Consider the following 57,371-nt stretch of genomic DNA (forward strand, 5'->3'; position numbering starts at 1 on the left):
GTAGAGCGCAACCTTGCCAAGGTTGAGGTCGAGAGTTCGAGACTCTTCTCCCGCTCCAGTTTTCAAGGTGGGCCGCGAGGCGCATCCAAGCAGTTCCTCTGGCGAGGTAGCAAAGAGGTTATGCAGCGGCCTGCAAAGCCGTTTAGACGGGTTCGATTCCCGTCCTCGCCTCCAGATAAGTGCATGTGATACATGCGCAAATAAAAAAGCCCACTTCGGTGGGCTTTTTTTCGTCTGTGGCGACGTCGCGGCGTATCTCTGCGCCGGCTGCAGTCGGCGATAATCAAATAAATGGTTTATATTTATTTGGTTTCCTGGAAATGACTAACCGACAGTAATCTGTGGATCCCAATAAAAATAACCATACAGGCTTTGCGTCTGACCATCGTCATTCAGGCTATATACGGCAATATAGACGTAGAAATTTTCCGTGCCCGATTTGGATACCTGCGCCGTGAAATTGGAGAAATTGCGCGATTGCTGTACGGCCGGCAAACCATTTGAGGAATCCGTATTCGGTACGGCCGCATTTCTCCGTGTAATGGTATTGGAAACAAAGGTATTGAAGACCTTGTCGCCATTCCAGTAATTGATGCCGTAGACAATGACGGCCGAATCGGCATTGTCATAGATGGAAGCGCCGGTGAACGAGACGAAGTCGCCCACATTGGCCTTGAAGCTCAGGTCGGCGGTACCTTGCCCGCTATTGATGCCGCGCAGGTCGGTGGCAATCATGTACTGGCTGGTATGCACCAGACCCACAGGCTTGGTCTGGTCGGGACTCGTCTGACGTGGATGCTGGGCCATGATCAGATCGGTGTCTATTACAACGAGAATGTTGATTGTAATATTACTGGCATATAATTGCGCGTCGGTCATGATTCCTCCTGAGTTTTCCTACTCGTCTGGCTTTTCGGATACGCCCCGTTTTTTAATGTGGTCAACAGTCTCCACCACTGCTGAGTAGAATAGTGGAGAAAATTGAATAGATACTCTCCAATTGAAACGGCGGAGATTATTTAAAATATTCCCATTAAATTGTTTTTATTTTGAAAATAAAACTATTGGAAACATTATTTGCTTGCCAGTGTCCGCTCCCGCTGCGCGCTGCCGCCCGTCCATCGGCCCGGCTGCATCTTGTATAATGTGTGCAGGCTCGGCCGCGCCGCATGGCGCTGCTGAATCTTCCTCTGTCCGCCAATCCCATGTAGTCACCGACGATTTTCCTCTGCGTGCGACCTCGGCATGGCTTCGTTTTGACGACCGCTGGCATGGCTGCGCCCGATGACTGTGCATCGCGCGCGCATTTCTCTGTTCCGACCCTGGATGTGTATCAATGATCAACGCAAATTTTCGGGATGAGTGGTTCTCGAACATACAAAAAAACGTCCTGGCGGGGTTGACCACCTCATTCGCGCTGGTGCCCGAGTGCATCGCCTTTGCCCTCGTGGCGCAACTGAATCCCCTGATGGGCTTGTATGGCGCTTTCATCATTTGCGCATTCACGGCCATCTTTGGCGGGCGCCCCGGCATGATTTCCGGCGCCGCCGGTTCCATGGCCGTCGTCATCGTGGCACTCGTGGCCCAGCATGGCGTGCAATATCTGCTGGCGACCGTGGTGCTGAGCGGCATCATCATGGCGCTGTTCGGCATCTTGCGCCTTGGGAAATTGATCCGCATGGTGCCCTACCCGGTGATGCTGGGCTTCGTGAATGGCCTGGCCATCGTTATCGCCATGGCCCAGCTAGAACACTTTCGTCAGGCCACGCCGCAAGGCGAAACCTGGCTGCAAGGCACCTCCTTGTACGTGATGGGCGCGCTGGTGCTGCTCACCATGGCCATCGTCTACGTGCTGCCGCGCATCACGAAGGCGGTGCCACCGGCGCTGGTGGCCATCCTGGGCGTGGGCGTGCTCAGCCATTTCTTGCAACTGCCCACGCGCACCCTGGGCGATCTTGCGCATATCGCCGGCGGCTTGCCGGCATTCCACTGGCCCACGGTGCCGCTGGACATGGCTACCTTGCACATCATCTTTCCGTACGCGGCGCTGATGGCCATGGTGGGCTTGCTGGAAACCTTGCTCACTTTTAATCTTACCGATGAGATGACTGAAACGCGGGGCCAGCCGAACCGCGAATGCATCGCTCTCGGTGCGTCGAACGTCGTTTCGGGCCTGTTTGGCGGCATGGGCGGCTGCGCCATGATCGGGCAGACGATGATCAACCTGAGTTCTAGCGGCCGCTCGCGCCTGTCGGGCGTGACCGCCGGCGTGATGATTTTATTGTTCATCCTGTTCCTGTCGCCGCTGATCGAGCGCATCCCGCTGGCCGCTTTGGTCGGCGTGATGTTCGTCGTGGCGCAGCAGACGTTTGCCTGGGGTTCTTTGCGCGTGCTGGGCAAGGTGCCGTTGCAGGATGCGCTGGTGATCGTCGCCGTGACGGTGATCACGGTGTTGACGGACCTGGCGCTGGCCGTGTTGTGCGGCATCGTGATTGCCGCCTTGAATTTTGCCTGGCAACATGCGCGCGACATGCGTGCCGATATCGATGACACTGGCGCGGGCGTGCGCGTGTACCTGCCGCACGGCACCCTGTTTTTTGCCTCGACCACGCATTTCCTTGAACTGTTCCAGGCGGCGACCGACCCGGCCCGCGTCATCCTCGACTGCCGGTACCTGCACATGGCCGATCACTCGGCCATCGCCGCCATCGAAGCCTTGTATGAGCGTTATGAAAAGGCGGGCAAGCATTTGCAGGTGACGCATTTGTCTCCCCGCAACCAGGCCTTGCTGCAGCGGGCTGGTGTCGATGTGAGCGTGGCGTAAAATAGGCGATTGTTGAATGTCTGTGGAGTGTGAATGCTGTCGTACGAACAAGAGCAATTATTGCAGCAAAGCCAAACGGCTTTTGATGCCTACTATGACGCGCTGGGCGCGTCGCTGGTGAACTTTGTCGAGCGCCTGGGCATCCAGCCCGCGCACGAAGTGCTGACCAATGCGGCCGAATACCTGCCGTACATCGACGCGGCCATGCGCACCATCGTCATCCGCGACGAAAGCTGGCAGTGGGTGAAAACCATGCTCGGCTACTTTATCGGCGAATACTTCGTGCAAGGCCATGCGGGTTGCTGGTATGTGGAAACGCGGGCGGAATCGCCGCATTTTTGCCGCACCATGGTGGGCGGCTTCGAGCATGGCTTGCCAGCGGACGCCGCCATTGATCCGGAGGCGCTGGCGCTGGAATTCCTGGGACAATCCGTGCCGCGCGAGCTGGCTGCACTGATCGCCCAGGCGCAAGCCCGAGCGGCTTGATGCCGCAGGGCTTGCTGAAGAAAATTTAGAACTCTTCCCACTCGCCTTCGGCCGGTGCCGTTGCCTTGCTGCTGGTGCGTGTCACGGGCAGGCGCAGGGCAGGGGCCGAGGCCTTGCGGGCTGGTGCGGCCGGGGCTGCTGGCGCGTTGCGTTGTGCCGCTTTCACGCTGAAACGGTCGGTCGCCGCCGCATTGGCGTCCAGGCGGAACACGCTGACCACCTGCGCCAGTTCGCTCGCCTGTTCCTGCATCGCTTCGGCCGCTGCCGACGCTTCTTCCACCAGCGCCGCATTTTGCTGTGTCACTTGATCCATTTCGGAAATGGCCTGGTTGACTTGCTCGATGCCCGCGCTCTGCTCTTCGCTGGCGTTGCTGATCTCGCTCATGATGGACGTGACGAAGCCGATGCTTTGCACGATTTCTTCCATCGTCTTGCCGGCCTTGTCGACCAGGTCCGTGCCCACGTCGACTTTTTGCACGGAGTCGTCGATCAAGCCCTTGATTTCTTTTGCCGCCGCTGCCGAGCGTTGCGCCAGGTTGCGCACCTCGGTTGCCACGACGGCGAAGCCGCGGCCCTGTTCGCCGGCGCGCGCCGCTTCCACGGCTGCGTTCAGTGCCAGGATGTTGGTCTGGAAGGCGATGCCGTCGATGACGGAAATGATGTCGACGATTTTCTTCGACGAGGTATTGATCTCGCTCATGGTGGCGACCACTTCGGCCACCACGGCGCCGCCGCGGCTGGCGATGCCGGCCGCGTCGCCGGCCAGTTTATTTGCCTGGCGCGCATTGTCGGCGTTTTGCTTGACGGTCGAGGTCAGTTCTTCCATCGACGAGGCCGTTTCTTCCAGCGAACTGGCTTGCTGCTCCGTGCGCGACGACAGGTCCTGGTTGCCGGCGGCGATTTCGGCCGATGCCGTGGCGATGGTGTCGGTACCGCTGCGCACTTGTCCCACGATGCCGACGAGGCTGTCGTTCATGGTTTTCAAGGCGTGCATCAGCTGGCCCGTTTCATCGCGGCCTTGCGCCGTGATGGTGCTGGTCAGGTCGCCCGCTGCCACGGTTTCCGCCACTTTCACGGCAGCGCGGATGGGGCCGGTGATCGAGCGCGTGATCCACCACGCGAAACCGATGCCCATCAGCACGGCCAGCACGCCCATGGTGATCAGGAAGACGCGGGTGCCGCTGTAGGCTTCGATGATGCTGTTGCCGACGCCGTCGGCAGCCTTGATCTGCATGGTGGCAAAGCGTTTGACTTCGGCCAGATAGGCCACGGTGATCGGCGCGACTTCCTTGTCGAACACGACCTTGGCGCCCGCCATGTCGCCATCGGCCTTCATCTTGAAGGCGCGTGCGCGCGTCGTCACATAGTCGGTGCGCACCTTGCGCACGACCTTGAATTGCTCGATCACGGCCGGGTTGAGCAGGGAGGCGACGATGTCGTCCTGCAGCTTGCTGGAACGCTCCGCATCGACTTTCAAGTCTTCCTCGATCTTGGCGCGCACGACGGGATCGGTGATCTCGAACGAGGCGACGCCGCGCACGCTGTTGAGTTCAATGATCTTCGACCATTCGGCCACCATACGCTGGTTCTTGATGCTGGTATTGATGAGACGGTAAGTCAGGTCGCTGGCCGTTTGCATGCGCACGAGGGCGGTGATGGTCAAGGCGGCAAGCAACAGCAATACGACAGCAAAGCCGACGCCAAGGCGGCTGCCGATGTTCAGGTTTTTCATGTAATTCCTAACAGTTTAATAGTCATGATCGCCGCCGCCAGCAGGGGCGGACAGGCGCCGCAAGGCGCAGGGGATCGGGGTCTTCGGGTGCCGCGTGATGGCTGTGCGGCGCGCCGCGCTGAGCGTGGCGTTGGAGGTGAAGCAAGGGGCATGTCGGTCAGGCTGACCGCTGTCCAGCAAGCCGCAAGTATAGCATTGACGCAGAGAAATAGTTTTTCAAGGCAATTTTAATTATTTTTTGATATTGATTTCCTGTTGTGTTTTTACATCAAGTACCTAGTCCATAAGTACTATCACTTACAGAAGTGCTTACTTTACGCAGGCTTGCCTGATAAAATACTAATGATAATCATTCGTATTAAAACATCGACCAGGGAATTGTATGCAGCAACGTCGCAAGCCAGGATTCAAACCGATCACCATCGCCGTACTGGGCGCCTTGACCTTGGGCGCCACGCCATTGGCGGCTTGGGCGCAGGAAAGTTTGCCAGCCGTCACCGTGACAGCATCGAAGGACAAGGATGGCTATGTCGCCGCCACCTCCGCCAGCGGCACCAAGACGGAAATGGCCTTGCGCGACGTGCCGCAGACGATCAACGTGGTGCCGGCCGCTGTCATCCGCGACCAGAACGCCATGTCGATCCAGGACATCATGAAGAACATCCCCGGCGTGGGCTTGTCCACGGGTGACGGCCAGCGCGACCAGATATTCATCCGCGGCTTCACGGCCATCGGCGACCAGTTCGTTGATGGCTTCCGCGATGACGCGCTGTATTTCCGCGACCTGTCGAATGTGGAACGCCTGGAAGTGATCAAGGGACCGGCCGCCGTGCTGTACGGCCGCGGTTCCTCGGGTGGCCTGGTGAACCGCATCACCAAGAAGCCGGGCGTGGACGTCACGGACGTGGCCCTGAGCCTGACCAACACGGCAGGGCGCCGCGGCGAAGTCGACGTGGGCCGTGTCGGCGAGACGGTGGACTGGCGCTTCACGGGGGCGCGCGAATTGTCGGACAGCTATCGCGACCAGCAATTCATCAACCGCACGGCGCTGTCGCCTTCCGTGGCCATCCGCCTGTCCGGCGCCACCAAATTGCTGCTGCAGGGCGATTACCTGGAAGACCGTCGCCTGACGGACTTCGGCATCCCGTCCTACCAAGGCCGTCCCGTCGCCGTCGATGCGGGCACCTATTTTGGCGCCGCGAATGCCCGCGATGCGGACTTCAGCCAGTCGCGCGTGGTCTCCACGGCCGCCACCCTGACGCACAAGTTCAGCGATAGCTTGTCGTTGCGCAATGCCTTCCGTTATTACGATTACCACCTGGACCGCAACAACACGAATATTTCCGGCAACGTCAACGAAGTCAAGGGCACGATGAGCCTCGGTCACGCCAAGCTGAACCGCGACGAAAGCGGCTGGTTCAACCAGACGGAACTGACGCAAAAGCTGGTCACGGGCACCTTGCGCCATGAAGTGTTGTACGGCGCCGAATTCGGCAAGCAAAACAAGGATGCATCGAGCTGGGCGTCGACCGTCGTGGCGACGAATGTGTCGATCTTCCATCCCGTCCTGCCGCAGGTCAACCGCAGCAAGCTGGGCGTGCGCAGCGATACCTTCGGTACCTACGACACGGCCGCCGCCTACGTGCAGGACGCCATCAGCATCAGCGACGAGTGGAAGGCGCTGGCCGGCCTGCGCTACGACCGCTACAAGCAGCAGTCGCGCCTGGCCAATGCGCTTGGTGTGACGACGGCCAATCTGTCGCGCACGGATTCGGCTTACAGCCCCCGCGCCGGCCTCGTCTGGCAACCGGGCGCGACGCAGTCGTACTATGCGTCGTGGAGCCGCTCGTTTCAGCCGAGCGGCGAGAACTTCGCCCTGGCCGCCAATAATGCCGACCTGGCGCCGGAAACCACGCGCAACACGGAAGTGGGCGCCAAGTACGACCTGTGGGGCGGCCGCGCCAACGCCACCGTGTCCCTGTTCCGCCTGGAACGCGACAATATCAAGACCAGCGACCCGATCACGAACCGCATCGTGCCGGTCGGCACGCAGCGCACGGATGGCCTGGAGCTGACCTTCAACGCGGACTTGCACGATGGCTGGAAAATGATGGCCGGCTACGCCTACCTGGACGCCACCATCACCGATTCCATCGCCGTCGACCGCAGCGTGAATGCGCCGGGCACGACGACGCCGAGCGCCGTCGCCATCAAGGGCAAGCGCGCTACTTTGACGGCGCGCAACATGGCCAACTTGTGGGTGACGAAAGACCTAGGCCACGGCTTCACGGTGGGCGGTGGCGCGAATGCCGTCGGCAGCCGCTTCGCCAATCAGGGCAACACGGTGGTGCTGCCAGGCTACGTGACGGCCGACGTCATGGCCGCGTACCGCACGGGCCGCTATGAAGTGCAGCTGAACGTCAACAATATCGGCGACACGCGCTACATCGTGTCGGGTCACGGTTCCAGCCCGAACCTGAGCTTGCCAGGCGCGCCACGCAATGTGGCGCTGACCTTGCGCTACAGCCTGTAACTTTTTCTGCCCCCGAAAACCCGCTTGCGAGCGGGTTTTTTTGCATGGGTGGGTAGCGATGTGCAAGCGCGCGGGGCAGGCTGGCATTGTTTAGAGGGAACGTTCGGTATCGCCAAATTAACGTTGACTAAAGGAAACCTTCTCCGGCGAACTGAGCCTTGATCGGGATTGAGGGGTAAAATGATGTCATACGGCACAGGCATGGTGCTTATATCTTAGTGATATGACACGACCACGACGCCGTATGACTTTTATTTACTCACATCATAGAGGCCTGAATATGGTTCAGATGTCCAGGCGCCAGTTCCTTCGGGTAACTGGCGCGACCATTGCTGGTTCCAGCCTCGCCCTGCTCGGTTTCGCACCGGGCCAGGCGATGGCGGAAGTGCGGCAATACAAGCTGTCTCGCACGACCGAGACACGCAATACCTGTCCCTACTGTTCGGTAGGATGCGGCGTCCTGCTGTATGGGCTGGGCGACGGCGCGAAAAATGCCGTCTCCAGCATCATCCACGTGGAAGGCGATGCCGATCACCCGGTGAACCGCGGCACCCTGTGCCCGAAAGGCGCCAGCCTGGTCGACTTCATCCACAGCCCGAACCGCCTGAAAGTGCCCGAATACCGCGCACCGGGCGGCACGGAATGGCAACCGATCTCCTGGGATGTGGCGCTCGACAAGATCGCGCGCCTGATGAAGGATGACCGCGACGCCAATCTGATCGAAAAGAATGCCGACGGCAAGACCGTCAACCGCTGGCTCTCCACCGGCATGCTTGCCGCGTCCGCCGGCAGCAATGAGGTCGGGTATTTGACCCACAAGACAGTGCGCAGCATGGGGATGCTGACCTTTGATAATCAGGCGCGTGTATGACACGGACCGACGGTGGCAGGTCTTGCCCCGACGTTTGGCCGTGGCGCGATGACGAATCATTGGGTCGATATCAAGAATGCCGACGTGATCCTGGTCATGGGCGGCAATGCAGCAGAAGCACATCCTTGCGGATTCAAATGGGTAACGGAAGCGAAGGCGCATAACAAGGCCAAGCTGATCGTTGTCGATCCGCGTTTTACCCGTACCGCATCCGTGGCAGATTACTACTGCGCCACGCGTACCGGCACGGACATCGTCTTCCTCGGCGCGATCATCAATTATCTGCTGACGAACGACAAGATCCAGCATGAGTACGTGCGCAACTACACGGACATGCCCTTCATCGTGCGCGAAGACTATGCGTTCGAGGACGGCCTGTTCTCGGGTTTCGACAAGGAAAAAGGCAAGTACACCGACAAGGCCACCTGGGATTACGAGATCGGCGAAGACGGCTATGCCAAGGTCGACCCGACCCTGGAACACCCGCGCTGCGTCTACCAGATGATGAAGAAGCACTACGCACGCTACACGACCGAGATGGTCGAACGTACGTGCGGCGTGTCGGCCGACAAGTTCCACAAGGTGGCGGAAGCCCTGGCTTCGACCGCCGTGCCGGGACGCGCCGGTACCATCCTGTACGCGCTGGGCTGGACGCACCACTCGACCGGTGCGCAAACCATCCGCACGGGCGCCATGGTGCAGCTGTTGCTGGGCAATATGGGCATCGCCGGCGGCGGCATGAACGCCTTGCGCGGCCACTCGAACATCCAGGGTCTGACCGATCTGGGCCTGATGTCGAACCTGTTGCCGGGTTACATGACCTTGCCGAACGAGTCCGAGCAGGATTTCGATGGCTATATCGCCGCGCGCGCCACCAAGCCGCTGCGGCCTAACCAGCTCAGCTACTGGAGCAATTACCGCAAATTCCACGTCAGCTTCATGAAGACGTGGTGGGGCGACTTTGCCACGGCGGACAATAACTACGCCTTCGACTACCTGCCAAAGCTCGACAAGCCGTATGACTTGATGCAAGCGATCGAGAACATGCATCAAGGCAAGATGACGGGCTATATCTGCCAGGGCTTCAATGTGCTGGCGTCCGCGCCGAACAAGCAGAAGGTCACGGAAGCGCTGTCGAAGCTGAAGTTCCTCGTCATCATGGATCCGCTGGCCGTGGAAACGGGCGAATTCTGGAAGGCGCACGGGCAGTACCACGAAGTCGATCCGACCAAGATCATGACGGAAGTGTTCCGCCTGCCGACCAGCTGCTTCGCCGAGGAACGCGGTTCGCTCGTGAGTTCCTCGCGCGTCTTGCAGTGGCACTGGCAGGCGGCCGAACCGCCGGGCCAGGCGCGCAGCGACCTCGAGATCATGTCGGGCCTGTTCCTGCGCATGCGCAGCATGTATCAGAAAGAGGGCGGCAAGTTCCCCGATCCTATCGTCAACCTGACGTGGAATTATGCGCAGCCGCATAACCCGCAGCCCGAAGAAATCGCCCGCGAATTTAACGGCAAGGCGCTGGCCGACTTGTACGATCCCAAGGATCCGACCAAGCTGCTGGTGAAGAAGGGTGAGCAGCTGGCCTCGTTTGCGCAATTGCGCGACGATGGCAGCACCACCAGCGGTTGCTGGATCTTCGCCGGCAGCTGGACGCAGGCGGGCAACCAGATGGGACGGCGCGACAATAGCGACCCGACCGGCATCGGCCAGACCTTGGGCTGGGCCTGGGCGTGGCCGGCGAACCGCCGCGTGCTGTACAACCGCGCTTCGTGCGACTTGAAGGGCAAGCCTTTCGACCCGACCCGTAAACTCATCGAGTGGAATGGCACGAACTGGAGCGGGGCCGATATTCCCGACTTCAAGGTCGATGAACCGCCGGAAAATGGCATGGGTCCGTTCATCATGCTGGGCGAGGGTGTGGCGCGTTTCTTTGCGCGTGGCGCCATGGCCGAAGGTCCGTTCCCCGAGCATTACGAGCCGTTTGAAAATCCGCTGGGCTACAACCCCATGCATCCGAAAAACCCGCAAGCGACCAGTAATCCGGCCGCGCGCGTGTTCGCCGATGACCGGAAAATGTTCGGCACGCATGAGGAATATCCGCATGTGGCCACCAGCTACCGCCTGACCGAGCATTTCCATTACTGGACCAAGCATGCGCGCCTGAATGCCATCATCCAGCCGCAGCAATTCGTTGAAATCGGCGAAGAGCTGGCGAAAAGCATCGGTGTCGTTGCCGGCGGAGAAGTGCGCGTCAGTTCCAAGCGGGGCCACATCATCGCCAAGGCCGTCGTCACCAAGCGCATCAAGGCTTTGATGATCGAAGGCAAGCCGGTGCATACCGTGGGCCTGCCGCTGCACTGGGGCTTTACGGGCGTGGCCAAGCCGGGGTATCTGATCAATACCCTGACGCCTGGCGTGGGGGATGCGAATTCGCAAACGCCGGAATTCAAGTCCTTCCTCGTGAAGGTGGAAAAAGCATGATGGGAGCTCAATAATGGCACTGCAATCCTTAGATATCCGGCGCCTGTCGGCTACCACGGTGACCCCGCCGCAAGCACGCAGCCCGGTGACGGGCACCGTGGCCAAGCTGATCGATGTGTCGAAATGCATCGGCTGCAAGGCTTGCCAGACGGCGTGCATGGAATGGAACGACTTGCGTGACGAAGTCGGCGAAAACCATGGCACCTATGACAATCCGACGGATCTGACGCCGCAATCGTGGACGGTGATGCGTTTTGCCGAACACGAAAACAATGACGGCAACCTTGAGTGGCTGATCCGCAAGGATGGCTGCATGCACTGCGAGGACCCGGGCTGCCTGAAGGCCTGTCCGGCGCCGGGCGCCATCGTGCAGTACACGAACGGCATCGTGGACTTCCACCAGGAAAACTGCATCGGCTGCGGCTACTGCGTGGCCGGCTGTCCTTTCGACGTGCCCCGCATTTCGAAGAAGGACGACCGCGCCTACAAGTGCACCTTGTGCTCGGACCGCGTGGCCGTGGGCCAGGAACCGGCCTGCGTGAAAACATGTCCGACGGGCGCCATCGTGTTCGGCACCAAAGAAGACATGAAGGTGCATGCGGAAGAACGCATCGTCGACCTGAAGTCGCGCGGTTTCGAGAACGCGGGCCTGTACGATCCGCTGGGCGTGGGCGGCACGCACGTGATGTACGTGCTGCACCATGCCGACAAGCCGAAGCTGTATTCGAACTTGCCGGAACGCCCGCGCATCAGCCCGATGGTGGGCTTCTGGAAGGGCTGGTCCAAACCGCTGGCGGTGGCCGGCATGGCCGCCACGGCCCTGGCAGGGCTGTTCCATTACACGCGTGTCGGTCCGAACGAAGTGAGCAAGGACGAAGAGCACGAAGCGCTGGAAGAGGCCAAGCGCATACGGGAGGAAGACCATGAGCCACAGTGATCTGCATGATGGAAAGCTGCGCGACAAGGATGGCAATCCCTTGATCGAACGCTACAACCCGAACGAGCGCACGAATCACTGGGTCACGGCCATTACCTTCGTCATGCTGGCCCTGTCCGGGCTGGCCATGTTCCATCCGTCGATGGCGTGGCTGGCGAATCTGTTCGGCGGCGGGCAATGGACGCGCATTCTGCATCCATTCGCCGGCCTGGTGATGTTCGTCTCGTTCGCGATCCTCGTGGTGCGCTTCTGGCACCACAACAAGTTCGAGGACGGCGACAAGCAGTGGCTGAAGCAGATGGACGACGTGCTCAACAACCGCGAAGACAAGCTTCCGAAGATCGGCAAATACAATGCCGGCCAGAAGATCCTGTTCTTCGTGCTGCTGGCCAGCATGATCGGCTTGCTGCTGTCGGGCATCGTGATCTGGCGCGCGTATTTCGCGTTCTATTTCCCGATCGACGTGGTGCGCTTTGCCGCCTTGCTGCATGCCGGTTGCGCCTTCGCCATCATCTGCGCCATCATCGTGCACATCTACGCGGCCCTGTGGGTCAAGGGCTCGATCGGCGCCATGGTGCGCGGCACCGTCACCTACGGCTGGGCGCGCAAGCACCATCCGAAGTGGTTTGAATCGGTGATCCGCAATACGAGAAAGTAGGCAGCAGGGTAGGTCGGCTTAGCTTCGCGTAAGTCGACATGCTCCGCCGCCGGCGTTTTCGTATGCCAGGGCCAGTCCCCCAGGACTGGCCCCTTTCTTTTTATCGATTAAAATACTTTTACAGCACAGCCAAATCCGCTGGCTCTGCCTTGCCTTTTTTGATGGGAAAACTCCATTGGTACAACGCATACTCCAGCCAGGCGAAATCGAAGGCCTGGACCACAACGCGATTCCGCGCCTGCTGCTGCCTCAGCCTGGCAGCCTGTTTACGGCGCGCGCCTTGCGCCTGCGCGAACTGGCGCAAGGTAACATCAAGGGCATTCCCGTCGACGCGGGCATGCAGGGCTACCTGGTGCTGATGGCAGCGCTGGCCGATGCGCAGGCGGCCGTGGTGGGAAAACTGGCGCCCGGCGCCGTGCCTGCCGCCGACCCCGACGCGCTGCGCCGCGCCATCCAGCACCGCATGCCGGTGCTGCCCGTCAGCGGCGCCCGTCCGCCCGTCTGGCGCGACATTTTCGCCAGCCTGCTCGATGAACTGGCCGCCACGGCCGCAAGCCAGCCGGCATTGTCCGGCGGCCTGACGCAGGTGCTGGCCCAGCTGCGCGCGCTCGATGCGCCAGCGCTAGACGCCTGCGCCGATGCCGTGCTTGATGAAAACGGCGACAACCTCAATCCCATGCATGCGCCGTTCGTCGCGGCCGCCCTGCAAATTCTGTGGTCGGTGTCGGCCAGCGAATTGCGCGCCGCGCGCGTGCCGGATCTGGAAACGGGCACTTTGTGCCCCGTCTGCGGTTCGCACCCGGTCGCCAGCGTGATCCGCATCGGCGGCCAGTCGCAGGGCTACCGCTATCTGCACTGCGGCATTTGCGAAAGCGAATGGCATATGGTGCGCGTAAAGTGCTCGACGTGCGAACAGAATGGCAAGATCGCCTACCAGGGCCTGGACGCGGCCGATGCAAAGCCGTTCGACCCCGTGACGGCCAAGGACGACAAGCTGCCCAACAAGGCGAACGACCCGAAGAAGGTGGCGCGCGCGGAAACCTGCGACGACTGCCACACCTACCGCAAGGTCTTCAACCAGGAACACGATTACAACGTCGAGCCGCTGGCCGACGACCTGGCCAGCCTGATGCTCGACCTGCTGGTGGGCGAAGCGGGCTACCAGCGCGCCAGCGGCAATCCGCTGCTGTGGCTGGGTAAAAGCTCGGATCAGCCGTCATGACGACGGGGCAAACCGTGCGCCTGCCGTCGGTCGACCGCATCCTGGGCGACGCGGCTTGCCTGGACCTGATCGCGCGCTATGGCCGCGTGCAGACCCTGGCCTGCGCGCGCGCCGTGCTGGCCGAACTGCGCACGGCCATGCTGGCGGGCGCAGTGTGCGAAGAGGGCGCATCGATTGCCGCCATCGCCGCGCAAATGGATGAGCGGCTGCTAGCGCAAGCGCGCCCGCAGCTGCGCGCCGTCTTCAACCTGACGGGCACCGTGCTGCACACGAATCTGGGCCGCGCGCTGCTGCCCGATACGGCCGTGCAAGCCGTGGTGGAAGCGCTGCAATGGCCGATGAATCTGGAATTCGACCTGGAGACGGGCAAGCGCGGCGACCGCGACGACCTGGTCGAGGAATTGCTGCGCGAACTGACGGGCGCCGAAGCGGCCACCATCGTTAACAACAACGCGGCCGCCGTGCTGCTGATGCTCAATACCCTGGCGCAGAATAAAGAGGTCGTCGTCTCGCGCGGCGAGCTGGTGGAAATCGGCGGCGCCTTCCGCATCCCCGACGTCATGACGCGCGCGGGCGCCGTGCTGCGCGAAGTGGGCAGCACCAACCGCACGCACCTGGCCGATTACGCAAATGGCGTGAACGAGAACACGGCCCTCTTGATGAAGGTCCATTGCAGCAATTACGCGATTACCGGTTTCACGAAAAGCGTGGAGCTCGACGAACTCGTGCCGCTGGCCGTAAAACACGGCGTGCCGACGGCCGTGGACTTGGGCAGCGGCACCCTGGTCGACCTGGCGCAGTACGGTCTGCCGCATGAAACGACGGTGCGCGAAACGATAGCAGCGGGCGCCGACCTGGTGACCTTCAGCGGCGACAAACTGCTGGGCGGCCCGCAATGCGGCGTCATCGTCGGGCGGGCAGACTTGATCGCGAAGATCAAGCGCAACCCATTGAAACGTGCACTGCGGGTCGGCAAGCTGACCCTGGCCGCGCTGGCCCCCGTGCTGCAGCTGTACCGCGCGCCGGACTTGCTGGCCGAACGGCTGACCACCTTGCGTTTGCTGACGCGTCCCGCCGCCGCCATGCGCGCGCAGGCGGACACCATGCTGCCGCTGCTGCAAGGCGTACTCGGTGCCGCCTACGTGGTCACCGCCGAAGCCATGAAAAGCCAGATCGGCAGCGGCGCCTTGCCCGTCGATCAGCTGCCCAGCTTTGGTTTGGCCATTCGCAGCGCGCCCGGCTCGCGCTTGAGCAATGCCCTGGGCGTGCTGGAACAGCGTTTGCGCGCCTTGCCATGCCCCGTGATCGGGCGCATCGGCCAGGACACTCTGTGGCTGGACCTGCGCTGCCTGGAAGCGGCGCACGAGACGGCCTTCACCGCGCAACTCGCCGAGTTGTCCGCATGATCGTCGGCACCGCAGGCCATATCGACCATGGCAAGACCACCCTCACGCGCGCGCTGACCGGCGTGCACACGGACCGCCTGAAGGAAGAGCAGGCGCGGGGCATTTCGATTGAACTCGGCTACGCCTACCTGCCGCTGGCGGACGGCACGGTGCTGGGCGTGATCGACGTGCCGGGCCACGAAAAATTCATCCGCACCATGGCTTCCGGCGTGACGGGCATCGACTTCGCCCTGCTCGTGGTGGCGGCCGACGATGGCATCATGCCGCAGACACACGAGCACCTGGCCATCTTGCAGCTGCTCGGTGTGACGCGTGGCGCCGTGGCGCTGACCAAGATCGACCGCGCCGACAGCGCCCGCGCCGCGCAGGTGGAGCTTGACATCGAAGCGCTGCTGGCCGGCACGCCGCTGGCGGGCAGCCCGATTTTTCCCACTGCCGCCAACCGCGACGACGATGCCGGCGTGGCCGTCTTGCTGGCGCATCTGACGCAAGTGGCGCGCAGCTTGCCGCAGCGCGACGAGCGGCGCTTGTTCCGCCTGGGCGTGGACCGCGTGTTCACCTTGTCGGGGCAGGGCACCATCGTTACGGGCACGGCGCTGGCGGGCCGCGCGCAGGTGGGCGACATGCTGCAGCTGGCGCCCGGCGGCGCGCCGGCGCGCGTGCGCAGCATTCATGCGCAGAACCGCGCGGCCGAAACGGGCATGGCGGGCCAGCGCCTGGCGCTGAACCTGGCCGGCATTGACCGCGAGCGCATCGAGCGGGGCAACTGGATCGTCGCGCCCGAGCTGGCGCAGTGCTCCGAGCGCCTCGACGTGGAACTGACGCTCTTGCCCGACGCGGGCGTGCAGCTGAAAGCCTGGTCGCCGCTGCACGTGCACTTGGGCGCGGCACACCAGCTGGCGCGCGCCGTCATGCTCGATGGCGAGACCCTGTCGCCGGGACAGACGGGAAGAGTACAGCTGGTGTTCGAGTCGCCCATGCACGGCGTGCCGGGCGACCGCTTCGTCGTGCGCAACGCGCAAGCCACGCAGACGGTGGGCGGCGGCATGGTGCTCGACCCGTTCGGCCCCGCGCGCAAGCGGCGCAGCCCGGCCAGGCTGGCGTGGCTCGATGCGCTGGCCGCCTTCATCGCGCACGGCGACTATGCGGCCCTGCTGGCGCAAAGCCCGCTGGGGTTGCGCGAATCGCTGCTGGTGCGCCTGTCCCTGCTGCCGGCGGCAGCCATCGCGCTGCCGCCCGACACGCGGCGCATCGCCCTGCGCGGCGGTGACGCCTTGCTGGTGGCGCCGCCGGCGTTGCTGGCGCTGCAGGAGCGCGTGCTGGAAGCTCTTGCAATCTTCCACGCGCGCGCGCCCGACGAGGCGGGGCCGGAACTTTGGCGGCTGAAACGCATCGTCGACGCGGAGATGGAAGACGCCTTGTGGAGCCATCTGGTCGAAGGCTTGCTGGCGCGCGGCGAGCTCCTGGCGCGCGGTGCCAGCCTGCACTTGCCGACGCACAGCGTGGAACTGACGCCGCAGGAGCAATCGGTGGCCGAACCCTTGCTGGCCGCGCTGGAGCAGGGGCGAGCCGATCCGCCGTGGACGCGCGACCTGGCGCGCAGCTTCGGCCTGGCCGAGGACGAGACGCGCAGGCTGTTGCGCAAACTTGCCAAGGCAGGCCAGATCAGCCAGGTCGTGCACGACCTGTTCTATCACCAGGCGGCGTTGGCCGAGCTGGCGCAACTGGTACGCACCCTGACCGAAAAAGCGGAGCTGGACGAGAGCCTGTCGCCCGGTGCCGGCGCCGTCGGTGCGGCCACCTTCCGCGACGCCAGCGGCCTGGGCCGCAAGCGGGCGATCCAGGTCTTGGAATTCTTTGACCGCGTCGGTTATACTCGCCGTGTTGGCAATGGGCATCTATTGCGCCCGCAAGCGCTGTGGTCCTATACGGCAGCCTCGCCCAACAGCTAGCTCAGGCACCGCGGAAAGCACACTCATCCGGTGATGTGGCCGGGCTTCAAACCCGGTGGAGGGCGTCAGACGTTCTCCCGTAGGTTCGACTCCTACTGTTTTCCGCCAGTTACTTTCCTCCCATCCCCTCCCGCATGGCGTTCTGCTGGCGTTGGCTTGTTGCCACGTTGCCGCAAATAGTTGATTGAATTGCCCATATGCGGCGATGCCGCTGCGGGCCGATGGTAACATCGGCTTGAATCCCCTGTAGCAGAAGAAAGCAAGCATGAAACAAGCAAGCATGGCACGGCTGCTGGCAGCGGCGCTGCTGATGCCGGCGCTGGCCGCAGCGGCCGGCCTGCGCATCGTCGGCGAGCATTTGCCGCCATCGAGCATGATGGAAGGCAATGTCGTCGTGGGACGTGAAACGCTCAAGGTGCGCGGCATCATGGCGCGCGCCGGTATCGCCTACAGCATCGAATTGCTGCCGTGGAAGCGCGCGTATGCGCAGGCGCTGCGCGAAGCCGACACCTGCATCTTTTCCACCAGCCGCACGCAGGAACGCGAAGCGCAATTTCGCTGGATCGGCCCCCTCAACGAAGCGGAATGGATACTGTATGGCCTTGCCGAGCGGCACCTCACCTTGCGCACGCTGGCCGATGCGCGCGGCCTGGTGATCGGCACGGTGCTCGGCGATGCGCGCGACGATTACCTGCGCCAGCGCGGCATGAACGTGGCGCCCGTGACGCAGGAGTGGCTTAATCCGCAAAAGCTGCTGCTGGGGCGTATCGACCTGTGGGCCGTCGGCATGGCGGTGGGCAGCAAGCCTTTCGTCGGCAAGGAGTGGGAGGGCAAGGTGGTGCCGCTGCTGACCTTCAACCGCGTGCAGACTTACCTCGCCTGCAACAAGCAATTGCCCGAGGCGCAGGTGGCGGCCATGCAGCGCGCGGCGGCCGCCATGCGCCGCGACGGCAGCATGGCGCGCGAACAGCTGCGCTGATTCAGTGCACTGATTTAGCTCTCCAGCCACTGGCGCACGCAGTTGCGTCCTTCGCGCTTGGCCTGGTACAGCGCCTGGTCCGCATGGCTGTAGGCCGTCTCGAACGGCGTGCCGGCACGGTTCCAGCTCAGGCCCACGCTGACGGTGATGGCGCGCGTGATGGGCGCCGCATGGCGCTGGCGGCCGACCGTCTCGCAGATGCGCTGCGCCACTTGCGCCGCGTCGTCGCGCGATGAGGTGGGCCAGACGACGGAAAACTCTTCGCCGCCGACCCGGCCGATGGCCGTTTCCTGTCCCAATAGCCCCTTCAGGCAGTCGACCACGGCCTGGATCACGCCGTCGCCGGCCGGGTGGCCGAAGTCGTCGTTGACCTGCTTGAACAGGTCGATATCGAGCACGATCAGCGCCATGTCGCCCTGCGCCAGGCAGCGCGACGCGTGGTCGATGACGGCGCCGCGGTTCAGGGCGCCCGTCAGCGGGTCGTGCGTGGCACGGTATTCTAGCTGGCCGGCCAGGGTTTGCAATTGACGGTTCAGCAGATGCATGTCGCGCTCGGCGCGGTCGCTGCGGCCGATCAGGCGCCGCGTCTCGCGCATCAGCCGCTCGTAGTGGACGATCAGTTCACCGAGCACGCGCCGCTGTTCCGCGCCCGAGGCATTGGCGTCGGCGTGCATGCGGCGCGCGGCAGCCAGCGCCGCCGCTTCCACGGTGAACAGGTCGGGCTCCAGGCCGGACTCGGAGAGGGCGGCGCGCATGCCCTAGCTGCCCTGCACGGGATGGTCGTGGAAGTCCAGCGCCGTGAAGTCCTGCTGCAGCTCCTGGCCGAATTCCAGGATGGTGTCGTCGTCCTCGTCGTGGTACCAGTTCAGGCGTACCTGGTTGCCATCGACGGCCGCCTGGTTCAGGGTGTCGAACAGGGTAAACAGCATCTTCGTGCTCGAGCTGTTGAAGTAGGCCAGCGAGACGTTGACGGTGATGGCAGCTTCGCGGCAGCTTTCCAGGTAGGCGCGCACGGCGGCGATCAGCGGGCCATAGAAGGCGGCCGCGTTTTCCGGATACGACTCGCCCTTGATCGACAGGGTGTGCTGCTCGAAACGGAAGTCGATTTCGGGCGAACTCGGGGTCGCGGCGATGAACAGTGGTGACGGTAATTGCATATGCTTTCCTGAGTCGGCTCTTTCAAATGATGGCTTTGATGCAGAAGATGGTGTGGCCAGGTTCCTGGGGATCCTGGACGAATTCGAATTCCAGCGGCTCGCTGGCGTCGCGCGCCATGGTGAGAAAACCCAGGCCCGCGCCCTTGCTGTCGGCCGGCGCTTCCTCGCGCAGGGCCTTTTTATAGGCCAGGCGGATTTCCTCCATCGTCATGGTGTGCAGCGGCTCCAGGCGGGCGCGGATCTGCGCCACGTTGTCCGTCGAGACGGGGTTGGCGCACAGCAGAAAAAAGCTGTCGCCGCGCGTGCCGATGCAAAACGAGCCGCGTCGCATCTGCTGGTCTAGCTGCGCATCGGGCGTCAGGCTGTCCGCGGAATAGTGCATGATGTTTTGCGACATCTCGATGAACGAGGAAAAGATGCGCCGCCGCGTGGGCCCGGCCGCGCCGGCCGTGTCGAGGCGCGCCTTGATGGTTTCGGAAATGGCGTTCACCACGTGCTGCGAGAAATAGCCCACGTAAAAAAAGATGATGTTGCGCTTGCGTGCCACATCCCAAAACTCGTTGAATTCTTCGTACAGCACGTCCGTGCTCCTGGCTAGCCGGTGACCCGGTTTCTTGTTGATAAGGTGGCTCGATGGCGCCAAAACTACAGGCGGAAACAGAAAAAGGTCAGGTCGTCGCGGCGCGGCTGCGCTCCCTGCCAGGCGGCGCTGTCCTGCAGCAGGGCCGCCGCCACGTCGCCGGCGGGAGCGTCGCGCCGCGCCAGCAGCTGCTCGCGCATGCGCCGCTTGCCGTAGGCGATGTCGCGCGCGCCGCCGATCTGGTCGAGCAAGCCGTCGGTGGTGAGGAACAGCAGGCTGCCGGCGGGAATCGCCAGCGTCTCGTTGTGCCAGCAGTAGCCGGCCGGCGTGTCGACATAGCCCACGCCCATGCGCGCGCCGTCGATGGCGCGCACGCTGTCCTCGCCGGGCGCCACCACGTGCAGCGCCAGTTTCGCCCCCGCGAAACGCAGGCTGGCGCTGGCCGTGTCGTAGCACAAAAAGGCGCAATCCATGCCGTCATTCGAGCCGGCGTGGCCGCTGGCATCGCCGCTGCCGGCGCCATCCTGGCCCAGCAAGGTCTTGATGGCGCGGCTGACGGCGCCGATCAGGGCGGCCGGATCGTGCGGTCCCAGTTCGCGCAGGGCCTGGCTCAGGGCCGACGAGGCGATCAAGGTCATGAAGGCGCCCGGCACGCCGTGGCCCGTGCAGTCGGCAATGGCGGCGAACCAGCCGCCCGCATGGCGTTCGAAAAAGTAGAAATCGCCGCCGACAACGTCGCGCGGCTGCCATTCCAGGTGCGCGTCGGGCAGGGTGGCGCGCAGTTCCGCATCGGAGGTGCGCAGCAGGGCGCGCTGGATCACGCTGGCGTAATCGATGCTGTGCATGATCTGCCGGTTCTTTTCCGCCTGCATGGTGGCGACCACGTTCATCAGCTGCAAGCCGAAGCCGACGCCGGCCAGCGCGCCATCCTCGGTGATGATGAAGCCGTCGGCCAGCGCCTTCTCGCCCGCTTCCACGGCGCGGAAGGTGAGGTCTTCGATGCTCATGGCGCCGTCGACGATCAGCGGTTCCTTGTCCATGAAGGCGATGCAGCTCTTCTTGCCGTACACCTCGTGATAGAAGGGCTTGGACATCTGCGACATGAAGATGTTACGGCTGATCAAGCCGATGGGCTTGTGCTGTTCCGTAACGGGCAGGCTCATCATGTCGCGCCGCTCCGTGAACAGTTCCAGCACGGCGAAATTGCTGGCGTCGGCCTGCACGGATTCCGTGGCGATGCACAGGTCGGACGCCACGGACGTGCGATAACGGGGAAGATGCAATCGAGAAGCGTTGAACTCCACAGCGGCTACCTTTAGATGACGGTCGGACCCTTGTTGTCGCGAAAGCAAGGCGACTGACAAACAGGCAATATCATCATGGTAGCCTTTGAATATGACGGCTTGATTACCAGCTTGTCAAAACCGTATGCAAGATGGCTGCATGGCAAGCAACTTACAGGCGCCGGGCCAGCGCCTGCGCCTGTTCCAGCCAGCGCGCGCGCTGCGGCTCGGTGGCGTTCAAAATGGGACCGAAGCTGGCCACCTTGACGGGCTTGATGCCGCAAAATTCCAGCGTCGTCTTGCGCAGCTGGTGGATGCCTGGCATGTGGTAGACCCAGCGGAAATACCAGGGCGGCGTATCCATCGTCACCAGCAGCTGGGCCGTGCGGCCCAACAGCAGCTGCGCCGGAAAAGCCTTGCCTGGGCGATATTTGAAGGCGTAGCCGGGCAGGAAGACGCGGTCGATGAAGCCCTTCAGCAGGGCCGGCGCGCCGCCCCACCAGATCGGGTAGGCGAACACCAGATGCTCGGCCCAGCTGATGGCTTCCTGCGCCGCCAGCAAGTCCGCTTCCAGCGGCTGCACCTGGCGGTAGCCTTCGTGCAGGATGGGATCGAAGTCGAGCTGCCCTAGGCGCAGCTCGCGCACGGTGTGGCCTTCGCTGCGGGCCGTGGCTGCATAGGCATCGGCCAGGGCGGCGCAAAAGCTGTCGCTGGATGGGTGGCCGAGGAGTATCAAAATGCGCTTGGGTGTCGTCTTGGTCATGATGCAGGCTGTCCGTTAAAGAAGAGCTTGCATGCTAAAGCCTGCCCCTAGTGGCAGAGTCAAGCGGCCTCTTGCAGACGCTGGCGCGCCAGGCAGTCGCCGATTTCCATGTCGATGTCAGCCAATTGCGCGTCGAGCTGGCGCAGGCGGGCGATATCCTGCCGCACCTGCGCGCGCTTGGCGGCGATGTGCTGCGACAGGGCGGCCCAGTCCGTGTCGTCGCCGGCCAGGACGGGCAGCAGTTCGGCCAGGCGGAAGCCCAGGACCTGCGCCTGGCGTATCAGCTTGACCTGCGCCAAGTCTTGCTGCGTGTAGACGCGATAGGCGCCCGAGCGGCGCACGTCCCCCAGCAAGCCCAGCGCTTCATAGTGGCGCAAGGCCTTGGGCGAGGTGCCCGCCAGGCGGGCGATTTCTCCGATGTACATGCTTGTCCTTGTCCTTTTATCGAGCTGCGGCGTACGCAGTGTAGCGCAGCTGGCTTGCCAGACGCTAGCTTGCGCGCAGCCTCAGGAGGGCTTGCGGGGCGGGACTTTCTTCGCCGTGCACTCGGCGCAGGTGCCGTACAGCGACAGCGCGTGCTCATGCAGCACGAAGCCCCGCTCGGCGGCGATTTCGTTCTGGCGCAGTTCGATGCCTTCATCAACGAATTCATCGACCTTGCCGCAACCGGTGCAGACCAGGTGGTCGTGGTGCTGGCCTTCGTTCAGTTCGAAGACGGCGTGGCCCGATTCGAAGTGGCGGCGGAACAAAATGCCCGCTTCGGCAAATTGCATCAGCACGCGGTAGATGGTGGCCAGGCCCACGTCGATTTTTTCGGCCAGCAAGAGTTTGTAGACATCGTCCGCACTCAGGTGCTTGATCGTGCCTTCTTGAAACAGCTGCAGAATCCGCAACCGGGGGATGGTCACTTTCAAGCCCGATTCACGCAGTTCCCTCAATATATCCATGTCTCCCATTCCTTTTTGTAGTCGCCTAGCGAGGTCATTCATTATATCGCAAATGATAATCATTACTATTCTCATTTGTATCGTGTGAGCTGGAAATAGTATGCTGCGCGGGCAGGCGGCAATCCAGTGACATCGGCGCAAGTGGCGATTGCGTGGCGGGCAACTTGTGCCGCCAGTTATCATGAAGAATCGGAAAATACGCGTTGAACCGCTACACTGTGCAACAGGGAATAACAATGGAGCACGGCATGGACCGATTTGATGCGATGCGGATCTTTACGCGCATCGTCGAGTTACGCAGTTTCACGCAGGCGGCGCATGACCTCGGCTACCCGAAAGCGACGGTCACGCATGCGATCAAGCAGCTCGAAGCGCGGCTGCGCGTGCGCCTGCTGCAGCGGACTACGCGGCAAGTCATGCCCACGCCCGATGGCGAAGCGTATTACCAGCGCTGCGTGCGCTTGCTGGCGGACCTGGAAGAGACGGAATCCGTGTTCAGTTCGGCGGCGCAGCAGCCGGCCGGCAAACTGCGCATCGACTTGCACGCGACCCTGGCCATGCATTTCGTCATGCCCGTGCTGGACCAGTTCTGCGCCCGCTATCCCTTGATCGAACTGGAAATCGGCATGGGCGACCGCCTCGTCGACCTGGTGCGCGAAGGCGTCGATTGCGTGCTGCGCGTGGGCGAACTGGGCGACTCGTCGATGGTGGCGCGCAGGGTGGCGTTGCTCGAACAGCTTACCTGCGCCAGTCCCGCCTACCTGGCCGCACACGGCACGCCGGAAAATCTGGCGCAACTGGCGGGCCACCGCGCCGTCAATTTCTTTTCCGCCCAAACGGGCAAGGTCTGGCTCTTCGATTTCAAGGTGGATGGGCAGCGGCACAGCGTGGCCTTGCCGGGCACGGTGTCCGTCAACAATGCGGACGCGTATCACGCCTGCTGCCGCGCGGGCATGGGCTTGATCCAGGCTCCCCGCTATCACCTTGAGCAGGCGCTGGTGGCCGGCCAACTGGTGGAAGTGCTGCGGGACTTGCGTCCCGACCCGCTGCCCGTGTCCGTGCTGTATCCCCATCACCGGCAATTGTCGCCACGCGTGCGCGTGTTCGCCGACTGGGTCGCCAGCGTGTTTGCCGAGGCGAATTGACGCGCTGCGGCATTTTCTTGACCTGGGTAAAGGAAAAAATCCCTCTAGTGATGCCATCTAGCACTATTTGATGTGGATCAAAGTTTTTGTTGCACTGCAATCTTAGACTTCGCAGCGTTACTTAACGACAAAAAGAGGGAACTAGAATGAAAAAGTCCGCAACTGCAGCAGCAATCGTCCTGGCCGCCATCGGCGCATTCGCCAGCAACGCAATGGCACAGGAAGGCCCATGGCTGGTCCGTGCCCGCGCCGTGCACCTCGACCCGGCCGATAAATCTGCTCCTGTTGGTGGCGTCGGTGCATCCGACCGTTTGACGGTCAGCAGCAAGACGATTCCTGAAATCGATATTTCGTACTTCTTCACCCCGAATATCGCTGCCGAGCTGATCCTGACTTACCCGCAAAAGCATGACGTCAAGCTCGATGGCAACAATATCGGTACCTTCAAGCATTTGCCGCCGACCCTGTCGCTGCAATACCACTTCATGCCTGAAAAACAGTTCAGCCCTTACGTGGGTGCCGGCATCAACTACACGAATATCTCCGACGTGAAATTGCTGAACGGCGCCGGCCGCCTGGAGCACGACAGCTGGGGCTACTCGCTGCAAGCCGGTGTCGACTACAAACTGGATAAAAACTGGTCGCTGAACTTCGACATCAAGAAAGTGCAGATCCGTAGCGACGTCTTCATCGGTGGCGCCAAGGCCAGCGAAGTCAAGGTCGATCCTCTCCTGATCGGTGTCGGTGTCGGCTACCGCTTCTAAGCAGTGACCGGCTGCGCCCATGCGGCGCGGACAATAAAAAAGACGGCCAGGTGTGAACCTGGCCGTCTTTTTGCATGGCATGCGCCGGTTTATTTTTTCAGCGTCTTTTCCAGCGCCAGCTGGTAGTCCGTTTTTTCGTAGCCGGCCAAATACTTGTTCGTCGCGTCGAGGAAGGCGCGCGAGCGGTAGGCCGCTTCCAGGTCCTTGACCCATGGCTTGGCCTTGTCGGCCGTGCGGATGGCCACCAGGTTGATGTAGCTGTCCGAGATCTTTTCCACGGCGAGGGCCGACGTCAGTTTCATGCCGGCGGCCAGGGCGAAGTTGCCGTTGACGAAAGCGTAGTCGGCGTCCGCCAGCGAACGTGGCAGCTGCGCCGCTTCCAGCGGCACCAGTTTCAGCTTCTTCGGGTTCTCCAGCACGTCGCGCTCGGACGCGCGCAGCGGGTCGACGTTCGGTTTGAGCTTGATCCAGCCCATCTTGGCCAGCATGACCAGCGCGCGCGCCTGGTTGGTCGGGTCGTTCGGCATGGTGATGGTGGCGCCGTTCTTCACGTCGGCCATGGACTTCTGCTTGCCGCCGTACAGGCCGATCGGCATGGTCGGCACGGTGATCAAGGGGCTCAATGGCAGCTTGTTATCGGTGGCGAACTTGGTCAGATACACGATGTGCTGGAACACGTTGGCGTCGAGCGAACCTTCGGCCAGCGCGTAGTTCGGCTGCACGTAGTCGTTGAATTCCACGATCTTGACCTTGTAGCCCTGTTTTTCCAGGATAGGCTTGATGCCCAGTTTCAGCTGGTCCGAGTAGGGGCCGGAACTGGTGCCGATGACGAGTTCTTTCGGGTCCTTGGCGTGGGCGGCGGTGGCGAAGGCCAGGCTGGTGGCGGCGACGAGCAGGGTGCGGCGAATGTGGTTCATGCTTTTCCTTGTACTGAAATACTGAATATGAATTAACGTTTGTCGAGGCGCTTGGCGATGCGCGTGCCGGCGAACTGGATGGTTTGCACCAGCACGATCAGGATGGCCACGGTGGCGACCATGATGTCCGTCTCGAAACGGTAGTAGCCGTAGCGGATGGCCAGGTCGCCGATACCGCCGCCGCCCACCACGCCGGCCACGGCCGAATACGACAGGAAGCTGATCGACAGCACGGTCAGGGCCAGCACGAGGCCGGAGCGCGCTTCCACCAGCAGCACGCGGAAGATGATCTGCATTTCCGACGCGCCCATGGCGTGCGCCGCCTCGATCACGCCGCGCGGCACTTCGCGCAGGTTCTGTTCCACCAGGCGCGCCAGGTAGGGAATGGCGGCGAACGACAGCGGCACGGCAGCTGCCAGCGGGCCGATCGACGTGCCCGCGATGATGCGCGTAAACGGCGTCAGGGCGACCAGCAGAATGATGAAGGGGAAGCTGCGCACGGTATTCACCAGCCAGCCGAGGATCATCGACAGCGGGCGGTTTTCCAGCGACTGGCCTTCCGACACGAGGAACAGCAAGATGCCCAGCGGGCCGCCGATCAGGATGGCGGCCGTGAGACCAATGCCCAGCATGGTCATGGTCTGGCCCAGCGCCACCCAGATTTCCGGCAGCAGGTTGATGACGTTATTGATCGATTCTTCAAACATGTGTTGCATCCTTCCATGCGGTGGCTTCAAACGCCTCGGTGCCGTAATAAGCGAGCTCGCGTCCCAGCGCCGTCTTGCGCGGGGTGGCCGTGTCGCTCAGATCGAATTGTTCGGCGATGGCGCCTTTTTCCACGACGGCGACGCGGTTGCAGATGGCGCCCAGCACCGACAGCTCATGGCTGACGATGACGATGGTCACGCCCAGGCGCGCATTGATGTCGCGCAGGGTGTCGAGCAGGGCGCGCGTCGTTTCCGCATCCAGCGCGGACGTCGGCTCGTCGCACAGCAGCACGTCGGGATGGCTGGCCAGCGCGCGGGCGATGGCCACGCGCTGTTTCTGCCCGCCGGACAATTGCGCCGGATAGCTGTGCAGCTTGTCGGACAGGCCGACGAGCGCCAGGCATTCCTCGACCCTGGCGGCGATCTGCTCGCCCTTGGTCGTGCCATGGATTTTCAGGGGGAAGGCGACGTTGTCGAAGACGCTGGCGTTTTGCAGCAGATTGAACTGCTGGAAAATCATGCCGATATTCTGGCGCGCGTCGCGCAAGTCGCTCTTGCCCAGGCGTGTCAGTTCGCGCCCGGCCACGGTAATGGTGCCGCTGTCGGGACGCTCGAGCAGGTTAATCAGGCGCAGCAGGGTCGATTTGCCGGCGCCGCTCTTGCCGATCAGGCCGAAAATATCACCGGGATAGACTTCCAGCGTGACCGATTTGACCGCGTGGAATTGTTCGCCTTTGGGCAGCGCGAAGGTCTTGTTCGCGCCATCGATGCGAATCACCGGCGTACGGTGTGGTGTGGTCATGCAGTGTTTCCTTTTTTATTGGACCGTGACAGGCGCGCTTGCAGGGGCCAAATCGCCCAGCCTGTTACGTCGGTTGCGTAGTATACCTCCGATCGTGTTATTACTCCTACGACAGAATCTTGCTTTGAATATGCAAATAATGTCTATGCGCGTGTTTGTTGGTTGAAAAAGCGGGAAAGCGGCGTTCTTGCCGAATTTAATCACGTGGAGGGGCGTACAGGAGCTGCATCTTGGTGAAAAGTTCGCCGCGCCCTGCGGATGCATCGCAGTGCTTTTATGTGCAGTTCGGCTCACTTGCCGTTTTTTGGAGGCGGGCAGGGCGGTTTACTGCCCGCCATTGCCCTCTTCGCGGGCAGATTCTGCCCCGCTAGCGGCAGGGCCTTCGGGACGCCGCAGCAGGTAGACGAGGACGGCGATTTCCATGGCGCCCACCATGGCGATGACCCACCACGGCGGGTGGCCCAGGCACATGGCGACAAAGCCGATGGCCATGCCCAGGCAAGCCATGGCCTTGCCGCGCCGCGAAACGGCACGGTGTTCGCGCCACTGGCGCAGCGGCGGACCGAAGCGGGGATGGTGCAGCAGCCAGTGCTCGAGGCGCGGCGAAGCGCGGCTGAAGCAGGCCAGGGCGAGGATCAGGAAAATCGTCGTCGGCATGACGGGGAGCATGGCGCCGATGATCCCCAGCAGCACCATCAGGGCGCCGGCGGCGGTCCAGGCCCAGCGGCGCAGGCGTACGCCGTGCGCTTCGCGCAGTGGCGGCTGGGCGTGCGGCTCCCGCATCAGGCGAGGGCGCCGGCGGTCAGGCCCTGGCTGCGGGGCGTGGAGGCGGTGGGAAGTGCGTTCAAGGTGCGCGTATCTTGGCGGGTGGCCGTCATGTTTTTTCTGTGCTGTGTTCTGCTCTATTATGGATGAATCAAGGCGCCGTTGCATGCCCGCCAGGGCCGTGATGATAACCATTGCACAGAATAATAACAAGAATCATTCTCATCTATGAATTTGATAACGCTGGATATTTTTGGCAATGCAGACAATAATCGGCTGCAGAAGACGCTGTCATGGACATCATTGCTCTTATTATCGATTTTTTCGATGCTAACTAGGTATATTTTCCGTTTTACATCGATCTTCATGCCATGCATAATCTGTTGCAACTGAAGCCAGACAATCAGCCGCAGCGTTTCCCGCCTGCAGCTGCTTGCGGTTTTGACATCCTCCACTCCTATCAGGAATCCATTATGAAAAAACTGCTCGCTTTTATCGCCGCCGCCGGCTTCTCGCTGTCCGCTTTTGCCGCTCCAGAAGTCTATGTCATCGATGGCAGCCACACTTTCCCCCGTTTCGAGTACACCCACATGGGCTTCTCGACGCAGCAAAGCCGTTTCAATAACACCACCGGCAAGGTCACGCTGGACCGCGCAGCCAAGACGGGCGCCGTCGAAGTGCTGATCGACACCAAATCCGTCGATACGGGTTCGACCCTGTTCAACTCGCACATCCAGGGCGAAGACTTCCTCGACACGGCCAAGTATCCTGTCGCCACCTACAAATCGACCAAGTTCAACTTCGACGGCGACAAGCTGGCCTCGGTTGAAGGCAACCTGACCCTGAAAGGCGTGACCAAGCCAGTCACCCTGACCGTCACCTCGTTCGCCTGCGCACCGCACCCGATGCTGAAAAAAGACGCCTGCGGCGCCAACGCCACGGCCAAGATCAAGCGCTCGGAATTCAACGCCGGCAAATATGCGCCAGCTGTCAGCGATGATGTCACCCTGACTTTCGCCATCGAAGCCATCAAACAGTAATCGTTGGCTGTATGACGTAAAAATGGCGGCGGACTTCGGTCCGCCGCCATTTTTTCGTGTGTAATCCGGCATGCGCCAACATTGTGTCGGATTACGCGCTTGCGCGCTAATCCGACCTACGTGGTTTTGCAGGTGCAGCAAGAAGCGGCGGGCCAAAATCCACCGCTTTTTTGACAGTAGGTCGGATTAGCGCGGCAAAGCCGCGCGTAATCCGACATAAGCCGACATGCGCCGGCATGCAAGACGATCACGCCAGGTGATGCACCTCCTGCTGCCCATACACGGGCGTGTTCAACCCTTCCATGCGCGCCTTCAGCTGCAGCGACAGGTACTGGGAATAGTGGCGCGACTGGTGCAGGTTACCGCCATGGAACCACAGCGCCTGCTGTTGCGTGGGTTTCCACATATTGCGTTGTTCGCCTTCCCATGGGCCAGGGTCCTTTGTCGTGGCCGAACCGAGGCCCCACACCTTGCCCACCTTGTTCGCCACCTCGGGCGAGATCAGGTCCGCCGCCCAGCCATTCATGGAGCCGTAGCCGGTGGCGTACACCACCAGGTCGGCCGGCAGTTCCGTGCCGTCCGACAGCACGATGGAATGGGCTTTCAGTTCCTGCACGCCGACGCCGCTTTTCAGCTTGATCTTGCCCTCGGCGACCAGCTCGGAGGCGCCCACGTCGATGTAATAGCCGGAGCCGCGGCGGAGGTATTTCATGAACAGGCCGGAATCGTCGTCGCCAAAGTCCAGCATGAAGCCCCGTTCTTCCAGACGCGCGTAAAAATCCGCATCGCGTTCGCGGATGGCCTTGAAGACGGGTTTCTGGAAGTCGGCCAGGATCTTGTACGGGATCGAGGCGAACGTCAGGTCGGCCTTGGCCGTCGTCATGCCGGCCGCCAGCGCCCGTTCCGAGTACAGGTCGCCCAGCGCCAGGTCCATCAGGGAATCGGACTTGACGATGTGCGTCGACGAGCGCTGCACCATCGTCACGTCCACGCCCGCTTCCCACAGGGCGGCGCAGATATCGTGCGCGGAATTGTTCGCGCCGATGACGACCACCTTCTTGCCGGCATACGCGTCCGGTCCCGGATGCTGCGACGAGTGTTGCTGCTCGCCCTGGAACACGTCCATGCCCTTGAACTTCGGCATGTTGGCCTTGCCCGACATGCCCGTGGCCAGCACCAGCTGCTTGGGCTTGAGGGTGACGGGCTGGCCGTCGCGCAGTACCTGCACCGTCCATTCACCGGTGGCTTCGTCAAAGCTGGCCGATTCGCAGGAAGTCGAACCCCAGTAATTGAGTTCCATCACCTTGGTGTACATTTCCAGCCAGTCGCCGACCTTGTCCTTCGGCGTGAAGACGGGCCAGTTGTCGGGAAACGGGATGTAGGGCATGTGGTCGTACCAGACGGGATCGTGCAGGCACAAGGACTTGTAGCGCTTGCGCCAGCTGTCGCCGGGGCGCGCATTTTTCTCGATGATGATGGTGGGGACGTTCAGCTGGCGCAGCCGCGCACCGAGCGCGATGCCGCCCTGGCCGCCGCCGATGATGACGCAGTAGGGCTGGCGCGTATAGCCCAGTTCCTTTGCATCCTGCTCGCGGTTTTCCAGCCAGCTGCTGCGGTTGGTGCGCGCGCCGTGTTCCGCGCCCATGGGCCGCCGGCCGCCCTTGGCTTCTTCAAACCCCTTCAATTCGCTCATGGTGGTGAGCAGGGTCCATATCTTGCCGTCGCGGATGCGGATGAAACCCACGCCGCGCGCCGCGTTCGTTTCCACCGTGATCCAGCTTTGCAGCACGCCGCCGGCTTCCACCGCATGCTCGCCATCGGTGATGCGGATGGAGACTGGCTGCACGGCGCCTAATTGGGCGGCCAGCATGGCGGCGATCTGTTCGCGGCCTTCCAGGGTTTTCAGGTTCCAGGTAAACAGCACCAGGTCGCGCCAGTAGCCATCCTGTTCGAACAATTGCGCGGCGCCTGTGCCGTCACTGGCGCGAAGAAAGCCTTCGAGCTGCTCCAGGATGCCGGCCACGGCCAAGTCGTGTGGGTTGATATCGGTTTGCATCGTGTCTCCTCCAAGTCTGCTGACTTTATGATGGGATGCGGCTGTGTTGCCGCTGACGATGTTGTAACACTGGCGTTCCGGCGCCGCATTGCGCAGCGCAGCATGGCTGAATTTGAGACGGAAATCTCAGCTTTCCGGATGGGTTACTGGCGGTGCGGCGCCACGATGTGCAGCTGCTTGAGGCGCCGGTACAGGGTAGCGCGCGAGATGCCCAGCATGGCGGCCGCCTGCAGCGGGCGCCATTTGGCGGCGTTCATTGCGTGCTCGATGCGCGTGCGTTCGGCCAGTTCCGGCGCCGTGTATGCCACTACATCTTGCGCGACGGGCGACTCGCGCATGGTGCGCGGACGCACCTTGGCCTGGCGCAGCGGCGCGCGCACGCGCGCATGCAGCCAGGTGCTGCCGCCGGCCAGGCGCAAGGACAGCAGACTGTGTCCCGCGCGCGCATCGAACAGCCGTTCGGTGCGCACTTCCAGTACCTCGGCGACGGGACGCGGCAGGCTGTCGATGCCCCCGATGACGTCGCGCGCGCAGCGGTTGGCGGCGACGATGTCGCCATGTTCGTCGATGGCGAGCAGCATTTCCGGCTGCACTTCCACGAAGTGGCGGTTGCGGTGCGCCAGCAGGATGCAGCAATGGCTGTAGGATTTGAGAAAAAAACCGTCCTCGATCAGGGTCGCGCCTTGCCGCACCAGTTGTTTCACCAGGCGCTGGCTGTCGCGCGCGTCGGGCGAACGCAGGGCCGACGCATCGAGCACGCCGATCAAGTCGCCGTGCGGCGAAAAGATCGGCGCCGCGCTGCAGGTCAGGCCCGTGAAGGCGGCGCGAAAATGGTCGGTCTTGTGCACGGTGATGGCTTCGTGGTCGAGCAGCACAGAGGCGATGCCGCACGTGCCTTCCTCCTCTTCCGACCAGCACGAACCCGGATACAGGCCCGCCTTCTTGAAGTCCTTGCGCTGGTCCGTGTCGACCACATAGTCGATCGTCACACCGCGCGCATTGGCGAGGATGACGCAGTAACCCGCTTCGCGCACCATGGCGTGCAGGCGCGGCAGGCACTGGCCCGTGGAGCGCAGAAAATCTTCTTCCGACTGCTGGATGGCGCGCAGTTCGGCGCCCGTCAGGATACGCGGCCCCGTGGTGGACGCGGGATCGAGCCGGTAGTCGTCGAGCGAACGCCGGTACGACGACGCCAGCCTGGCCGTATCGGCGCCTGGATTGACGATGCGGCCGGCGATCAGGTCACGCACGCGGTCGATATGGCTGGTCTGGCGGACGTAGGGCATGGCGCTCTCCAGTGTCTCGTGTCTGTTTTTTATGGTGTTTTCGTTTTTAGCACGAAGCGCGGGGCCGCGCATCCTGCGCTGCAGCATGGCGCGCGCTTGAGACGTTCGTCTCAGCGCGTGGCCCGCACAATAGGATGCCGTAGAACAAGATAAAAAGTTTCTCTGTTAGCATGCATCGGATGAAGCGAGCGCCGCCGCGGGTGCCAGCCATGACAGGAGAAATGCATGACGACACTGCCACCAATCCGCCGCCTGGCTCTGGCCGCAGCCTGCCTGGCGCTGGCCGCCGGCGCCCATGCGGCAGAGACGACGGCGCCGCTGTCGGCCGCCGCCAGCGATCCGGCTGCATTGCAATGGATGGTGGGCGCGCCGCCGCCGGCCGATAAAATCATCCGCTTCGACGATGGCAGCTATTTCAATTTCCCGCAGCTGCGCTGGAGCGTGTCGCACTTCCGCCAGCTGATGCCGACGGTGGCGGTGGCGCGCGGCTTGAAGGCGCCTGTGCCCTTGCCGCGCGCGCTGCGCAACGATATCGACAGCCTGCGCTTCACGCCCCTGGGCGCCAAGGAGACGATGACGTGGGAGCAGTCGCTGGGCGCCAATTACACGGACGGTATCGTCGTGCTGCACCGGGGCCGCATCGTGTACGAACGCTATTTCGGAGTACTGAAGGAGGGCGGCCAGCATGGCGCCATGTCGGTGACGAAGTCCGTGATGGGCACCATCGGCGCGGCCCTGGTGGCCGAAGGCAAGCTCGATCCGGGCAAGAAGGTGGCCGATTACGTGCCGGAACTGGGCAAGTCCGCGTTTGGCGACGCCACCGTGCGCCAGGTGCTCGACATGACCACGGGCCTGAAATTCAGCGAAGATTACGCCGACCCGAACGCGGAAGTGTGGCAGCACGCGGCGGCCGGCAACCCGCTGCCCAAGCCCAAGGATTACACGGGACCGCGCAGCTATTTCGAGTACCTGCAAACGGTGCGGCATGAGGGAAAACATGGCGAAGGCTTCGGCTACCGCACGGTCAATTCCGACGTGCTGGGCTGGATCATCGCCAGGGTCACGGGGCGGAACGTCAACGACTACCTGTCCGAGCATGTCTGGCAAAAGCTGGGCGCCGAGCAGGATGGCTACATGTCGGTCGATTCGACGGGCACGCCGTTTGCCGGCGGCGGCTTGAGCGCGGGCTTGCGCGACCTGGCCCGATTCGGCGAGATGCTGCGCAACGATGGCCGCTACAACGGCCAGCAAATCATTCCGAAGGCGGCCGTCGACGATATCCGCCGTGGCGGCGACAAGCAGCTGTTCGCCAAGGGCGGCTACGATTTGCTCAAGGGCTGGAGCTACCGCGACATGTGGTGGGTCACGCATAACGACCATGGCGCCTACATGGCGCGCGGCGTGTACGGCCAGCGCATCTACATCGATCCGAAGGCGGAAATGGTGATCGTGCGTTTCGCCTCCACGCCGACGGCGGCCAATGCGGCCAACGACCCGACCACCACGCCAGCCTTCGAAGCGCTGGGCAAGCTGCTGCTGGCCAGGCCGAAGTAGGCTGCCAGGTTGGCCCGTGCCAGCCGTGCGGCGAAACGGACACAACTGCAATACACTATCCTTTCGTCATCATTTATTGCCTTAATGATAATTAAGGCATCGCACGCAAGGGAGCGCACCGTGGAAACCAGCCAGCCGGATCAACCGCGCCCGCCGCTCTGGCGGCGCCTGCTGTGGCCGGCCGTCCAGCTGGGCTCCGCCTTCAAGCTGACGGGCACGCATCTGCTGCACCACGTGATCGGCGCCAGCCTGATCGCCGCGCTGATGCTGGCGCTGGAAGGTTTTCACGTGCTCGAATGGCTCGATGCGGCCATGCTGCGGGCCAGCGCGGCGCAGGAACAGCTGCTGGACCGGGGCAAGGACCCGGGCGCCGCCTACCGGCCCGGCATCATCGAAATCGACCAGCCTGCGTTCGAACAGGTCTTCGACGAGCGCGAACCGCTGGAGCGTTCTCGCCTGGAGCAATTGATTGCAAGCGCCGCCGCGCGCGGCAGCAAGGTGCTGGCCATCGACCTGGACCTGGCACCAGCCGTGTACGAACAGCACAAGGCGGGCGAGCGGCCGCTGGACGGCCTGCTCGACCGGCTGGCCGCCGATGGCCGGCAACTGGTGCTGATCCTGCCCGAACAATCGGACCGCAACGCCAACCTGCCGTGGATACGCGCGCGCTGCGCGGCCGGCATCCACTTTGCCAGCCCGCGCATCCGCGAACGCATGGGCGCCGTCACGCGCATCGAGCTGAAAAGCCCCGTGCTGGCGGCCGTCGCCTTCGAGCTGGCGCATGGCGCCGACGAGCAGGAGCAGAAACAGCCCATGCCGGCCGCCCTGTCCGAGCAAAAGGAAGTGGTGGCGCTGGCCGGCCGCGTGTGCCAGCTGGCGCGGCGCACGGACAGCGAAAAGGCATTGGCGCGCTGGGCGTTCGAACCCGTCATCCGCGGCGACGCCAAGGCGGCGGCCGAACAGAATGCCGTCACCGCGCCGTTTCACCCGGCCGCCGTGGCGCCGCAATTCCTCAACCCCACGCGCACGCGCGTCAAGCTGATCGATGGCCAGGCCGGTGTGGACGCCGTAGCGCCGCGCAAGGACGTCGTGTATATCGGCAGCACCTATGACGTGCGCGACCGCTATACGACGGCCGAAGGCGAGCAGGCCGGCCTGCACCTGCATGCGGCCGCCCACACGTCGCTGGGCATCGGCACGGCCGACGTCAATAAATATGCGGTGTTCGTGGCCGATATCGTCATCGGCGTGCTGCTGGGCTGCCTGTTCGGCGGCCTGTGGACCCTGTACGGCCGCGCCGAGCTGGCCATCGACCGGCGCATGGAAGACCACGATGTCAGCCGCCTGCACCGCGTGGGCACCCTGGCGGAATTCTATGGCATCCGTTTGATGCTGGCGCTCGTATGGGCCTCGCCGTTTGCCATCGGCGCGCTGGCCATCTATTTGTCGCGCGGCTTGCTCGAGCAGGGCTGGTGGGTCAATCCCGGCCCCCTGATCGCCGGCATGTTCCTGCACGCGATGTCGCTGCGCGACGAAGCCCACCATCCGCATGAGGAAGTGCCGGGCCTGTCCGTGTGGGCCCAGCTGCGCCGCACGCATCCGGGTATCGTGCTGGTGCAGGCGCCGCTGGCGGTGCTGCTGTTGATCATCGCCGTGATCTAGCGCAAACCGTGGCGCCGCAGCGGCGTTACACTGGGCGCCTTTTCAATTGCAGGAGGATGCCATGCTGAGCGGAGGATGTTTATGCGGCGACGTGCGCTACGAAGCGGGCACGGGCGCCTTCCATGAAACGGCTTGCCATTGCTCGATGTGCCGCCGCGCCTCAGGTGCGCCGTTTGTCGCCTGGTTCAGCGTGCCGAGGGCGAATTTTCGCTGGCTGCAGGGGCAGGCCACACTGTATGCGTCCAGCGAACACTGCACGCGCAGTTTTTGCCCCCGCTGCGGCACGCAGCTGACGTTCGAGGATGAGCGCGACCCGGACGAGGTCGGCTTGACCACTGGCAGTCTCGATGAGCCAGGGCGCTTGCCGCCGCACAGCCATATCTATACGGACACGCAACTGGAATGGGTAAAACTGGCCGATGGTTTGCCGCGGTATCGCGGGGAGCGTAGCGAGGGGTAGGTCGGATTAGCGGCGGCACGCCGCGTAATCCGACAGGTGCTGCCGACGATGTTGTCGGATTCCGCCCTCCGGGCTAATCCGACCTACGTGATCAATGATGTCAGCCTATCAGCTTCAACCCCGGCGGCAGCGCCTCGCCCAGCATGCGCTTGGTGTTCGCTTCGTCGAGTTGCGTCACTTCGCTGACCATGGCCTGCCACAGCGGTGGGGCGCCCACGGCTTTCAGGCGGGCGAGGATGGTGGCGCGCAGCTCGTCGCCGATGTCGCGCGAGCGGTCGCCTGTCATGCGCGCCAGGTGAGTGGCGGCAAACGCCGCCGGTTCCGTCTTTTTCCAGTCCAGCGCCAGCAGTACGTGCAGCCATTCGGCCACAGTGGCGCTGTCGACCACTTCATGCGCGCTGCCGTGGAAGGGCTGGCGCGCGCCGACCCTGGCCAGCGCCCACAGGGTGTTCGTGTCCGCCGCTTCGCGGCCGGCTTTCTCCAGCCGCTTGATCAGCCAGGCGCCCACTTCGGCCTTGTAGGCGCCGGGGATGCGCTCCAAGGAGGCGCCCAGGCGCAGCATGTCGACGTCGCTGCCGTTGACGAGGGTGACGGGGCGGCTGCCGCGCTGGGCCGCGTCGGCTTGCAGGTTGAAGGCGAAGTCGTCGAGCAGGCGCAGCTGCTGCTCCGTGCTCAAGCCGCCGGCCACCCGGCGCCACAGGGTCCACCATTCGGCGCACACCTGGTTATCCTTGTGATGCTGGACGCCCGTGTCGAACAGGGCCCACAGCTGCTCGATGCGCCATGGATCAAGCGTATCGCCATAGCCGGGGCGCAAACAGTAGCCAGTCAGGTTCAGCCAGACCCGCTCATGCTCGGCGGAGCGGCGCCGGCCGCGCGCGCGCAGCATCAGGGCGTCGAACAGCTGGCGCAGCAGCGGCGTATCCCAGCTTTCGCGTCCACCCAGCCCCCGTTCCAGGTGCTGGCGCAACTGGCGCACTTCCTTGGTGTCGACCTTTTGCGCCTTGCCGCCGAAGATGCGTTCGATCTTTTCGATGGCTTCCTTGATGCGTGGTGAAACGGCTTGAGCCTCGCCATCGCCTTGCTCTTCCTTACCAGCGCGCAACTGGAATTCCAGCAGCCAGCGCTGGCCGGCGTCGGCTTCGGCCACGCAGTGCACTTCCAACGTCCCCACTTCCGTCATGACGGTTGCCAGCTGCACGGTGATGTCGCGCTTGTCGCCGCTTTCCGCTTGCAGCACGCTGGCCAGCGGTGGCAGGCGCAAGTATTCCCCGGCGTCCAGATCGACGATCTCGCCCAGTTGCGGCGGCGTGCCCGCCTCAAAGAGGGACGTGGCCAGGTGGAAGCGTACGGGCCGGCCCAGGCGCAGCGCGAACAGGCGCTCCGTCAGGCGGATTTCTTCGCCGCTGGCGCTGCCACGGGGCAGGATGCACACGGCGCGGTGGTCCTTGCCCGTCTCGCCCAGCACGAGGAAATAGCTGCGCGGCGAGCCGCCGCCGATGCGCGGTGCCTGGCCGCGTCGCGCCAGCGCGTAGGCGACGGCACCACGGGCCACGGCCACGTCGGGATTATCGTTATGCAGGATGGTGAGTGGAGCACCGCGCCAGTGCGCCAGAGTCTCGGCCAGGCGGCGCGCCAGCGCGTCGGCGCGGAACACGCCGCCGTTCAGCAGCAGCGTATCGGGCAGTGCCCCTTGGTGCTGTTGCAAAAAGCTGGCCAGGTGGCGCGTAATGGCCGCGTCCTGCGCATACGGCAGGCCGAATTCGACGATACCGGCGCGGCCCTTTTTCGCTGTGTCGCCCAGTTCCACTTTCGGGAAGAAGCCGTCGACCACCATGGCCGCCACTTCCTCGCGCGTGACGTCGGCGGAACGGCTGCCGCCGATCAAACGCGATCCCGCGCCCAGCAGGGTGACGGTGGCGCTCTCGGGTGCGTCGTGCGACAGCAGCAGTTCCTTGGCGGCGCGGCAGCGTTCCATCAGCTGCGACAATCGCGCGGCGGACAGTTTCATGCCGCCTTCGTTGCCAGCGGCCATGCGCGTTTCCACCAGGTGGGCCAGCGCCAGATCCATATTGTCGCCGCCCAGTATCAAATGGTTGCCCACGCTGCTGCGCGTGAGCTGCGGTTCGCCGTCGTCATCGAAGGCCACGTCGATCAGGCTGAAATCGGTGGTGCCGCCGCCCACGTCGCAGACTAAAATGCGGCGCGTGTCGGCCAGGTCGTCGCGCAGGGTGGCGCGCCGGCGCTGCAGAAAGTCATAAAAAGCGGCCTGCGGTTCTTCCACCAATCGCAAGGTGGGCAAGCCCGCCATGCGGGCCGCTTCCAGGGTGAGTGCGCGCGCGCCCTCGTCGAACGAGGCGGGGATGGTCAGCACCAGTTCCTGCTCCTCCAGCGGAGCATGCGGGAAGCGGTGATTCCACGCGGCGCGCACGTAGGCGAGGTAGCTGGCGCTGGCCGCCACGGGCGAGACCTTGGCCACGTCGGCATCGGCGCCCCATGGGAGGATGGGCGCCTGGCGGTCCACGTTCGCGTGCGACAGCCAGCTCTTTGCACTGGAAACGAGGCGGCCCGGCACCTGGGCGCCCAGCTGGCGCGCCAGGGTGCCCAGCACGGCATGTTCCAGGTCTTGCTGTGGCCACGGCAGCTGCAAGTCGCCCGCCGCCAGTTCGCCGGCGGCGGGATGGTAGCGCAAGGAGGGCAGCAGCGGGCGTGCACCCACTTCGCCGGGAGCGACCAGCTGCTCGATGGCGAACAGGTTTATTTCAGCCTGCGCATCATTGGCCTTGGCATAGGCGACCACCGTGTTGGTGGTGCCCAGGTCGATGCCGACCAGGAAGGCCGGCTTGCCCTCAGCGCCGCGCATGCTTATGGCTGCGGCGTGCCGCGCACGTCGAATTCCACTTTCCAGCGCTCGGCGCCGTCAGGGGAAACGGCCAGCAGTTCCAGGGTGCCCGCTTCCGTCACGCGCGCGTGCAGCTTGACCTGCACCACGTCGCCAGCCTGACGGCCTTCGGCGGATAACGTCGCCTGGATTTCGCTCAGTTCCTGCAGTTCATCGGGACCCCAGAAGTCGAGCAAGTCGCCGATCTGGTCGTTGCGGCGCGTGGACGAGGCGAAGAAGCGGAAGTGCACGGGTTCGCCCACGACGAGGCCGAATTGCTGGCCCGGCAGTTCCAGTTCGCTGCCTTCTTCCATGCCGAACGGCGCCACGCACAGGGCCTGTATCGGTGGTTCCATGCCGGGGATGGCCGGCATGGCCGACTCGATGGCGACATAGAAGGAACTGGCCGTGCCGCCGCGGATGCGCACGCCATGGCCGCGCCGCACGTAGCTGTAGTAGGCGGCGCCGCGCGCGACGGCCAGGTCCAAGTCGGCTCCGGCCAGCATGCGCGCCGGTTCCGCGCCTTCCATGTACAGCCAGTCGTTGACGGTCGCCATGATGCGCTGGACCAGCAAGTCGGACTTGAAGACGCCGCCGTTGAACAGCACGGCCGTCGGGTGCAAAAAGCTGGCTTCCGCCGACTGGCGGCCCGCAAAGCCTTCCAGTTCGGCAGTCGCCGCCACTTGCCGGCCCAGGAAGGCGGCCAGGTGGCGCGTGATGGCCGCGTCCTGCGCATACGGCAAGCCCAGTTGCGTCAGGCCGGCGCGCGTGCGCACGGCCGGGCGGCTCGACGCTTCCACTTGCGGGAAGAAGCCGTCGAGGATGAAGGTGGACACTTCGGCGCGCGTCAGTTCCGTGCGGATGGAGCCGCCGATCAGTTTCGAGCCGCGGCTCGGCACGACGATCGGCGCCGTTTCCATGCCGCTGTCAGCCAGCAGGCTTTCCTTGGCGCTGCGGCAGCCATACGTGAGTGCGCGCATTTGCCAGGCGTCGAGCTGGGTGCCGTTGGCGGCCAGCTTGCGCGCCACCAGGTGGGCCAGCGCCAGGTCCATATTGTCGCCACCGAGCAGGATGTGTTCACCGACGGCGACCCTGTGCGGTTCCAGCACGCCGTCGCGTTCGAGCACGGCGATCAGCGAAAAGTCGCTGGTGCCGCCGCCTACGTCGACCACTAAAATGATGTCGCCCGGCTTGACTTCCTTGCGCCAACGGCCTTCGCTGGTCTGGATCCAGCTGTACAGGGCCGCTTGCGGCTCTTCCAGCAGAGTGAGCGAGGTGTAGCCGGCCGCCTGCGCCGCTTCCATCGTCAGCTCGCGCGCGGCAGGGTCGAACGAGGCGGGAATCGTGACGGTGATTTCCTGTTCGGCGAATGGCGCTTGCGGGTGGGCGTTGTCCCAGGCCTGGCGCAAGTGCGTCAGGTAGCGCGTAGCGGCCGTGATCGGCGAGATGCGCGCCACTTCCGCCGGTGCGTCGTTCGGCAGGATGGCCGCGTGGCGGTCCACGCCCGGGTGGCACAGCCAGCTTTTCGCGCTCGATACCAGACGGATCGGCGTGGTGGCGCCGCGGCTGCGGGCCATTTCGCCGACGACGAACGGCGCTTCGGCTTCTTCGGTGACCCAGGGCAGGGCCAGGTCGCCGGCCGCCACTTCATCGGCGTGCGGCAGGTAGACGAACGATGGCAGCAGCGGCAATTCTTCGACCGTGCCCGGCGCCGACAGTTGCGGCACTTTCAGCACGCCGTGGCTCGATTGCTCGCCGTCGCTCTCGACCAGGTTCACATACGACAGGGCGCTGTGGGTGGTGCCCAGGTCGATGCCGATGGCGTAGCGCGCGGTGTTCGGGGTGGCGTTCGTTGTGTCGTTCACAGTTCCACCTCGGCCGGTGCGAGGATGGCGGCGTCGTGCTGCGCGCTCAGTTTCGGCAGGCGCACGCTGGACGCGCGCCAGCCGCGGTGGCTGAGGGTACCCGTGAATGGCGCCGAGCCGACCACGTTGCCCGTCAGGCGCACCTGGGCAGAATCAAAACCTTCCTGCAGGACGATGCGGCTGCCCTCTGCTTCCTGGCGCACGGCGTCGATGGTGAAGTATTCGCGCATGACCTTGGCGCAGCCTTCATGCACGACGCGGGCGGCCGCGCCGATGTCTGCGTCCGCATGGCTGCCCAGGTTTTCCTGGGTGAAGTCGATCAAGCGCGCTTCGCGTTGCAGCAGGGCCAGCAATTGCAAGGCGGCGTCCGGCGTCGCTTCTTTCAAGATGACGGGCGCGGCGGCCGGTGTCGGCACGGGGGCTGGCGCCGGGGCCGCTGGCGCGACGGGAGCAGCCTCGGGCAGGGACAGCTTTTCCACGCGGGCCGCATAGGCTGCATCCGACAGGGTGCTGAAGAAGGCGCCGAAAGCCAGCGGGACACGGCGCCAGAACGATGGGTGGGACGATGAAGTGCTCATAGGGAACTCGTTTCTCTGATCTGTAGGGTGGCGTCGGCGGCGCGCCCGGTGGCGGGGCCGCTTCGCAGGGTAGTGCTTGTGCCGGGCCTGTACGGTCGGCTGTGTTTGCCCGCATGATACCAGCTACCGGGCCGCCGCCAAAGTCGCCGCCCCCGGCACGGCGGGCCTGACGCGTGGATTTTCTTTGTTCCTGCGCAAAGAAACGGTGAATGTTGCGAAGCTTCGACTAAAATCGCGCATTATCTTTTCGCATTGCCTTTATGCCATGTCTACCGACTTTTCCCCCGACTTTTCCATATATCTAGCCAGCAGCACCTACATCGACAGCGACCATCCGGCCGTGCGCGCCAAGGCGGCCGCACTGGCGGCCGGTGCCGTGGGCGACGCCGCCATCGCGGCCCGCTGCTTTGCCTTCGTGCGCGACGAGGTGGCACACAGCTGGGATTACCAGCGCAATCCCGTCACTTGCCGCGCTTCCGACGTCTTGCAGCATGGAACGGGATACTGTTATGCGAAGAGCCATCTGCTGGCCGCGCTGCTGCGCGCCAACGGCATTCCTGCCGGCCTGTGCTACCAGCGCCTGGCCGTCGGCGAAGTGGGGCCGCCGTTTTGCCTGCATTGCTTGAATGCCGTGTATCTGCAGGAGTTTGGCTGGTACCGCATCGATGCGCGCGGCAACAAACCCGGCGTCGATGCCGCCTTTGTGCCGCCACGCGAGCAGCTGGCCTTTCCCGTGCTGGCGCCCGAAGAGCGCGACTTGCCGGAAATCTGGGCGGAACCGCTGCCGCAGGTGGTGGCGTCGCTGACGCAATACGCCACCGTGCACGACGTGGCGGCGCACCTGCCCGATATCACATTGCTGCCGCTGTAAAAATAATCCAGGAAAGAAATCATGAAAAAAGTGTATGTAGGTCTGATCGGCCTGATGTTGCTGGCCGGTTGCGGCGGCAAGGGCGAGAGCGGCGGGCAGTCGAGCGCCGCGCGTCTCGATGGCAAGGAAAAGGGCAGCGAGTTTCTTGCCTATGAACATAATGTCAGCGTCGATACGCACGAGGCGCAAGTGCGGCCCCTGTATGAAAAAGTCGTTGCCGCCTGCAAGGCCGATACGGAAAACGGCTGCCTGCTGCTCGATTCCAGCCTCGACAGCGGGCGCTACGTGCATGCGCGCATCAGCATGCGCGCCAAGCCGGCCGGCATCAAGAAGCTTGTCGCGCTGGTCGCGGCCGAAGGCGACGTCACCAGCCAGGGCACCAAGGTGGAAGACCTGGGCCGCCCCGTGCTCGACAGCAAGAAACGCCTGGAGATGCTCAAGCAATACCAGGCGCAATTGCAAGACCTGGAAAAGCGCTCGGGCACGAATGTCGACGCCCTCATCAAGGTGACCAAGGAACTGGCCACCGTGCAAGTGGAACTGGAGCAGGCGACGGCGGCCGACGCGCTGTTGATGCAGCGCATCGATACGGACTTGCTGAACGTGGCCATCAGTGCGGAAGGCAAGCAATCGTTCTGGACGCCCGTCAAGCGCTCGCTGGGCAATTTCACGGACAACCTGTCGGAAGGCGTGGCCAACGCCATCACGGCCATGGCCTACATCCTGCCGTGGCTGATCGCTTTCGTGTTGCTGTTCCCGCTGGGACGCAAGGGCTGGCGCCGCCTGCGTGGAGCGCCGCGCAAGGATTGATGCCGGGATTGTAGCGTCCGGCGCACCGTTTTACGGCAATTTGAAACCTGGCTGCACAGTCCTTGTGCAGCCAGGTTTTTTTTCGTGCGGCGGGAGCCGCGTGCACCATGGCGGACACCTGCTGGCGCTGGCATGCATTCTGCTTTAACAACATCGTATGCCCAGCTCGACCCCCACGAACCCATCACAGGAGTCCCCATGTCACGACGCATCATCCTGAAAGCGGCCGCCGCCGGCGCACTGGCCCTTGCCACCTCCACTTACATGCAGGCAGCCCTGGCCGCCGATACGATCAAGGTGGGCATTTTGCACTCGCTGTCGGGCACCATGGCCATTTCCGAAACGTCGCTGAAAGACGTGGCCTTGATGACGATCGCCGAGATCAATGCCAAGGGCGGTGTGCTGGGCAAGAAACTGGAAGCCGTCGTCGTCGACCCGGCGTCGAACTGGCCTTTGTTCGCGGAAAAAGCGCGCCAGCTGGTGGCGCAGGATAAAGTGGCTGTCGTGTTTGGCTGCTGGACGTCCGTGTCGCGCAAGTCGGTTTTACCCGTGTTCAAGGAACTCAACAGCCTGCTGTTTTACCCGGTGCAATACGAGGGCGAGGAGCTGGAAAAGAATGTGTTTTACACGGGTGCCGCGCCGAACCAGCAAGCGATCCCGGCAGTGGAGTACCTGATGAGCAAGGATGGCGGCGGCGCCAAGCGCTTCGTGCTGCTGGGCACGGATTACGTGTATCCGCGCACCACCAACAAGATCCTGCGTGCCTTCCTGAAAAGCAAGGGCGTCAAAGATAGCGATATCAGCGAGGTCTACACGCCGTTCGGCCACGCCGACTATCAAACCATCGTCGCCAACATCAAGAAGTTTTCCACGGGCGGCAAGACAGCCGTTATATCCACCATCAATGGCGATTCGAACGTGCCGTTCTACAAGGAGCTGGGCAATGCGGGCTTGAAAGCCACGGACGTGCCTGTCGTCGCGTTTTCCGTGGGCGAGGAAGAGCTGCGCGGCATCGATACCAAGCCATTGCTCGGTCATCTGGCGGCATGGAATTATTTCGAGTCCGTCAAGAACCCCGTGAATACGGCCTTCATCAAGCAGTGGAAGGCTTACGCTGTGGCACAAAAACTGCCGAACGCGGGTTCGGTCGTGACGAACGACCCGATGGAAGCGACCTATGTCGGCATCCACATGTGGGCGCAAGCCGTGGAAAAAGCCAAGTCGACGGACACGGACAAGGTGATCGCCGCCATGGCCGGCCAAAGCGTCAAGGCGCCATCGGGCTTCACCCTGACCATGGATGCCACGAACCACCACCTGCACAAGCCCGTGATGATCGGCGAGATCAAGGCCGATGGGCAATTCAATGTCGTGTGGAAAACCAAGGAACCGATACGTGCACAGCCTTGGAGCCCGTTTATCAAGGGGAATGAGGGTAAGCAGAAGTTATGAGTTAGCAGCAGAAAGGCCGGGGTCAGACCCGACGGGTCTGACCCCAGATTTCGCTTGGGCTGAAGTAACGATGAGAGGTCTTTCCGCATGCGTCTGCTACGTCGTATTTTGTTATTACTTTGCCTGTTGCCGCTGTCTGCGCAGGCAGCCATTTCCCCCAACCTGCTCAAACCGCTATCCGGCGACGACCCCGACGCCAGAGTCGCTGCCGTCGCCCAGATCGCCGCCCTGGCCACGCCCGAGGCTGCCAAGGTGCTGCAAGCGTTGCAAGACGACAGCCTGTATGCAGCGCCCGACGGCAAGGTCTACATCGTCGACGGCGAGCAGGCATATGACCCGGCAAACGGCAAGAGCGTGCCGCTGCCGGACGGTATCGACGGCGTCATGGTCAACAACCGCTTGCGCTCGGCCGTGGCTGGTGCCTTGTCGGGGCTGAAACTGCTGGCGCCAGAGCGGGCCACACGGCTGGCCGCTGCGCAGGCGCTGCAGCAATCCGTCGATCCCGCGCAGCTGCCCCTGATCCACAAGGCGCTGGCGCAAGAGAGCGATGCCGAGATCCAGCAGATATTGCAAGTGCTGATCGCCAGCGCCAATCTGCATGCGCCAGACGCCGCCACGCGCAAGCAGGCTGTGCAGGACCTGGCGGGCAGTAGCGATGCCCGGCTGCTGCCCGTGCTGCAAGCCATGCTGGACAAGGGCGGCGAGCCGGACGAAGCCGTGCAGCTGGCCGCCATCGACACCATGGGCCAGATCAAGGGACGAGTGGCGCGCATGGAATTCGCCGGCAATGTGTTCTACGGCATTTCGCTGGGCAGCGTGCTGCTGTTAGCCGCCTTGGGGCTGGCCATCACCTTCGGCTTGATGGGCATCATCAATATGGCGCATGGCGAATTGCTGATGATAGGCGCTTACACGACGTATCTGTGCCAGCTGTTCTTCCGCACCTATCTGCCTGGCCTGCAGGATGCCTACCTGCTGGCCGCCTTGCCGGCCGCCTTTCTCGTCGCGGGACTGGTGGGCGTGACGCTCGAGCGCACGGTGATTCGCTGGCTGTATGGGCGGCCGCTGGAAACCCTGCTGGCCACCTGGGGCATCAGCCTGATCCTCATGCAGACGGTGCGCACGATCTTCGGCGCGCAAAACGTGGAAGTGGCCAATCCCGCCTGGATGTCGGGCGGCGTGACGGTGCTGGGCGGCCTCGTGCTGCCGTACAACCGGCTGGCCATCATCGTCTTCGCCGTCCTTGTCGTGATGGCCGTGTGGCTGATCCTCAACAAGACACGGCTGGGCCTGTTCGTGCGGGCCGTGACGCAAAACCGCCGGATGGCCGATTGCGTGGGCGTGGCCACGGGCAAGGTCGACATGCTGACTTTCGGCCTCGGTTCCGGCATCGCCGGGCTCGGCGGCGTGGCCCTGTCGCAGCTGGGCAATGTGGGGCCGGACCTGGGCCAAAGCTACATCGTCGATTCCTTCATGGTGGTGGTGCTCGGCGGCGTGGGCCAGCTGGCCGGCACCGTCATCGCTGCGCTGGGGCTGGGCGAAGTGAACAAATTCCTCGAACCGGTGGCGGGCGCCGTGCTGGCGAAGATCGCCATTCTCGTGTTCATCATCATTTTCATCCAGCGCCGGCCGCAGGGCCTGTTTGCCATGAAGGGACGCAGCGTCGAATGACTACCTCCTATCAATCCAAGCAGGGCCTGTTCACGCGGCCCGTCTGGCTGGCGATTGCCGCATGCACGCTGCTGGCGGCGCTATTGCCGACTTTTAATCTGGCGTTTGCCGAAGGCCATGCCTTGCACGTGTCCGCTTACACGGTGGCGCTGGTGGGCAAGTTCATGTGCTACGCGCTGGCCGCGCTGGCGCTGGACCTCGTCTGGGGCTACACGGGCATCCTGTCCCTGGGCCACGGCGTGTTCTTTGCCTTGGGCGCGTATGCGCACGGCATGTATCTGATGCGAGCCATCGGCGAGCAGGGCCAGTACCACAGCAGCTTGCCCGATTTCATGGTCTTTCTCGACTGGAAAACCTACCCGTGGTACTGGGCCTTCACGGAACATTTCTGGTACTGCATGGCCCTCGTCGTGCTGGTGCCGGGCGTGCTGGCGTTTGTCTTCGGTTATTTTGCCTTCCGCTCGCGCATCAAGGGCGTGTATTTTTCCATTATCACGCAGGCGATGACGTATGCCTTCATGCTCTTGTTCTTCCGCAATGACACCGGCTTTGGCGGCAACAACGGTTTCACGGATTTCAAGACCATCCTTGGCCATGACATCACGGCGCCCGCTACCCGGGCCGTGCTGTTCCTGCTGACCCTGGCCTTCCTGCTGGCGGCCTTGATCGGCGCGCGTGCCATCGTCCGCTCGAAACTGGGCAGGGTGCTGCAGGGCGTGCGCGACAGCGAGGCGCGCTTGATGTTCCTTGGCTACAACCCGCTGTGGTTCAAGCTGTTCGTCTGGACCTTGTCGGCCGTGCTGTGCGGTATCGCCGGCGCCCTGTACGTGCCGCAGGTGGGCATCATCAACCCGTCCGAAATGTCGCCGGCGAACTCCATCGAGATGGTCGTGTGGGTGGCCGTCGGCGGACGCGGTACCCTGATCGGTCCCATCCTGGGCGCCTTCACCGTCAACGGCTTGAAAAGCTGGTTCACGGCCGCCTTGCCGGAACTGTGGCTGTTCGCGCTGGGCTTGCTGTTCATCGTCGTCACCCTGTTCATGCAGCAAGGCATGCTCGGTGTGTTGAACAAGCTCAAACGCAAGAAAACGGCCGTCGTGGCAGAGGAGGCCGCATGAGTATCCGCATGTTGCCCGGCATGGCCGGCACAGAGACGGGCGCCAGCTATTCGCGCGTGAAAGGCGAGGGCGTCGATACGACGCATGGTGCCATTTTGTATCTGGAAGAAATCAGCGTGTCGTTCGACGGCTTCAAGGCCATCAACAAGCTCAGTCTCGACATTTCCGTGGGCGAATTGCGCTGCATCATCGGCCCTAACGGCGCGGGCAAGACGACGATGATGGATGTGATCACCGGCAAGACGCGACCCACGTCCGGCACGGCCTGGTTTGGCCAGACCATGAATCTGGCGACGATGACGGAAGCGCAGATTGCCCACGCGGGTATCGGCCGCAAGTTCCAGCGTCCCACCGTGTTCGAGCAGCACACGGTGTTCGACAACCTGGAACTGGCGATGAAGATGGACAAGCGCGTGGCGCCCACCCTGTTTGCCCGTTTGACATCCGAGCAGGCAGGCAAGATCGAAGCGATTTTGCGCTTGATTCGCCTCAACGGCCAGGAAGCGCGGCCAGCCGGCTTGCTGTCGCACGGGCAAAAGCAGTGGCTGGAAATTGGCATGCTGCTGATGCAGGAGCCGCAGCTGATTCTATTGGACGAACCGGTGGCCGGCATGTCCGATGCCGAAACGGCGCGCACGGCGGAATTGCTCAATGAATTGCGCGGCAAGCATTCGATCATGGTGGTCGAGCACGACATGGGTTTTGTGACTGACATTGCCCAGCAAGGCATCGTCACCGTGCTGCATGAGGGTGCCGTGCTGGCGCAGGGCCGCATGGACGAAGTGCAAGCCGACGAGCGCGTGATCGAAGTCTATCTGGGAAGGTGAACACATATGCTGGAAGTTGAGCAATTGAATCAATACTATGGCTCCTCGCACACCTTGCGCGGCATCAATCTGTCGGCGCGCAAGGGCGAATGCCTGGCCTTGCTGGGGCGCAATGGCGTGGGCAAGACGACCTTGCTCAAATGCCTGATGGGCGTGCTGCCCGTGGCGCAGGGCAAGGTGGTCTTCCAGGGGCGCGACATCACGAAACTGACGCCGCATGCGCGGGCCAAGCTGGGCATTGCCTACGTGCCGCAGGGGCGCGACATCTTTGCGCGCCTGACGGTCGAGGAAAACTTGCTGATGGGCATGGCGGTGAAGCGGGGCAAACAAGCGTCGCGCATCGATCCCCACGTGTATGAGCTGTTTCCAGTGCTCAAAGAGATGCTGCAGCGGCGCGGCGGAGATTTGTCCGGCGGGCAACAGCAGCAACTGGCCATCGCCCGCGCCCTGCTGGCCGAGCCGCAGCTGATCATCTTTGACGAGCCGACGGAAGGCATACAGCCCTCCGTCATCAAGGATATCGGCAGGGTCATTTCCTTGCTGAAACAACGTGGCGACATGGCCATCCTGCTGTGCGAACAGTATTTCGATTTTGCCCGCGAGCTGGCCGATGAATTCATCGTCCTGTCGCGCGGCAGTGTCGTCGCCAGCGGCAAGGCGGAACAGATGGATGGCGAGGACGTGAAGCGGCACCTGGCCGTGTGACAGCTAGCTAAGGTGGGATTCTCCATTAATATTCATTAAAAGAGCAATCTTGTTATGGATGATTGGAAGGGGGTAGCGGAATTTCAAAATAAAATTCATTTAATTTCCCCGATGCATTACTATAAAAGCACGGCTAACATGGCCCTATTTATAGCGAGATACATTTGAATCCTATACAAATTGACGCGGCGGAACTGCTTTCTTTATTCCAAACAGTTCTTTGGCCAGCAGTTATCACCAAAAACATTGATCCGAAAGCTGAAGACCGTTTTCACTACGATCAACAAAATAACCGCTATCTGAATGGCAACTGGAGTGGCACACCCGTTCAGGTCTCTGCAGGCAGTGCATTTGGTATTCACTTTGTTGAAAAAAAGAAATTGGTTTATGCTGGGGACTATCAGGGATTCGAAGCATGTGAGCCGGCCAACGGACGTAATAAGCTCATTTTGACAAATGTTCAGTGTTATGAAGTTGTGGACTGGGAGGATGCCAGCGACGCGCAAAGTGCGTTGCGGGCAATCCTGAAGCAGGACGGTGCTGTTACCTATTCCTATTATATAAGGTCGAGTGATGATGCCGGACAGGGTGGGCCATGTTTCCGTATGGCGGAAGTCAAAGTAAGGCTGCAGCAAAGTGCTTTCAGGAAAGCTGTTTTTGCTAAAAATAACTTCAAGTGTGTGGTTACCCATTGCAGTGTTGACGCGCTTCTGGAAGCAGCCCATCTGCCTGGCAAAAGCTGGCAAGATGGCGATAACGGTGCAGATGACGGTATTCCTCTCCGGGCCGATTTGCACAGGGCACTCGATGCACATCTCATTATGCTGAATACGAACCATCAACTGATATATGTCGATCCATGCCTTCAAAATGAATATGGCCAGTATATTGTGAAGGCCAATTAAGAACTCCTAACAAAACGTCGCCTAGAGAAACAAACGGCCCCGAAGCTGGTCAAACCCACCTGACATCGTTTTCGGGAGCCGTTCACATGGCCAAAGCACTTCTTCCTGATGACCTGTGGGCGCTGATCCAGCCTTTATTGCCAGTACATCATCCTTCGCCAAAGGGAGGACGCCCTCGCATTGACGACCGCGCCGCCTTGACCGGCATCCTGTTTGTCCTCAAGACAGGCTTGCCTTGGGAATATCTTCCTCGTGAACTGGGCTGTGGCAGCGGCATGAGTTGCTGGCGGCGCCTGCATGCATGGCAACAGGCTGGCGTGTGGCAACGCATCCATGAAGCCATGCTGCAGCACTTGCGGGAATACGACCAGATTCAATGGGAACGCGCCAGTGTCGACTCGGCCAGCGTGCCATCCTCCCCCTAGGCGGACAGCATACCGGCCCCAATCCCACCGACCGCGGCAAGCTCGGTTGCAAGCACCATCTGCTCGTCGACCAACGCGGACTGCCTCTGGTGGCGAGCATATCGGGGGCTCAGGTACATGATTCCCGGATGCTGATCCCGCTGCTCGAAGCCGTCCCGTCAGTGGCAGGCCTGGCGGGCCGGCCACGCAAACGTCCGGCCAAACTGCACGCCGACAAGGCCTATGCATCACGTGCCCATCGGGCCAGGCTACGTAGCAGAGGGATTGCACCGCGCATTGCTCGATACGGCATCGAATCGCGCGAGCGCCTAGGCAAATGGCGCTGGGTTGTCGAACGCACACTCGGTTGGCTTCACCGTTTCCGCCGGCTGCGTATCCGCTACGAGCGCCGAGCCGATATCCACCAGGCATTCCTCTCGCTTGCCTGCATACTCATCTGCTGGCGATATATTCGGAGGTTCTGTTAGGCGCTCTAAAGATCGAATTTTGCCATAACATGGACGTACTCCTTGCACCGGTCGCAACGAACGGGGGTAAGGAGTACATTTACCCTGCACCTATTATCACATGGGGATATTGGAACTTTAAGGTTGGGCAGGTGTATCAGTCTAAGAAATATAAGGAAACAATTTTCACACCAGCTGCAGCCAGCCCAGCACGGCGCCGGCCGCCAGTAGCCACAGCAAATGGATCTTCGTGCGCCAGATGATGAGGCCGGTCACGATGGATAGGCTCCACAAGGGCCAATCCGTGCGGATGTCATGGTTGGCGCCGCCCAGAATCATGCCCGTGGAAATCAGCAGGGCGACGACGATGGGTGCCATGCCTTGCTTGAACGCGCGCACGGGGCGCAGGTCGCGGTTGCGGTAGCCCCATTGGGCCGCCACGTAGGTGAGGGTCGTGCTGGGCAGCATGATGCCCACCATGGTGATGAACACGCCCAGGTAGGCGGCCGTGTAGCTGCCCGCGTTCATGCCCACGTTCCAGCCCATCAGGGCGACGAACAGCACGTTTGGCCCGGGCGCGGCCTGGGCGATGGCGATCGACTCGTTGAATTGCGCCTGGGTCAGCCAGCCATGCTGTTCGACGAGGAAGCGGTGCATTTCGGAGGTGGTCGAAATGGCGCCGCCGATCGACATCAGCGACAGCATCAGGTAGTGGCCGAACAGGTTCAGCCAGTCGCCCGCGCTCAATACCAGTTGCAAGGGCGGATTCATGGGGACAGCTTTCGATAGGTGAGCAGGCAGCCGATGCCGCCCAGGCCCAGCAGGATGTACAGCAGGGGCCAGCGCAAGATCGCCACCATCAGCACACCGAGCACGGTGATGGACAAGGTGAGCCACAGGGGCAGCGGATGCTTGGCCAGCGCGGTCGCCAGTTTCACGCCCGTGGCGGCGATCATGCCGGCCGAGACGGCCGCCATGCCGCGCAAGGCGCCCGCCATCTGCGGATTGTCGCCAAAGCGCGTGTACAGCACGCCCAGCACGAGCACGATGACGAGAGGCGCGGCCAGCATGCCGGCCAGCGCCGTCAGCGCGCCTTTCAAGCCGAAATAGCGCCCGCCCACCATCAGGGACAGGTTGACGACATTCGGCCCGGGCATGATTTGCGCCACGGCCCAGTCTTCGAGGAATTCCTCCTGCGTCAGCCAGCGCTTGCGCTCGACCATCTCGCGCTGGATCACGGCCAGCACGCCGCCAAAGCCCTGCAGGGCCAGCCAGGTGAACGAGAAGAACAGGTCGGCAAGCGAAGCTGGTTGCGGACGGGGCAGGTCGGGCGGAAGCGTGGAAGGTGCGGGCATGGCTGATTATCGCCGTGCCTGCTTCGCCTTGTCCATGCTTATGTCCATACATAGTTGCTGGCGTGGCTTATAACACCTAACAAAACCGTAGCGAGCGGAAGTAAGGCTCGGCGCCCCCGTTGGCTTGAGAAGCGCAACTGTACGAAGTACGGGGCCGCCGAGGCAGTGAGCATCGCAGACCGCAAATTACGACGCGCAGTAGGTTTTGATAGGTGTTCTCAGCCCCCGCCGATGCCGGCGATAACCACGCCCGTGCCGCCGCACATGGGGCAGGGCTGGCCATCGGCCTTGGCGCCCCGGCCCTGGCAATGCGTGCAGACGTTTTCACCGGTTCCGGGAGTGCCGGGAGGGGCGATGTCGCCGGGATTTTTGGCTGGTTCGGGTGTTGTATTCATGTCGTGTCTCCTCGTCCATGCAGCGCGAACGCCGCGTGATGGCAGCCAGTCCATACTAGGCTGGCGACAGGCGCTGCGTTTGATCTGCCTTAGACGTGCGGCCTTGTGTATCAGAAAAAAACTGCATGGGAATAACTGGCTGGCATTGACATCGCGCGTTTTTCGGCAATACTTTCGCTGTCACTCTTCCTCGCTGCCATCCCGGCGCCGTTCTCCGCCGCCATGTCCCGCCATGTCTACCTTCCGCAGGAGTCATTCATCATGCTGAGTTCCCAAGAAACCTTGCACATGCCCGTCAAACCCGTGGCGCTGCATGCCCGCGTCGACCAGAAGATGTGCGATATCGTCAACCTGGGCATCGCCGTGCAGGCAGCCTTCAGCACCTTGTGCGCGCTGGAATACCTGAAGTCATACAATATCGCCCCCGAGCTGATCGAGCGCGTGCTGCTGCATCCGGAGCAGCGCCGCCAGACCGTGCATTGAGTATCCGCATTGCAACTGTGTTGCCGGCAGCGTTAGCTCGGTGTTGTCGGATTGATCATTACGGCTCAGTTATGCACAAATGATGGGTTAACGAAATTGCTGAAATAATTTTCCTGTGATTATGTGTGAGTTTCCAAGTGCTTGATTTTAATGGATTTTATTTTTGCTGTTTGATTGAGCAGTTTATTGAAAGCCGCACGGGCTGTGGCTTTGAGGGCTGTCAATAGGGCCTTATCCACAAAGATATCCACAGTCCGTGTGGATATCTGAAAAAGCGCTTAACAATCCGCCACTTAGGAAATTGGGGCCGCCCGGCACATGCGATGGGCCGGCAGGATGGGCCAAAATGGGGCATGCCACAAGCCTGTATGCCTATCCAGTGCTCTGGTTTTATGGCTGAAAGTAGCGGCCGTGTTCAGGGCGTGCCGCCGGCCGGCGCCGCTGGCGTGTTGCCGCACTGGGCCAGGGCTGCGGCGAGCTCGGCGACTTGTTGCTCCGCTTCGCGCAAGGTGGCGTAGGTGCGCAGCGAGGCGATCACGGTGGTGAACAACTTGCGCGTGGTCAGGTCGGTCTTGCACCAGAAATCGTTGATGTCGTAGTCGATGATGATGCGGTGCTCGAGCGCCTGGCCGGGCTGGCCCGTGCGCAGGATGATGCGCACGGCGCTGTTGTGCAGATCTTCGCGGATCTGGCGCGCCACTTGCAGCCCGGCATCCTGGGTTTCCATGATCACATCGAGCAGCACCACGGCGATATCGGATGTGCTGCGCAGCAAGGCCAGCGCCTCGGCGCCCGAATACGCGTGCAAAAAGCTCAGCCTTCGTCCCTGGAAGCTGGCCTGGCTGAGGGCGAATTTGGTCACCACGTGCACGTCGACATCGTCATCGACGATCAGCACGCGCCATGGCGCCGCGGTGGCAGGCTCTGCCGCCGCGTCTGCCCGTTCCAGCGGTTCGTCGACCAGCCAGTCCGGTTCGTCCGCCCCCTTGGCGGCACTATCGCTATCCATGTTCATGCGTTTATCCACCGTTGATCGTGCTCGCTACTCCACACTATGCCAGTCTACGGGGTTTGTCAAAACAATGCTGTTCAAGCAAGACGGCCTGGCGCCAGGATTGCTTATGCACAGCAAAATATATTTTCATGGTGGTGAAGTAACTTTGCTCCAGCGCAAAATCGTGATTGCAAGTCATTGATTTCATTGGGGTAAAAAATTGCCTGTGAAATCAGCAAATTGTTGAAACCCGCATCAATACTGGTGTTGCGGCTTGTCAAGAGGGGCTTATCAACAACTTTATCCACAGTTGCTGTGGATATCTAAAAAAGCCGTGCAAAAACCGGGGCTTAGCGCCCGTTCGTGAGGCAGGGTCGTAGCATTCATGCGGCAAGTCCAAGCCCGCTCAGTTGGGCGAAAGCATGCAGGAAGCGCTGCTTCGCTTCGGCCGGACCCATGGCTTCGATTATACCGGGCAAGGGGGCGATGCCGTCAAGGTAAGCCCAGCGCTCGGCGGAGTGCGGCATCAGGTCGCGCTTTTCCGTGGCCAGCGCGATCAGGTCGGCCCGCTTGATGGGCGCGTAATCGGAGAAATCCAGCCCATACGTGGCGGCGATGATGGCGCTGACCTTGTCTTCCAGCACGGCAAACTCCGGCAGCAATACTTTCAAGGGCTTCACCATGTCGCCCAGATAGGCTTCGGCCGCGTCGTGCAGCAGGGCGGCCAGGCGCAGGGGTGGCGGCACCAGTTCGGCGACGATCAGGCTGTGCTGGGCGACCGAGTAAAACACCTGCGTCTGTCCATTGAAGCGGCACTGGTAGGCGAGGCCGTGGGCGATGTCCTCGATGGCGACCTTGTCGATATGCGGGCGCAAGGGATAAAAACGGTTGCCTGAATAAGTGGAAACGTAGTCGGTGGTAATCATTGCCATGGCATGGTGCTCGGAACGCTCAAGAGGCTTTATCGTACACCCGATGGCATGGGCTTGCCCCGGCTGCCGTGCGCAAGTCCAAGCTATGCATCTTGGCAAATCCTTTAATTTATTTCATATCATGCAATGCTCTTTCTGAAATACACTGTAGCAATCTTGTTTTTCTGAAACTTCACAGGGGCAGGGCAATGACGGCGCAACCTTCGGCAAGACCTTCGTATATCTATCAGGGCGGTTCGGTGATGATGCACTCGCCGCTGCAATTGAAACAGTCGGAAATGTACGGCTATTTCGTCAAGGGCGACCTGGCCAAATTGCAGGCCACCGTGAATACCACCTTGAACCAGGTGGCGGGCAGCACGATGACCCTGAAAGCCCTGTCGCCGTATGTGATGCTGACGTTTACGCGCGTCAACCATGCAGACTCCGCCAACCCCGTCGACCAGGCCAAGGGCTGGATCACGGAAGTCGATATCGTCACCTGGATCATGGTCGGCCAGATGGATGAGCAGGGCAAGCTTGCGCATATCTATTGGTACCCGTGCCATATTTTCGTCGATGATGCGATGGCCCTGATCAACGGGCGCGAGCTGTTCGGCTATCCGAAATACCTGTGCGAATATGAAATTCCTGCCGCCGGCAGCGAGCCGCTGCGCTGTTCCGTCGCGGCCAAGGGCTTCCAGCATTTTTCGCCGGAAACGAAACTGGCGCTGCACCCGCTGCTGGAAGTCAACGCCACCGTGCAGACGGGGCCGCACAAACCCGTCAACAGTTTCCTGGAGCTCATCGAGCAGGCGTTCCAGATTTTCCTCTCCATCCCCGATTTCTTCGACATGGACCAGGCCGGCTGGGCCGATATTCTGTCCTTGCTGCGCAATCCGCGCATCGACCAGATTTTCCTCAAGCAATTCCCCGACAGCGCGGGCGTGAAAGCCGTGTACCAGGCCCTGGTGGCCGCGCCGGCCGAGATCAACCGCCTGCACAGCGCGCGCCTGCTCGGTTATGAATACGAATGCACCTTGCATGCGTTTGACAGCTTCCCGCTGGACCAGACCCTGGGCTTGCAGCTGGGACCGCAAACGGCGATTTTACCGTTCAATGTGAACTTCGATTTCACGGCCATGCCGGGCGAGGAGCTGGTCGACAATTCCCGCATCGCGCCGGAAAAGATCGCCATCCTCGGCGGCGGCGTGGCGGCCATGACCACCGCGTATTACTTGACGAACCAGCCGGGCTGGCAAAACCGGCACACCATCACCGTCTACCAGCTGGGCTGGCGCCTTGGCGGCAAGGGCGCCAGCGGGCGCAATGCGCAAGCGGGCCAGCGCATCGAGGAACACGGCTTGCACATCTGGTTCGGCTTCTACGCGAACGCCTTCAAGATGATCAAGGAAGCGTATGCGAGCCTGGAGCGTCCGCCCGGCGCGCCGCTGGCCACCTGGCGCGACGCCTTCAAGCAGCACGATTACGTGGCCCTGTCGGAAGACGTCAAGGGGCAGTGGCGCAACTGGTCCATCGTCTTTCCCACCTTGCCGGGCGAGCCGGGCGAGGGTGGCGAAGACATCACGCTGTGGCAGATGGCCATCGCCATGGTGGGCTGGATCGAGCAGTGGATACGCCAGATCCGGCAAGTGGCGGACGCCGACGCGCGCATCGTGCGCGCCAGTGCGTCGCAAGGCGAAGGCGTGTGGCCGGGCTGGCTGCGCCGCCTGGCCGATGAAGTGGTGGGGCAGGCCGATGAACTGGGGCTCGACGTGGGCTTGTCCGTCGGCGCGCTGGTGGCGCTGGTGGCCGATCTGGCGCCCGATTCCACGCGCCACGACCAGGCCCGCCACCAGCTGCTGGCCAGCACCCTGAACGGCATCCGCGCGTGGCTGCGCCTGCGCTACCGCGCCCTGATCGATGGCGACGACGAATTGCGCCGCCTGTTCACCTGCCTGGACCTGGGCATCACGGTCATGAAAGGCATGTTCGAGGATGGCGTGTTCAAGAACGGTTTTGACGTCATCAACGACATCGATTTCCGCGCCTGGCTGCGCAAGCATGGCGGCGACGAGCAGTTCAGCATCAATTCGGCGCCCGTGCGCGGCTTTTACGACCTGGTGTTTGCCTACGAGGGCGGCGATTTTTCCAAGCCGAACATCGAGGCGGGGACGCTCTTGCGCTCGATGGCGCGCATCGGCCTGGCCTACAAGGGCGGCATCATGTTCAAGATGCAGGCCGGCATGGGCGACACCATCTTTACGCCGATGTACGAGGTGCTGAAGAAAAGGGGCGTGGAATTCAAATTCTTCCAGCGCGTGGAAGAACTGGTACCGGGCGCGGGCGACATCGACAGCATCCGCATCACGCAGCAGGTGCAACTGAAGGATCCCGCCGCAGGCTACGCGCCGCTGGTGGACATCAAGGGTCTCGCCTGCTGGCCCAGCGCGCCCGATTACGCGCAGATCGAACCGTCCCAGGCGGCGCTGCTGCAGGCGCAGGAAGTCAATCTGGAATCGTACTGGAGCGCCTGGCCGCAGCAGTACCAGCAAGCGTTCGGCCGCGCGCTGCCCGCCACGGTATTGAAGAAGGGCGTCGACTTCGACAAGGTGGTGTTCGGCATTTCCATCGGCTCGCTGCCGGCCCTGTGCCCGCAGCTGCTGGCGCAAAGCCCGGCCCTGCAGCTGGCGGCCGACAAGGTGAAAAC

At 62.5% G+C, this 57,371-nt stretch carries 50 protein-coding genes and 2 tRNA genes (1 of these 52 running past the window's edge); 29 read left to right on the forward strand and 23 right to left on the reverse strand.

Annotation, left to right across the window (positions count from 1 at the left end):
* Positions 1-100: 100 nt before the first annotated feature.
* Positions 101-174: transfer RNA gene (locus SKZ59_RS06000), tRNA-Cys, on the forward strand.
* A 150-nt stretch (positions 175-324) separates the two neighbouring features.
* Here SKZ59_RS06000 and SKZ59_RS06005 read toward each other — a convergent pair.
* Positions 325-879: an inclusion body family protein gene (locus SKZ59_RS06005; protein ID WP_034756648.1), complete on the reverse strand. Its 555-nt coding sequence runs from the start codon at positions 877-879 to the stop codon at positions 325-327.
* Between the two features lie 457 nt (positions 880-1,336).
* On the opposite strand from SKZ59_RS06005, the gene SKZ59_RS06010 reads away from it, so the two are divergent.
* Entirely contained in the window at positions 1,337-2,824 is a 1,488-nt protein-coding gene (locus SKZ59_RS06010; protein WP_319991093.1) for a SulP family inorganic anion transporter, read from the forward strand.
* A gap of 33 nt (positions 2,825-2,857) precedes the next feature.
* Positions 2,858-3,310: a hypothetical protein gene (locus tag SKZ59_RS06015; RefSeq protein WP_051991793.1), complete on the forward strand. Its 453-nt coding sequence runs from the start codon at positions 2,858-2,860 to the stop codon at positions 3,308-3,310.
* 25 nt (positions 3,311-3,335) lie between these two features.
* On the opposite strand, the gene SKZ59_RS06020 is transcribed toward SKZ59_RS06015, so the two are convergent.
* Complete coding sequence (locus SKZ59_RS06020) at positions 3,336-5,042, reverse strand: methyl-accepting chemotaxis protein (RefSeq protein ID WP_072452898.1); 1,707 nt, start codon at positions 5,040-5,042, stop codon at positions 3,336-3,338.
* A 382-nt stretch (positions 5,043-5,424) separates the two neighbouring features.
* On the opposite strand from SKZ59_RS06020, the gene SKZ59_RS06025 reads away from it, so the two are divergent.
* From SKZ59_RS06025 to SKZ59_RS06065, 9 genes are all read left to right on the forward strand, one after another.
* Complete coding sequence (locus SKZ59_RS06025) at positions 5,425-7,575, forward strand: TonB-dependent siderophore receptor (protein WP_319991094.1); 2,151 nt, start codon at positions 5,425-5,427, stop codon at positions 7,573-7,575.
* 280 nt (positions 7,576-7,855) lie between these two features.
* The gene (gene fdnG, locus SKZ59_RS06030) at positions 7,856-10,927 is read left to right on the forward strand and encodes a formate dehydrogenase-N subunit alpha (protein ID WP_152546539.1); all 3,072 of its coding nucleotides are present in this window, start codon (positions 7,856-7,858) and stop codon (positions 10,925-10,927) included.
* Positions 10,928-10,940: 13 nt separating this feature from the next.
* Positions 10,941-11,864 carry a formate dehydrogenase subunit beta gene (gene fdxH / locus SKZ59_RS06035; RefSeq protein WP_058051309.1) on the forward strand — a complete coding sequence of 308 codons (924 nt, stop codon included), beginning with the start codon at positions 10,941-10,943 and terminating at the stop codon, positions 11,862-11,864.
* Positions 11,851-12,522, forward strand: a complete 672-nt coding sequence (locus SKZ59_RS06040; protein WP_219327313.1) for a formate dehydrogenase subunit gamma — start codon at positions 11,851-11,853, stop codon at positions 12,520-12,522. The genes fdxH and SKZ59_RS06040 overlap by 14 nt, the downstream gene beginning before the upstream one ends.
* Positions 12,523-12,697: 175 nt before the next feature.
* The gene (gene fdhE, locus SKZ59_RS06045; protein WP_034756667.1) at positions 12,698-13,744 is read left to right on the forward strand and encodes a formate dehydrogenase accessory protein FdhE; all 1,047 of its coding nucleotides are present in this window, start codon (positions 12,698-12,700) and stop codon (positions 13,742-13,744) included.
* Complete coding sequence (gene selA, locus SKZ59_RS06050) at positions 13,741-15,150, forward strand: L-seryl-tRNA(Sec) selenium transferase (protein WP_319991095.1); 1,410 nt, start codon at positions 13,741-13,743, stop codon at positions 15,148-15,150. Before fdhE ends, selA begins: the two co-directional genes overlap by 4 nt.
* Positions 15,147-17,102, forward strand: a complete 1,956-nt coding sequence (selB, locus tag SKZ59_RS06055) for a selenocysteine-specific translation elongation factor (RefSeq protein ID WP_319991096.1) — start codon at positions 15,147-15,149, stop codon at positions 17,100-17,102. Before selA ends, selB begins: the two co-directional genes overlap by 4 nt.
* A gap of 12 nt (positions 17,103-17,114) precedes the next feature.
* Positions 17,115-17,210, forward strand: a tRNA-Sec gene (locus tag SKZ59_RS06060).
* A 157-nt stretch (positions 17,211-17,367) separates the two neighbouring features.
* Positions 17,368-18,081 (forward strand): substrate-binding periplasmic protein, encoded by a 714-nt coding sequence (locus SKZ59_RS06065; RefSeq protein WP_235194313.1) that lies wholly within the window; start codon positions 17,368-17,370, stop codon positions 18,079-18,081.
* Between the two features lie 14 nt (positions 18,082-18,095).
* On the opposite strand, the gene SKZ59_RS06070 is transcribed toward SKZ59_RS06065, so the two are convergent.
* The 7 genes from SKZ59_RS06070 to fur form a co-directional block, all read right to left on the reverse strand.
* Positions 18,096-18,836 carry a GGDEF domain-containing protein gene (locus SKZ59_RS06070; RefSeq protein WP_070305132.1) on the reverse strand — a complete coding sequence of 247 codons (741 nt, stop codon included), beginning with the start codon at positions 18,834-18,836 and terminating at the stop codon, positions 18,096-18,098.
* A gap of 3 nt (positions 18,837-18,839) precedes the next feature.
* Positions 18,840-19,238: a DUF1987 domain-containing protein gene (locus tag SKZ59_RS06075; RefSeq protein ID WP_319991097.1), complete on the reverse strand. Its 399-nt coding sequence runs from the start codon at positions 19,236-19,238 to the stop codon at positions 18,840-18,842.
* Positions 19,239-19,260: 22 nt separating this feature from the next.
* A complete protein-coding gene (locus tag SKZ59_RS06080) occupies positions 19,261-19,818 on the reverse strand; it encodes a SiaB family protein kinase (protein ID WP_034756676.1) in 558 nt (185 codons plus the stop codon).
* A 65-nt stretch (positions 19,819-19,883) separates the two neighbouring features.
* Positions 19,884-21,101 (reverse strand): SpoIIE family protein phosphatase, encoded by a 1,218-nt coding sequence (locus SKZ59_RS06085; RefSeq protein WP_319991098.1) that lies wholly within the window; start codon positions 21,099-21,101, stop codon positions 19,884-19,886.
* A 172-nt stretch (positions 21,102-21,273) separates the two neighbouring features.
* A complete protein-coding gene (locus tag SKZ59_RS06090; RefSeq protein ID WP_072452910.1) occupies positions 21,274-21,864 on the reverse strand; it encodes an NAD(P)H-dependent oxidoreductase in 591 nt (196 codons plus the stop codon).
* Between the two features lie 59 nt (positions 21,865-21,923).
* On the reverse strand, positions 21,924-22,289 hold the full coding sequence (locus SKZ59_RS06095; protein ID WP_319991099.1) for a MerR family transcriptional regulator: 366 nt from the start codon (positions 22,287-22,289) through the stop codon (positions 21,924-21,926).
* Positions 22,290-22,370: 81 nt separating this feature from the next.
* Positions 22,371-22,811, reverse strand: coding sequence for a ferric iron uptake transcriptional regulator (gene fur, locus SKZ59_RS06100; RefSeq protein WP_035820181.1), 441 nt, complete (start codon positions 22,809-22,811; stop codon positions 22,371-22,373).
* Positions 22,812-23,059: 248 nt separating this feature from the next.
* Here fur and SKZ59_RS06105 point away from each other — a divergent pair, with 248 nt between their 5' ends.
* Both SKZ59_RS06105 and SKZ59_RS06110 read left to right on the forward strand, forming a co-directional pair.
* Positions 23,060-23,956, forward strand: a complete 897-nt coding sequence (locus SKZ59_RS06105) for a LysR family transcriptional regulator (RefSeq protein ID WP_319991100.1) — start codon at positions 23,060-23,062, stop codon at positions 23,954-23,956.
* 146 nt (positions 23,957-24,102) lie between these two features.
* Positions 24,103-24,720, forward strand: coding sequence for an OmpW/AlkL family protein (locus tag SKZ59_RS06110; RefSeq protein WP_034756695.1), 618 nt, complete (start codon positions 24,103-24,105; stop codon positions 24,718-24,720).
* Positions 24,721-24,809: 89 nt separating this feature from the next.
* Here SKZ59_RS06110 and SKZ59_RS06115 read toward each other — a convergent pair whose 3' ends face one another.
* The 4 genes from SKZ59_RS06115 to SKZ59_RS06130 all read right to left on the reverse strand — a co-directional run bounded on the left by SKZ59_RS06115 (position 24,810) and on the right by SKZ59_RS06130 (position 27,929).
* Positions 24,810-25,637 (reverse strand): MetQ/NlpA family ABC transporter substrate-binding protein, encoded by an 828-nt coding sequence (locus SKZ59_RS06115; RefSeq protein WP_034756698.1) that lies wholly within the window; start codon positions 25,635-25,637, stop codon positions 24,810-24,812.
* Between the two features lie 32 nt (positions 25,638-25,669).
* Entirely contained in the window at positions 25,670-26,344 is a 675-nt protein-coding gene (locus tag SKZ59_RS06120) for a methionine ABC transporter permease (protein ID WP_035820173.1), read from the reverse strand.
* Entirely contained in the window at positions 26,337-27,146 is an 810-nt protein-coding gene (locus tag SKZ59_RS06125; protein WP_070305126.1) for a methionine ABC transporter ATP-binding protein, read from the reverse strand. Before SKZ59_RS06125 ends, SKZ59_RS06120 begins: the two co-directional genes overlap by 8 nt.
* A gap of 324 nt (positions 27,147-27,470) precedes the next feature.
* Positions 27,471-27,929, reverse strand: a complete 459-nt coding sequence (locus tag SKZ59_RS06130) for a YbaN family protein (RefSeq protein WP_081367963.1) — start codon at positions 27,927-27,929, stop codon at positions 27,471-27,473.
* A gap of 455 nt (positions 27,930-28,384) precedes the next feature.
* On the opposite strand from SKZ59_RS06130, the gene SKZ59_RS06135 reads away from it, so the two are divergent.
* Positions 28,385-28,951, forward strand: a complete 567-nt coding sequence (locus SKZ59_RS06135; RefSeq protein WP_034756709.1) for a YceI family protein — start codon at positions 28,385-28,387, stop codon at positions 28,949-28,951.
* Positions 28,952-29,198: 247 nt separating this feature from the next.
* On the opposite strand, the gene SKZ59_RS06140 is transcribed toward SKZ59_RS06135, so the two are convergent.
* Both SKZ59_RS06140 and SKZ59_RS06145 read right to left on the reverse strand, forming a co-directional pair.
* Positions 29,199-31,007, reverse strand: coding sequence for an NAD(P)/FAD-dependent oxidoreductase (locus SKZ59_RS06140; protein WP_319991101.1), 1,809 nt, complete (start codon positions 31,005-31,007; stop codon positions 29,199-29,201).
* A gap of 143 nt (positions 31,008-31,150) precedes the next feature.
* Positions 31,151-32,293, reverse strand: coding sequence for a sigma-54-dependent Fis family transcriptional regulator (locus SKZ59_RS06145; RefSeq protein ID WP_070305124.1), 1,143 nt, complete (start codon positions 32,291-32,293; stop codon positions 31,151-31,153).
* Between the two features lie 225 nt (positions 32,294-32,518).
* Here SKZ59_RS06145 and SKZ59_RS06150 point away from each other — a divergent pair, with 225 nt between their 5' ends.
* The 3 genes from SKZ59_RS06150 (at position 32,519) to SKZ59_RS06160 (ending at position 35,969) form a co-directional block, all read left to right on the forward strand.
* Positions 32,519-33,847, forward strand: a complete 1,329-nt coding sequence (locus SKZ59_RS06150) for a serine hydrolase (protein ID WP_319991102.1) — start codon at positions 32,519-32,521, stop codon at positions 33,845-33,847.
* Between the two features lie 120 nt (positions 33,848-33,967).
* Entirely contained in the window at positions 33,968-35,509 is a 1,542-nt protein-coding gene (locus SKZ59_RS06155) for a CHASE2 domain-containing protein (RefSeq protein ID WP_319991103.1), read from the forward strand.
* A gap of 61 nt (positions 35,510-35,570) precedes the next feature.
* Positions 35,571-35,969, forward strand: a complete 399-nt coding sequence (locus tag SKZ59_RS06160; RefSeq protein WP_319991104.1) for a GFA family protein — start codon at positions 35,571-35,573, stop codon at positions 35,967-35,969.
* Between the two features lie 100 nt (positions 35,970-36,069).
* On the opposite strand, the gene SKZ59_RS06165 is transcribed toward SKZ59_RS06160, so the two are convergent.
* From SKZ59_RS06165 to SKZ59_RS06175, 3 genes are read right to left on the reverse strand one after another with little or no spacing between them, the layout of a single operon-like run.
* On the reverse strand, positions 36,070-38,832 hold the full coding sequence (locus SKZ59_RS06165; RefSeq protein WP_319991105.1) for an Hsp70 family protein: 2,763 nt from the start codon (positions 38,830-38,832) through the stop codon (positions 36,070-36,072).
* Positions 38,833-38,834: 2 nt separating this feature from the next.
* Complete coding sequence (locus tag SKZ59_RS06170) at positions 38,835-40,715, reverse strand: Hsp70 family protein (protein ID WP_319991106.1); 1,881 nt, start codon at positions 40,713-40,715, stop codon at positions 38,835-38,837.
* The gene (locus SKZ59_RS06175) at positions 40,712-41,293 is read right to left on the reverse strand and encodes a DUF2760 domain-containing protein (protein ID WP_070305115.1); all 582 of its coding nucleotides are present in this window, start codon (positions 41,291-41,293) and stop codon (positions 40,712-40,714) included. Before SKZ59_RS06175 ends, SKZ59_RS06170 begins: the two co-directional genes overlap by 4 nt.
* Positions 41,294-41,558: 265 nt before the next feature.
* Here SKZ59_RS06175 and SKZ59_RS06180 point away from each other — a divergent pair, with 265 nt between their 5' ends.
* The 9 genes from SKZ59_RS06180 to SKZ59_RS06220 all read left to right on the forward strand — a co-directional run bounded on the left by SKZ59_RS06180 (position 41,559) and on the right by SKZ59_RS06220 (position 50,544).
* Positions 41,559-42,164: a transglutaminase family protein gene (locus SKZ59_RS06180; RefSeq protein ID WP_319991107.1), complete on the forward strand. Its 606-nt coding sequence runs from the start codon at positions 41,559-41,561 to the stop codon at positions 42,162-42,164.
* Positions 42,165-42,185: 21 nt separating this feature from the next.
* A complete protein-coding gene (locus SKZ59_RS06185) occupies positions 42,186-42,974 on the forward strand; it encodes a DUF4349 domain-containing protein (protein WP_072452943.1) in 789 nt (262 codons plus the stop codon).
* 198 nt (positions 42,975-43,172) lie between these two features.
* Positions 43,173-44,426 (forward strand): urea ABC transporter substrate-binding protein, encoded by a 1,254-nt coding sequence (gene urtA / locus SKZ59_RS06190; protein WP_070305111.1) that lies wholly within the window; start codon positions 43,173-43,175, stop codon positions 44,424-44,426.
* Between the two features lie 87 nt (positions 44,427-44,513).
* Positions 44,514-46,097 (forward strand): urea ABC transporter permease subunit UrtB, encoded by a 1,584-nt coding sequence (gene urtB, locus SKZ59_RS06195; RefSeq protein WP_034756742.1) that lies wholly within the window; start codon positions 44,514-44,516, stop codon positions 46,095-46,097.
* A complete protein-coding gene (gene urtC / locus SKZ59_RS06200) occupies positions 46,094-47,215 on the forward strand; it encodes an urea ABC transporter permease subunit UrtC (protein WP_319991108.1) in 1,122 nt (373 codons plus the stop codon). The genes urtB and urtC overlap by 4 nt, the downstream gene beginning before the upstream one ends.
* Positions 47,212-48,042, forward strand: coding sequence for an urea ABC transporter ATP-binding protein UrtD (urtD, locus tag SKZ59_RS06205; RefSeq protein WP_319991109.1), 831 nt, complete (start codon positions 47,212-47,214; stop codon positions 48,040-48,042). The genes urtC and urtD overlap by 4 nt, the downstream gene beginning before the upstream one ends.
* A gap of 6 nt (positions 48,043-48,048) precedes the next feature.
* Positions 48,049-48,747, forward strand: a complete 699-nt coding sequence (gene urtE, locus SKZ59_RS06210) for an urea ABC transporter ATP-binding subunit UrtE (protein ID WP_319991110.1) — start codon at positions 48,049-48,051, stop codon at positions 48,745-48,747.
* 164 nt (positions 48,748-48,911) lie between these two features.
* Positions 48,912-49,652, forward strand: coding sequence for an HNH endonuclease signature motif containing protein (locus SKZ59_RS06215; protein ID WP_139143493.1), 741 nt, complete (start codon positions 48,912-48,914; stop codon positions 49,650-49,652).
* 86 nt (positions 49,653-49,738) lie between these two features.
* A protein-coding gene (locus SKZ59_RS06220; protein ID WP_319991111.1) for an IS5 family transposase occupies positions 49,739-50,544 on the forward strand; the annotation gives its coding sequence in 2 pieces (ribosomal slippage) (positions 49,739-50,074 and positions 50,077-50,544; 804 coding nt in all).
* Between the two features lie 165 nt (positions 50,545-50,709).
* On the opposite strand, the gene SKZ59_RS06225 is transcribed toward SKZ59_RS06220, so the two are convergent.
* The 3 genes from SKZ59_RS06225 to SKZ59_RS06235 all read right to left on the reverse strand — a co-directional run bounded on the left by SKZ59_RS06225 (position 50,710) and on the right by SKZ59_RS06235 (position 52,273).
* Complete coding sequence (locus SKZ59_RS06225; protein ID WP_070305102.1) at positions 50,710-51,294, reverse strand: chromate transporter; 585 nt, start codon at positions 51,292-51,294, stop codon at positions 50,710-50,712.
* A complete protein-coding gene (locus tag SKZ59_RS06230; protein WP_139089792.1) occupies positions 51,291-51,878 on the reverse strand; it encodes a chromate transporter in 588 nt (195 codons plus the stop codon). Before SKZ59_RS06230 ends, SKZ59_RS06225 begins: the two co-directional genes overlap by 4 nt.
* 218 nt (positions 51,879-52,096) lie before the next feature.
* Positions 52,097-52,273, reverse strand: coding sequence for a hypothetical protein (locus SKZ59_RS06235; RefSeq protein WP_200873059.1), 177 nt, complete (start codon positions 52,271-52,273; stop codon positions 52,097-52,099).
* 261 nt (positions 52,274-52,534) lie between these two features.
* On the opposite strand from SKZ59_RS06235, the gene SKZ59_RS06240 reads away from it, so the two are divergent.
* Positions 52,535-52,756, forward strand: coding sequence for a hypothetical protein (locus tag SKZ59_RS06240; protein WP_051991806.1), 222 nt, complete (start codon positions 52,535-52,537; stop codon positions 52,754-52,756).
* Positions 52,757-53,171: 415 nt separating this feature from the next.
* Here SKZ59_RS06240 and SKZ59_RS06245 read toward each other — a convergent pair whose 3' ends face one another.
* Positions 53,172-53,771: a two-component system response regulator gene (locus SKZ59_RS06245; RefSeq protein WP_235194314.1), complete on the reverse strand. Its 600-nt coding sequence runs from the start codon at positions 53,769-53,771 to the stop codon at positions 53,172-53,174.
* Positions 53,772-54,133: 362 nt separating this feature from the next.
* On the reverse strand, positions 54,134-54,682 hold the full coding sequence (locus SKZ59_RS06250) for a phosphohydrolase (RefSeq protein ID WP_051991807.1): 549 nt from the start codon (positions 54,680-54,682) through the stop codon (positions 54,134-54,136).
* Positions 54,683-54,870: 188 nt separating this feature from the next.
* Here SKZ59_RS06250 and SKZ59_RS06255 point away from each other — a divergent pair, with 188 nt between their 5' ends.
* Positions 54,871-57,371 carry the 5' portion of an NAD(P)-binding protein gene (locus tag SKZ59_RS06255; protein ID WP_319991112.1) on the forward strand. The gene runs 637 nt beyond the window's last position, so only the first 2,501 of its 3,138 coding nucleotides appear in the window; the start codon lies at positions 54,871-54,873; its stop codon lies off the right edge, out of view.

The organism is Janthinobacterium sp. GMG2 (assembly GCF_033949445.1).
GTDB lineage: Bacteria > Pseudomonadota > Gammaproteobacteria > Burkholderiales > Burkholderiaceae_D > Janthinobacterium > Janthinobacterium aestuarii.

Excerpts from the sequence above, each read along its gene's own strand:
- SKZ59_RS06140 (WP_319991101.1), bottom strand. The coding sequence starts at position 31,007 with ATGCAAACCGATATCAACCCACACGACTTGGCCGTGGCCGGCATCCTG.
- SKZ59_RS06090 (WP_072452910.1), bottom strand. The coding sequence starts at position 21,864 with ATGACCAAGACGACACCCAAGCGCATTTTGATACTCCTCGGCCACCCA.
- urtB (WP_034756742.1), top strand. The coding sequence starts at position 44,514 with ATGCGTCTGCTACGTCGTATTTTGTTATTACTTTGCCTGTTGCCGCTG.
- SKZ59_RS06185 (WP_072452943.1), top strand. The coding sequence starts at position 42,186 with ATGAAAAAAGTGTATGTAGGTCTGATCGGCCTGATGTTGCTGGCCGGT.
- SKZ59_RS06040 (WP_219327313.1), top strand. The coding sequence starts at position 11,851 with ATGAGCCACAGTGATCTGCATGATGGAAAGCTGCGCGACAAGGATGGC.
- SKZ59_RS06010 (WP_319991093.1), top strand. The coding sequence starts at position 1,337 with ATGATCAACGCAAATTTTCGGGATGAGTGGTTCTCGAACATACAAAAA.
- SKZ59_RS06225 (WP_070305102.1), bottom strand. The coding sequence starts at position 51,294 with ATGAATCCGCCCTTGCAACTGGTATTGAGCGCGGGCGACTGGCTGAAC.
- SKZ59_RS06070 (WP_070305132.1), bottom strand. The coding sequence starts at position 18,836 with ATGCGCGCCGCCCTCTCCGAGTCCGGCCTGGAGCCCGACCTGTTCACC.
- SKZ59_RS06110 (WP_034756695.1), top strand. The coding sequence starts at position 24,103 with ATGAAAAAGTCCGCAACTGCAGCAGCAATCGTCCTGGCCGCCATCGGC.
- SKZ59_RS06105 (WP_319991100.1), top strand. The coding sequence starts at position 23,060 with ATGGACCGATTTGATGCGATGCGGATCTTTACGCGCATCGTCGAGTTA.
- SKZ59_RS06025 (WP_319991094.1), top strand. The coding sequence starts at position 5,425 with ATGCAGCAACGTCGCAAGCCAGGATTCAAACCGATCACCATCGCCGTA.
- selB (WP_319991096.1), top strand. The coding sequence starts at position 15,147 with ATGATCGTCGGCACCGCAGGCCATATCGACCATGGCAAGACCACCCTC.
- SKZ59_RS06240 (WP_051991806.1), top strand. The coding sequence starts at position 52,535 with ATGCTGAGTTCCCAAGAAACCTTGCACATGCCCGTCAAACCCGTGGCG.
- SKZ59_RS06165 (WP_319991105.1), bottom strand. The coding sequence starts at position 38,832 with ATGCGCGGCGCTGAGGGCAAGCCGGCCTTCCTGGTCGGCATCGACCTG.
- urtE (WP_319991110.1), top strand. The coding sequence starts at position 48,049 with ATGCTGGAAGTTGAGCAATTGAATCAATACTATGGCTCCTCGCACACC.
- SKZ59_RS06095 (WP_319991099.1), bottom strand. The coding sequence starts at position 22,289 with ATGTACATCGGAGAAATCGCCCGCCTGGCGGGCACCTCGCCCAAGGCC.
- selA (WP_319991095.1), top strand. The coding sequence starts at position 13,741 with ATGACGACGGGGCAAACCGTGCGCCTGCCGTCGGTCGACCGCATCCTG.
- SKZ59_RS06145 (WP_070305124.1), bottom strand. The coding sequence starts at position 32,293 with ATGCCCTACGTCCGCCAGACCAGCCATATCGACCGCGTGCGTGACCTG.
- SKZ59_RS06130 (WP_081367963.1), bottom strand. The coding sequence starts at position 27,929 with ATGCGGGAGCCGCACGCCCAGCCGCCACTGCGCGAAGCGCACGGCGTA.
- SKZ59_RS06245 (WP_235194314.1), bottom strand. The coding sequence starts at position 53,771 with ATGAACATGGATAGCGATAGTGCCGCCAAGGGGGCGGACGAACCGGAC.
- SKZ59_RS06120 (WP_035820173.1), bottom strand. The coding sequence starts at position 26,344 with ATGTTTGAAGAATCGATCAATAACGTCATCAACCTGCTGCCGGAAATC.
- SKZ59_RS06065 (WP_235194313.1), top strand. The coding sequence starts at position 17,368 with ATGAAACAAGCAAGCATGGCACGGCTGCTGGCAGCGGCGCTGCTGATG.
- urtD (WP_319991109.1), top strand. The coding sequence starts at position 47,212 with ATGAGTATCCGCATGTTGCCCGGCATGGCCGGCACAGAGACGGGCGCC.
- fdxH (WP_058051309.1), top strand. The coding sequence starts at position 10,941 with ATGGCACTGCAATCCTTAGATATCCGGCGCCTGTCGGCTACCACGGTG.
- SKZ59_RS06075 (WP_319991097.1), bottom strand. The coding sequence starts at position 19,238 with ATGCAATTACCGTCACCACTGTTCATCGCCGCGACCCCGAGTTCGCCC.
- SKZ59_RS06230 (WP_139089792.1), bottom strand. The coding sequence starts at position 51,878 with ATGCCCGCACCTTCCACGCTTCCGCCCGACCTGCCCCGTCCGCAACCA.
- SKZ59_RS06020 (WP_072452898.1), bottom strand. The coding sequence starts at position 5,042 with ATGAAAAACCTGAACATCGGCAGCCGCCTTGGCGTCGGCTTTGCTGTC.
- SKZ59_RS06150 (WP_319991102.1), top strand. The coding sequence starts at position 32,519 with ATGACGACACTGCCACCAATCCGCCGCCTGGCTCTGGCCGCAGCCTGC.
- SKZ59_RS06005 (WP_034756648.1), bottom strand. The coding sequence starts at position 879 with ATGACCGACGCGCAATTATATGCCAGTAATATTACAATCAACATTCTC.
- fur (WP_035820181.1), bottom strand. The coding sequence starts at position 22,811 with ATGGATATATTGAGGGAACTGCGTGAATCGGGCTTGAAAGTGACCATC.
- SKZ59_RS06135 (WP_034756709.1), top strand. The coding sequence starts at position 28,385 with ATGAAAAAACTGCTCGCTTTTATCGCCGCCGCCGGCTTCTCGCTGTCC.
- SKZ59_RS06175 (WP_070305115.1), bottom strand. The coding sequence starts at position 41,293 with ATGAGCACTTCATCGTCCCACCCATCGTTCTGGCGCCGTGTCCCGCTG.
- SKZ59_RS06235 (WP_200873059.1), bottom strand. The coding sequence starts at position 52,273 with ATGAATACAACACCCGAACCAGCCAAAAATCCCGGCGACATCGCCCCT.
- SKZ59_RS06115 (WP_034756698.1), bottom strand. The coding sequence starts at position 25,637 with ATGAACCACATTCGCCGCACCCTGCTCGTCGCCGCCACCAGCCTGGCC.
- urtA (WP_070305111.1), top strand. The coding sequence starts at position 43,173 with ATGTCACGACGCATCATCCTGAAAGCGGCCGCCGCCGGCGCACTGGCC.
- SKZ59_RS06015 (WP_051991793.1), top strand. The coding sequence starts at position 2,858 with ATGCTGTCGTACGAACAAGAGCAATTATTGCAGCAAAGCCAAACGGCT.
- SKZ59_RS06250 (WP_051991807.1), bottom strand. The coding sequence starts at position 54,682 with ATGGCAATGATTACCACCGACTACGTTTCCACTTATTCAGGCAACCGT.
- urtC (WP_319991108.1), top strand. The coding sequence starts at position 46,094 with ATGACTACCTCCTATCAATCCAAGCAGGGCCTGTTCACGCGGCCCGTC.
- SKZ59_RS06180 (WP_319991107.1), top strand. The coding sequence starts at position 41,559 with ATGTCTACCGACTTTTCCCCCGACTTTTCCATATATCTAGCCAGCAGC.
- SKZ59_RS06125 (WP_070305126.1), bottom strand. The coding sequence starts at position 27,146 with ATGACCACACCACACCGTACGCCGGTGATTCGCATCGATGGCGCGAAC.
- SKZ59_RS06160 (WP_319991104.1), top strand. The coding sequence starts at position 35,571 with ATGCTGAGCGGAGGATGTTTATGCGGCGACGTGCGCTACGAAGCGGGC.